We start from the raw sequence: 48,361 nt of genomic DNA, 5'->3' as shown, positions 1-48,361 counted from the left end.
CTTGTCCCTGTGAGAGTAGGACGTCGCCAAGCAACTAAAAACACAAGTCTTTTGACTTGTGTTTTTTTGTGTTTTCAAACAGTACGTAAAAAGAAGTAATCATAATACAAACACGTTGCCCAAGGATTAATCATATTATATAAGAGATTGATGTATATTTTTCTGTAAATTGTTAAGGAATAGGAGTATAAAATATGTCCATTTAAATAGGGAGGGAAGGATATGAAATCGAAAAATGAAGTTTGTATTGTATGTGAGACAGAAAGAAAAGAAGGGATATATGTTTATAATAATTTAATATGTTATGAATGTGAAAAAGATATGGTGAATACGGAGACAAATGATCCGAAGTATATATATTATTTAAAACAGCTTCGGAAATTAGAAGTATCATATTTTTAAATAGGCATATGCCTATTATTTTTTTTGTTCTGTATAATAGAGAAAGAATGAAATAATAAGGAAGAGATATAGATGAATCAAAATCGCATACCTTTATATGAGGCATTAATAGAGTTTAAAGAAAGAGGGCCGTTGTCCTTTCATGTTCCAGGTCATAAAAATGGTTTAAACTTCCCTCAGGAGGCTGTAGAGGAGTTTAAAGATATACTATCTATCGATGTAACTGAGTTGTCAGGATTAGATGATTTACATAGTCCGTTTGAATGTATAGATGAGGCACAACAATTATTAGCTGACGTATATGAAGTGGAAAAAAGTTATTTTTTAATTAATGGTTCAACAGTAGGGAACTTAGCAATGATTTTGTCTTGTTGCGGGGAACATGACATTGTTCTTGTACAAAGAAATTGTCATAAATCGATTATTAATGGCTTAAAATTAGCGGGAGCAAATCCAATTTTTTTAGATCCATGGATTGACGAAGCTTATAACGTACCAGTGGGAATTCATGATGAAATTATTAAGCAAGCAATTGAAAAATATCCAAATGCTAAAGCACTTATTTTAACGCATCCTAATTATTATGGTATGGGGATGGATCTAGAGGCAAGCATCGCTTATGCACATGCACATCAAATCCCTGTTTTAGTAGATGAAGCACATGGAGCCCATTTTTGTTTAGGGGGAGCATTTCCAAAGTCAGCATTAGCATATGGTGCAGATATTGTAGTTCATTCTGCACATAAAACATTACCCGCCATGACGATGGGATCCTATTTACATATAAATAGTCGCCTAGTGAAAGAAGAAAAAGTTTCTACTTATTTAAGTATGCTACAATCTAGTAGTCCATCGTATCCAATTATGACTTCTCTTGATATTGCACGCTTTACAATAGCGCGTATAAAGGAAAAGGGCTATGATGAAATTGTCGAGTTTTTACGGGGATTTAAAGAAGAATTGTGTTCTATTCCACAAATAGCTATTTTACAATATCCATTACAAGACGAGTTAAAGGTAACCGTACAGACACGTTGCCAGTTATCAGGATACGAATTACAGTCTGTATTTGAAAAGGTCGGTATATATACAGAAATGGCGGATCCATATAATGTCCTATTTATTTTGCCCTTGCAAGTAAATAAGGAGTATATGAAGGCTATAGAGATGATCCGAGAGGCATTGCAATATTATGAGGTGAAAGACAAGAAGGAATCTATTCGTTATACTTATAAAGGAGAAATTTCTCCTTTACCGTATACATATAAACAACTGGAAGGATATGAAACAAAAGTAGTATCTGTAGAAGAAGCAGTTGGGATGATAGCGGCAGAAATGGTGATTCCGTATCCACCTGGAATTCCATTGATTATGTATGGAGAAAGAATTACTTCAGAACATAAAGAGCAAATTATGTATTTAGAGAAAGCAGGCGCTCGTTTTCAAGGCAGTGCGAAATATATGAAAGTGTATGATATAGAAAGTGGGTTTTAGGATGAAGGGATTATTTGTAACAATTGAGGGTCCAGAAGGTTCTGGTAAGACAACGTTAATTCAAAGTTTATTGCCATACTTTGAACAAAAGGAACAGAAGGTAATGGCGACGAGAGAACCAGGTGGTATTGCAATTTCTGAGGATATTAGAACGATTTTACATAAACAAGAATATACGATGATGGAAGCACGTACAGAGGCGCTTCTGTATGCTGCTGCACGTAGACAACATTTGGTGGAAAAAGTTATGCCAGCGCTTAACGAGGACTACCTTGTATTATGTGACCGTTTTATAGATAGCTCTTTAGCGTATCAAGGATATGCAAGAGGATTAGGTATGGACAAAGTATTTGAAATCAATCGTTTCGCAACTGAGGACTGTATGCCTAGTCTAACGATTTACTTAGACATTGAACCAGAGATCGGTTTAGCCCGAATTGAAAAAGATGCAGGACGTGAAGTGAATCGATTAGATATGGAAGATATCTCTTTCCATAAACGTGTGCGTGAAGGATATTTACAAGTTGTAGAACGTTTCTCAGATCGTATTGTATTAGTAAATGCTGATCAACCAATGGAAAAACTTATAGAAGAAGTTGTTCAGATTATAGAAGATAAATTGTTATAATAGAAGGAAAGAATGAAATAAGTGAGGTATGCATTATGACGAAGACGTGGGAGCAGCTTTCTGCTATACAACCCATCGGTGTAAAAATGTTGATGAATAGCATTGCAAAAGAGCGTATATCCCACGCTTACTTGTTAGAGGGAGGGAAAGGGACAGGAAAGTTTGCGACGTCAATTCAAATGGCAAAGAGTTTCCTCTGTTCTCAGCGGAATGGGGTAGAGCCTTGTCATGTATGTACAAATTGTAAGCGAATTGATTCAGGTAACCACCCGAACTTACATATTGTAAAACCAGACGGATTATCTATTAAGAAGCAACAAATTCATGATTTACAAGAAGAGTTTTCAAAAACAGGATTAGAGGCAAATAAAAAAGTATATATTATTGAGCACGCAGACCGCATGACAGCAAATGCAGCGAATACACTCTTGAAATTTTTAGAAGAACCGAGCAGTGATACAACAGCTATTTTACTTACTGAACAAAGTCATCAAATTTTAAATACGATTTTATCTCGCTGTCAAGTTGTTACATTTAGACCATTACCTACGGAATCTTTAATTAGAAGATTACAGGATGAAGGTATTACGGCATCTTTATCAACACTTGCTGCACAACTCACGAATAGTTTTGATGAAGCTTTAGCTTTATGTAGTGATGAATGGTTTGCACAAGCACGAGCTTTAGTGATAAAATTATGTGAAGCGCTCGAAAAGGATAAAGCCTCTATTTTTTTTGTACAAGAAAAATGGGGAAAACACTTTGGAGAGAAAGAACAATTACAGCAAGGTTTAGATATGTTACTCCTTATTTATAAGGATTTATTATATGTTCAACTTGGAGAAGAAGATCGTCTTGTTTTTCATGAGCAGAAAGAGATGTTTGAATCTTTCTCCTATGCTCAGAAGCGCATTGTATCAGCTCTCTTTAATATATTAGAGGCAAAAAATAGAATCAACGCTAATGTAAATGCGCAGCTTGTGTTCGAACAGTTAGTGTTGCGGTTGCAGGAGGGATGACCGTTTTGTATGATGTAGTAGGTGTTCGCTTTAAGAAGGCCGGAAAGGTGTACTATTTTGATCCGAACCAGTTCGATATCTCTGAAAATGAGTTTGTAATTGTAGAAACGGTAAGAGGTATTGAATACGGAAAAGTAGTTATTACCAAAAAGCAAGTTGATGAAAACGACGTTGTATTACCGCTAAAAAAGGTTATTCGTATTGCAAATGAAAATGATCGTACCATTGTTGAAGAGAACAAACATGCTGCGAAAGAAGCATATCAAGTTTGTCAGCAAAAGGTAGTAGAGCATAATCTTGATATGAAACTTGTAGATGTAGAGTATACGTTCGATCGTAATAAGATTATTTTCTACTTTACTGCGGATGGTCGGATTGATTTCCGAGAACTGGTGAAGGACTTAGCAGCAATTTTTAGGACAAGAATTGAACTAAGACAAATTGGTGTTCGTGATGAAGCGAAGATGCTTGGTGGTATTGGTCCGTGTGGTCGTATGCTTTGTTGTTCTACTTTTTTAGGTGATTTTGAACCTGTATCTATTAAGATGGCAAAGGATCAAAATTTATCATTAAATCCTGCAAAAATCTCTGGTTTATGTGGTCGTTTAATGTGTTGCTTAAAATATGAGAATGATGAATATGAGGCAGCAAAGGAACAACTTCCTGATTTAGATCAACGTATACAAACCCCGCATGGTACTGGCCGTGTTATCGGATTAAATATTTTAGAAAGATTAATTCAAGTGGAACTAGTAGACAAGGAACGGATAGTAGAATATACGTTAGATGAGTTAGTGAATAAAGGGGTCGTTTCGAGTCAAACCACAGATTAATGAGGTGGGTGCTTGTGGAGAAAAAAGATATTTTTGCATCGGTTTCTAGTATGGAAGAGCAAATTGGACATTTATACAAACAGTTGGGAGAATTAAAACAACATCTTGCAGAGTTGTTGGAAGAAAACCAACATATAAAAATGGAAAATGAAAATTTGCGACACCGTTTTGAAGAAGTGCAGATTAAAGAAAAACAAAAAACTCAAAAACGTAAAGAAGTGAAGCCGAAGACAGCTGATATTGGTGAAGGCTACGATAATTTAGCAAGACTATATCAAGAAGGTTTTCATATTTGTAATCTGCATTATGGAAGTGTACGTAAAGAGGGAGATTGTTTATTCTGCCTGTCATTTTTAAATAAAAAGTGAAATTACCTTTCCAATGATAATTGGAAAGGTAATTTTTTATACATGAGAGTAGAATGAAATATGTTTTTTATTAGTAGAAGATGAAATAGGGTAGGTTAAGTGTAAGAAAAGGAGTAACATATGAATTTATATGAAGATGAACGTTTAGATTACTTATTAGCGCAAGATATGAAGATCGTACAAAGCCCATCAGTATTTAATTTTTCGTTAGATGCTGTTTTACTTGCAGATTTTGCTTGGGTACCAATTCAAAAAGGTAATTTACTTGATTTGTGTACAGGTAATGCAGTTGTGCCTCTTCTATTAAGTACAAGAACGAAAGGGAATATTACAGGTGTGGAAATTCAAGAACGTTTATATGATATGGGAATCAGAAGCGTTCAATACAATAAGTTAGAAGAAAGAATTCACTTAATACACGGGGATTTGAAAGATATGCCGGAGAAACTTGGACGTCATCAGTATGATGTTGTCACATGTAATCCGCCTTATTTTCAAACACCTGCAACGTCTGAGAAAAATATGAATGAACATTTAGCGATAGCTCGTCATGAAATTATGTGTACATTAGAGGATGTTGTATCTGCAAGTAGTCAGCTAGTAAAGCAAGGCGGGAAAGTAGCATTTGTACATCGTCCAGGCCGTTTACTTGATATTGTTACATTAATGCGTAAATACAAAATTGAACCAAAACGTGTACGGTTTGTTTATCCAAAGGCAGGGAAAGAAGCAAATACGTTGTTAATTGAAGGCATTAAGGACGGAAACGCAGATTTAAAAATATTGCCACCTCTTTTTGTATATGAAGAAAATAATGAATATACAAAGGAGATTCGTTCAATTTTATATGGAGAAGAATAAGCATTGTTTTTATGTAGTAGTGTGCTCTGATGGAAGTTATTATGCTGGATATACAAATCATATAGAGAAGCGGATTCAGACACATAATAGTGGAAAGGGAGCTAGGTATACGCGTGCTAGACTTCCAGTTGTTTTAAAATATGTAGAATTTCATGAAGATAAGCGTACAGCTATGCAAGCAGAGTACTATTTTAAGCAATTAAATAGAAAACAAAAAGAAGAATATATGCAAAAAGGAGAACGCTATGTGGCAACAAAAAAGCTTTCAACAAAATGAAAAGGGAGTTTTATATTTAGTACCAACTCCTATTGGAAATTTAGAAGATATGACATTTCGTGCAATCCGAATTTTAAAAGAAGCTGATTTAATTGCTGCTGAAGATACGAGACAAACGAAAAAACTTTGTAATTACTTCGAAATTGAAACACCTGTTATGAGTTACCATGAGCATAATAAGGAAGTAAGTGGGAAGAAAATATTAGATAAGTTAGACGAAGGAAAGACAGTAGCGCTTGTTAGTGATGCTGGTATGCCTTGTATTTCCGATCCAGGTTACGATATTGTTGTAGAGGCTGTAGCGGAACAGTATCATGTTATCCCGCTTCCTGGGGCAAACGCAGCCCTTACAGCGTTAATTGCGTCAGGTCTTGAAACAAAACAATTTTATTTCTATGGATTTTTACAAAGAAATAAAAAAGAAAGAAAAATGGAGTTAGAAAAGCTTCGTTATGTACAAACTACAATGATGTTTTATGAAGCGCCTCATCGTTTAGATGATACTTTAATCTCGATGCAAGAAGTGCTGGGAAATAGAGAAATTGTATTATGTCGAGAGCTAACGAAAAAATTCGAGGAATTTATTCGTGGAACAGTCGAGGAAGCAATTGAGTGGACGAAACAAAATGAAGTTCGTGGCGAGTTTTGTATTTTAGTAGCTGGCTCAACGGAAGAACCTGCTCCAGAAGAACAATGGTGGGAATCTATTTCGGTATATGATCATATTGAACATTATATAAACGAAAAAGGTATGAATTCAAAAGAGGCGATAAAAACAGTCGCTAAAGATCGAGATTTGTCGAAACGCGATGTATATCAAATCTATCATGTCGATAAAAAATAAGCTTCTCATAATTGAGAAGCTTATTTTGCTGTTTCGATATAATCTTGAAGTTCGTTTAAGATTTGCTCAGCGCCTTCTTTGCTTAAGATAATTTTACCTTCAGCTAAAGATAGGTTACCATCAGATACTTCACCAGTTACTTGGCAAGTCATGTTTGGCTTATATTTTTTTAAGATGATTTTCTCGTCATCAACGTAGATTTCAAGAGCATCCTTTTCTGCAATACCTAAAGTACGGCGTAATTCGATTGGAATTACTACACGACCTAATTCATCAACTTTACGAACGATACCAGTAGATTTCATAATTCTTTTCCTCCTAAAGAAATAGTTTATAAGTTTCGAGTCTATTTTCTAGATTCGTCATTTTTCGACAAAATACCCTATGGACATATGATACCAATCATTTACATTTCCGTCAATTCTTTAATTCTATATTTTTTAAAAAGATTTATAGATTTCTTACTTCTTATATATAATAGAATGTGAGTAATTTCTACTATTATTTCAATTTATTTTCAGAAAATTTATAAATTGTAAGTAAAGACTGTATATTTTCTCGAAATATGAGTAATAGATGATAAAGGTACTAGGTATTAACTCATTTTTTATCCCGCGTTAACGAGCAGTAAGATTCCTATTTCAAAACTCGATTGGGGGAAAGAGGTCAAGTGGGGATCTGGCTGCTTGTAAAAGCCCAATTGGTGCGGGCTAATAATCCGCGGGAGTGAATAAAAGCCTACAGATTAAAGTTTCACTTTATATATAAGTTTTTGATATACTGTTTATAAATACATATGAGGTTATTCGGGAGGTCCAAAACAATGACAGAGGAAAACAAGTCCTTTTATATTACTACCCCAATTTATTATCCAAGTGGAAAATTACACATTGGACATGCTTATACGACAGTAGCAGGAGATGCGATGGCACGATATAAGCGTATGCAAGGATATAATGTTCATTATTTAACAGGAACTGATGAACATGGACAGAAGATCCAAAAGAAAGCAGAAGAATTAAACGTTACACCACAAGCATATGTGGATAACATCGTTGCAGGAATTAAAGAACTTTGGGAGAAGATGGATATCTCTTATGATGATTTTATTCGTACAACTGAAGATCGTCATAAAGATGTTGTTGAAAAAATCTTCAAGCAACTAGTAGATCAAGGTGATATTTATCTTGATGAATATGAAGGTTGGTATTCTGTACAAGATGAGACATTCTATACAGCACATCAATTAGTAGATCCAATTATGGAAGGTGAAAAAGTAGTTGGAGGAAAAAGCCCAGATAGTGGTCATGATGTAGAACTTGTTCGTGAAGAATCGTATTTCTTTAGAATGGGTAAATATGTCGACAGACTATTAAAATTCTATGAAGATAATCCACATTTCATTCAGCCAGAGTCTCGCAAGAATGAAATGATTAATAACTTCATTAAACCAGGCTTAGAAGATTTAGCTGTTTCTCGTACTTCATTTGACTGGGGAGTTCGTGTTCCAGGTAACCCAAAACACGTTATTTACGTATGGGTTGACGCATTATCTAACTACATTACAGCATTAGGTTATGGAACAGAGAATGAAGAGATGTATAAGAAGTTCTGGCCGGCTGATGTGCACTTAGTTGGAAAAGAAATCGTTCGTTTCCATACAATTTATTGGCCAATCATTTTAATGGCATTAGATTTACCTCTTCCGAAAAAAGTCTTTGCTCATGGTTGGATTTTAATGAAGGATGGAAAGATGAGTAAGTCAAAAGGAAACGTAGTAGATCCAGTTACATTAATCGATCGTTACGGATTAGATGCATTACGTTATTACTTACTTCGTGAAGTTCCATTCGGATCTGATGGCGTATTCACACCAGAAGGATTCGTGGAGCGTATTAATTTCGATTTAGCAAATGACTTAGGTAACTTATTGAATCGTACAGTAGCTATGATTGATAAGTACTTTAACGGAGAAATCCCTGCATTTAAAGCAAATGTAACGGAATTCGATGAAACGTTAGTAACGTTTGCACAGGATACATTGAAAAAAGTAGAAGAAGCAATGGAGAATATGGAATTCTCCGTAGCGTTAAGCTCAATTTGGCAATTGGTTAGCCGTACGAATAAATATATTGATGAAACACAACCTTGGGTATTAGCAAAAGATGAGAATGATCGTGAAAAGTTAGCTTCTGTAATGGCCCATTTAGCAGAAGTACTTCGTCAAACAGGTATTATGCTTATGCCATTCTTAACAGTAGCACCAAGCAAGATGTTTGCTCAGCTTGGCCTTACTGATGAAGCGCATAAGTCTTGGGAAAGTCTATCTACAGTTGGCTGTATTCCAGCTGGAACAAAAGTAGAAAAGGGACAACCAATTTTCCCACGTTTAGAAATGGAAGTAGAGGTAGAGTACATTAAAGAACAAATGAAAGCCTCTGCTCCTAAAGTAGAAGAGAAAAAAGAAGAAGAACCGAAGGCAGAAGAAATTACAATTGATGATTTCTTTAAAGTAGAATTACGCGTAGCTGAAGTATTATCTGCTGAGCCTGTGAAAAAAGCAGATAAGTTGTTAAAAATCCAGCTAGATTTAGGTACAGAAAAGCGTCAAGTTGTTTCTGGAATTGCAAAATTCTATTCACCAGAAGACCTAAAAGGTAAAAAGGTTATTTGTGTAACAAACTTAAAACCTGTAAAATTACGCGGTGAATTATCACAAGGTATGATTTTAGCGGGTGAAGAGAATGGCGTATTGTCATTAGCAACAATTGACCAAAATCTACCAAATGGTACAAAAATTAAGTAATTAAGACAAGAAAAGAGATGTTTCACGTGTAACATGTGTGAAGCGTCTTTTTTCTTTTTACACTCTCAATTTTTGCATTAAGATTGTAGTATTGTTATCGTTAAGTTAGTAAAGGGCTTATTTGTGTAGAATAAACTTGATTTCAATATAAAAGGAGTTATGTATGATGTTGTTTGATACACATTCACATTTGAATGCAGAGCAATTTGAAGAAGATTTGCAAGAAGTTATTGCACGAATGAAAGAAGCGGGAGTTACTTATACAGTTGTTGTTGGTTTTGATGAAGTAACGATCAAAAAGGCGATTGAATTAGCTGAAACTTATGATTTTATTTACGCTGCAGTTGGATGGCATCCAGTTGATGCAATCGACATGACGGAAGAACATTTAGCTTGGTTAGAAGAACTTGCTTCCCATCCTAAAGTTGTTGCACTTGGAGAAATGGGCTTAGATTATCACTGGGATAAGTCTCCAAAAGAAATACAGAAGGAAGTATTCCGTAAACAAATTGCATTAGCCAAAAAGGTGAAATTGCCGATTATTATACATAACCGCGATGCAACTCAAGATATTGTTGATATTCTAGAAGAAGAGAATGCGGCTGAAGTGGGAGGCATTATGCATTGCTTTAGTGGCAGCGTAGAAGTAGCAGAGCGATGTGTTGATATGAACTTTTTAATTTCGTTAGGCGGACCAGTTACATTTAAAAATGCTAAGAAACCGAAAGAGGTTGCTGCGGAGATTCCGTTAGAGAAATTGTTAATAGAGACGGACTGTCCATATTTAACACCACATCCATTTCGAGGGAAACGAAATGAACCGAGTTATGTAAAACTTGTAGCAGAAGAAATTGCGAACTTAAAAGGAATTTCTTATGAAGAAGTAGCAGAAGTAACAACAAAAAATGCAAAAGCTTTATTTGGTGTTGAATAAAAAGGAGTGGGAGAACCCATTCTTTTTTTATTTTTGTGAAAAATGAAGGGCGAATGAGGAAGTGTTACAATAAGGAGAGAGAAGAAAGTTTTGGACATTCTATTTTTTAAAATGTAAGAATGGGGAAAATAATAATGGAAAAGTCGTCATTTTTTTGTTTTACTAAGTAGAGACGAAACGAGTGTGGAGGCAAGCATGAAAATTAAAGAGATTATCGTTGTAGAAGGTAAAGATGATACAGTGGCGATTAAGCGTGCTGTTGATGCGGATACAATTGAAACGAACGGTTCAGCAATCGGTGATCATGTTATTGAGCAAGTTAAATTAGCGCTGCAAAAACGAGGCGTTATTATTTTTACAGATCCGGATTATCCTGGAGAACGTATTCGAAAAATTATTTCTGATAAGGTTCCTGGATGTAAACATGCTTTTTTACCGAAGGAAGAAGCACTTGCTAAAAGGAAAAAAGGTGTCGGAATTGAGCATGCTTCTAATGAATCAATTCGCCGTGCTTTAGAGAATATACATGAAGAAATGGAAGCTTACACAAGTGAAATTAGTTGGAGCGATCTAGTCGATGCAGGCTTAGTGGGCGGAGAAATGGCAAAGAGTCGCAGAGAAAGAATGGGTAAGCTATTAAAGATTGGTTATACAAACGCAAAACAGTTACATAAACGTTTACAAATGTTTCAAGTTTCAAAAGAAGCATTTGCAGAAGCTTATAAGCAAGTCATACAGGAGGAAAGAAAATGAAGGATATCGCAACGCCAAATCGTACGAAAGACATTGTTGAAAAGTACGGATTCTCATTCAAAAAAAGTTTAGGACAAAATTTTTTAATTGATACGAATGTATTAAATCGTATCGTTGATCATGCTGAAATTGGTTCAGAGAGTGGTGCAATTGAAATTGGACCAGGTATCGGTGCATTAACAGAACAATTAGCGAAGCGTGCTAAAAAAGTAGTAGCTTTTGAAATTGATCAGAGATTATTACCGATTTTAGATGAGACGTTAGCTCCATATAGCAACGTTACAGTTATCAATAAAGATGTATTAAAGGCAGATGTCCATGAGGTGTTTAGTGAGCAATTTGAGGAAGGGCAAGATGTAATGGTAGTAGCTAATTTACCGTACTATATTACAACGCCAATTTTATTTAAATTGCTGGAAGAGAAATTACCGGTTCGTGGATTTGTTGTTATGATGCAAAAAGAAGTGGGAGATCGTTTAGCTGCTAAGCCTGGAACGAAAGAGTATGGTTCTTTATCCATTGCTATTCAGTATTATACAGAGGTAGAAACGGTTATGACTGTACCGCGTACAGTGTTTGTGCCACAACCAAATGTTGATTCTGCGATTATTCGTCTTCTGAAGCGTCCGAAACCAGTTGTAGAAGTAACAGATGAGACATTCTTCTTTGAAGTAGTACGAGCAAGTTTTGCACAGCGTCGTAAAACTTTAATGAATAATTTATCAAATAATCTAAATGGTTTCCCGAAAGATAAAGAGCTGTTGGATCGAATTTTAACAGAAGTAGGAATTGATCCGAAACGAAGAGGCGAAACGCTATCTATCGAGGAGTTTGCAACATTAAGTAATGCATTAGTTCTTCATAAATTGTCATAAGAATACAAAAGGGACAGTTCAACTTGAACTGTCCCTTTTGTCACCTTTCCTCTCCTACATTCATACTTTAAAAACAGGTAAGATGGCCTAACGAGTTTGGAGGTAGGAGAATGGCTTTACATGTTGGAGAATTAGTGGAACGATATTCTCATAAGAGGGATATTCTTTTTCGTATTATAGAAATAAAAGGCGAGATAGCTATATTATTTGGAGAGGAAATTAGACTGGTGGCAGATGCGCCACTTGAAGATTTAGTTAGTATAGATCAACGAGAACATAAAAAAAGAGCAAAGCGTGAGAAGGAAACGATGGAGCGTACGTATCGTTTGTTTCAACAAGATTATGTATTAATGAAACAAAGGCATGAACACACTTCAACGGGTGGATACACAAGTGAGGTGAATTATTTTCAAATGCCAGGACGTGTATTGCATATCGATGGAGACCCGTTATATTTGCGCAAGTGCTTAGATTTATATAATAAAATTGGTGTTCCTGTACAAGGTATTCATTGTAAAGAAACAGAGATGCATGAAAAGGTAGTAGATTTAATAGATCATTTCCGCCCGGACATTTTAGTTATTACAGGGCACGATGCATATACAAAATCAAAAGGGGTAAAGGGAGATTTAGCAGCATATAGACATTCAAGGCATTTTGTACAGGCTGTTCGAGAAGTGAGAAAAAAATATCCATCATTGGATCAACTCGTTATTTTTGCCGGGGCATGCCAATCACACTTTGAAGCATTAATTCGAGCTGGCGCTAATTTTGCTAGTTCACCATCTAGAATTAATATTCACGCACTAGATCCTGTATATGTGGTGGGTAAAATTAGTTTTACGTCATTTATGGAGAGAGTCAATGTATGGGATGTTGTACGTAATACGATTACCGGCGAGAAGGGACTTGGCGGAATTGAAACGAGGGGAATTTTACGAACCGGATTACCCTTTCAACATTATGAAGAATAAGCAAGGTACATATGTATCTTGCTTTTTTGTATGGGAAGGATTTAAATCAGCTTGGATAAAAAGAGAGAAGAACGCACAGACTACATAATGATACTTTTTCAATATAGTATTTCTTCTATCTATTCGAACGCATAATGCTTTTATAATGATATTGTCTGTGAGTTGCGGTTAATAATTGGGATAGATATATCGTGTTTTAAGTGTTCAATCTAAATTACAGCGAGGTGTAACGAAGTATATGTCAAAACGTTTAGATGAAATTAAAAGCGAATTAGATCACCATCTTGGAGAGAGACTGATGTTAAAGGCAAATAGTGGGAGAAGAAAAACAGTAGAACAATCAGGTGTACTTGCAGAAACGTACCGTTCTGTTTTTGTTGTACAATTGGATCAGCAAGAAGATGCGTTACAACGTGTATCATATAGCTATGCGGATGTTTTAACAGAGACAGTAGAGTTAACATTTTATGGTGAATCTCATAATGAAGTGATTTTATAATTGATGTATCGTTACATATATTCCCACAAATGAAAAGCTATATTATTTTGCATACTAATTATACCGTAGCAAAATAAGGAGGGACTCTGCATTGAGTAGACGAAGAGGTGTCATGTCAAATCAATTTAAAGAAGAGCTTGCAAAAGAGCTAGGCTTTTATGATGTTGTTCAGAAAGAAGGATGGGGCGGAATTCGTGCGAAAGATGCTGGTAACATGGTGAAACGTGCTATAGAAATTGCAGAACAGCAATTAATGAAACAAAACCAGTAGTTATAAGATACTTTCTATGCTACGGTAGCCGAGGAGTGATTCCTCGGCTTTTTGTACTCTAAAAGGTGCCATCATTTTACATAAGTAGTTTCATTCTGAATGCTTTTCGTTATAATTAGGGAAGTGTCATCGTCTTACTATAAATTTATGGTAAAATAAACGATAAAAGATTGAGTACATAGAGTGGGTGAATAGATTGAAGCTACTAGTGAAAGCACCAGCAAAGATTAATCTGTCGTTAGATGTACTGGGAAAAAGACAAGACGGATATCATGAAGTGAAAATGATTATGACAACAATTGATTTAGCGGATCGTTTAGAACTAATGGAATTAGCAGAAGACCGTATTGAAATTTTATCCCATAATCGGTATGTCCCAGACGACCAAAGAAATTTAGCTTATCAAGCAGCGAGATTATTAAAAGAGAAGTTTAATGTAAAAAAAGGCGTATCTATTACTATTGAAAAAACGATTCCAGTAGCAGCTGGATTAGCAGGTGGAAGTAGTGATGCAGCAGCGACATTACGTGGCCTTAATAAATTATGGAATTTAGGGCTTACAATTGACCAGTTAGCAGAGCTTGGCGCAGAAATCGGATCAGATGTATCGTTTTGCGTATATGGTGGGACAGCAATTGCCACTGGAAGAGGAGAGCAAATTGAGCACATAAAAACTCCACCTTCTTGTTGGGTTATTTTAGCAAAACCCCATATTGGTGTATCTACTGCTGATGTGTATGGAAATTTAAAGTTAAATCGAGTTACACATCCAAATGTAGATAAAATGGTTGATGTCATAAATGCCGGGGATTACAAAGGGATTTGTGATACTGTTGGTAACGTTTTAGAAGATGTAACGTTTGCGATGCATCCTGAAGTTGCACGTATTAAGGCACAGATGAAGCGATTTGGGGCGGATGCCGTATTAATGAGTGGAAGTGGCCCAACCGTATTTGGCCTTGTGCACCATGATTCGCGAATGCATCGTATATATAACGGATTAAAAGGATTTTGTGAACAAGTATATGCAGTACGTTTATTGGGAGAGCGAGAAACGCTTGAATAAAGACGTATAATACGGTATGATTTGTTTAGAATATTCGTGATTTGAGGTGGGAGTATGAAAATTAGACGAAGTACAAGATTAGTCGATATGACGTATTACTTGTTACAAAATCCTCGTCAGCTAGTTTCTCTCACTTTTTTTGCTGAAAGGTATCAATCAGCTAAGTCTTCCATTAGTGAAGATTTAGTTATTATTAAGCAAACGTTTGAACAACAAGGGGTCGGCACATTGCAAACGATACCAGGAGCAGCAGGAGGAGTGAAATATATACCATATATAAGTGCGGAAGAGGCAGATCTCATTATTGGAGAGCTTTGTAGCCTATTTGAAAATCCAGGTCGTATTTTACCCGGTGGTTACTTATATATGACAGATCTTTTAAGTAATCCTCGTCATATTAATGGCGCAGGTCGTTTGTTTGCTTCTGTTTTTGCTAGGCAACCAATTGATGCGGTTATGACGGTGGCAACGAAGGGGATTCCACTTGCTTATGCGGTGGCAAATTACTTAGATGTACCGGTAGTAATTGCAAGAAAAGATAATAAGGTAACAGAAGGCCCAACTGTTAGTATTAACTATGTATCAGGTTCTTCTAAGCGAATTCAAACAATGACGTTAGCAAAGCGTAGTCTTCCAGAAGGATCAAATGTTTTAATTATTGATGACTTCATGAAAGCTGGCGGGACAATTCAAGGTATGATGAGTATGTTAGAAGAGTTTAAGACTAATGTTGTTGGTATTGGTGTATTAGTAGAATCCACGGATATCGAAGAAAGACTAATTAATAATTTTGTATCATTAATTCGCCTATCAGAAGTTGATGTGAAAGAAAAAGCGATTCAAGTGGAAAAGGGAAATTATTCACTGGCACCATTTGATGAAGGGCTTGTAGAGGCTGAGTAAAAAGGTAAAGCAGATCGCTTTATCTTTTTTTTATTCTATTTATAAATTATAAAATAGATGGACAAACTGCTTTTCGTGCACTATTTTTAAAGAGTAAAAATAAATAATAAAAGGGTGGAAAAATATGAAAGTTGTTCAAACAAGCAATGCACCACAAGCAATTGGACCATATTCACAAGGGATTATTGTAAATAATATGTTTTACAGTTCAGGACAAATTCCATTAACTGCAAGCGGAGAGCTTGTAGCAGGAGACGTGACAGTACAAACAGAGCAAGTATTTCAAAATTTACAAGCGGTATTAGAAGAAGCAGGTGCTTCATTTGATTCAGTAGTAAAAACAACAGTATTCTTAAAAGATATGGATGATTTTAATGCTGTTAATGACGTATACGGCTCTTATTTCTCTACTCATAAGCCAGCTCGTTCTTGTGTACAAGTAGCAAAATTACCGAAAGATGTTTCAGTTGAAATCGAAGTAATTGCCCTAGTTAAGTAGTTCTTTGTAAGCGATAACCTCCACTAATCTCTATATTCAATTACATTAAAAATTTTTATCTTAAAAATTTTTAAAAAATTAAAGGGAAAATAGAAAATTTGTGGAATTTATACAAATATATCGCTTATTTAGAAAAGGGTGGTGAACACAAGATGGAAGTGACTGACGTAAGATTACGCCGCGTAAACACAGAAGGCCGCATGAGAGCAATTGCCTCTATTACTCTAGACCATGAATTTGTTGTTCATGATATTCGTGTAATTGATGGTAATAATGGATTATTTGTAGCAATGCCAAGTAAACGTACTCCAGATGGAGAATTCCGTGACATTGCACATCCAATTAATTCTGGTACACGCTCTAAAATTCAAGATGCGGTTTTAACAGAGTATCATCGTTTAGGCGAGTTAGAAGAGGTTGAGTTTGAAGAAGCGGGTGCTTCGTAAAATTCGAATGAAAAGGGCTTTTTAAAGAAAGCCCTATAATTTTGCAACAAACTCCTGTAAGCATTTACAGGAGTTTGTTTTTTTTTTGTGGTTTTATACATTTTATGTGCGGAAAATTCGGAATTCATTAAAATGAAGAAGAAAACTTCTAATTTTTTCAAAATCAATTTAAATAGTATAGCTTATTTCTTAAAAAAGATACTAAAGAGTAAAACATCGTATGAGAATTATGGTAAAATTTAATAGTTAAAATGTGTTTCTTGAAATATATGATGATTTAGGATAATATCGTTAATGGATAAATAGGTTGCGATGGAGGGTCTATATGTCAAACAGATTTGCAGTGATTCTAGCTGCAGGTAAAGGCACACGTATGAAGTCTAAGCTATACAAAGTGCTTCATCCTGTATGTGGAAAACCTATGGTACAACATGTTGTCGATCAAGTATCTCAATTAGGATTGCAGAAACTTGTAACAGTCGTAGGACATGGTGCTGAAATGGTACAAGAACAGCTAGGAAACGTAAGTGAGTTTGCATTACAAGCAGAACAACTTGGTACAGCGCATGCTGTAGATCAAGCTGCAAGTGTACTTGCAAATGAAGAAGGAACAACTTTAGTTATTTGTGGTGATACGCCGCTAATAACTGCTGAAACGATGGAATCATTGCTTCAGCAACATAAAGAAGCAGGGGCAATGGCAACGGTGCTAACAGCTTACATAGAAGAGCCTGCTGGATATGGTCGTATCGTTCGTAACGAGAATGGTCATGTTGAAAAGATTGTTGAGCATAAGGATGCAAATGAGAAAGAATTAGCTATTAAAGAAATCAATACAGGTACGTATTGTTTTGATAATAAAGCTTTATTCGCTTCGCTTTCTAAAGTTTCAAATGATAACGTACAAGGTGAATATTACCTGCCAGATGTTATTGAGATTTTAAAAAATGAAGGTCACATTGTATCGGCTTATCAAACAGAGCACTTCGATGAAACGTTAGGTGTTAACGACAGAGTCGCTCTATCGCAAGCGGAAATTATTATGAAAAACCGTATCAACCGAAAGAACATGGTAAATGGTGTTACGATTATTGATCCGAGTAACACGTATATTTCTGCTGATGCAATTATCGGTAGTGATACAGTTCTTCATCCAGGAACAATTATTGAGGGGAACACTGTAATCGGTTCTGATTGTGAAATTGGACCGCATACAGTAATTCGCGATAGTGAAATTGGAGATCGTACGACAATTCGTCAATCTACTGTACATGATAGTAAACTTGGTACAGAAGTATCGGTTGGTCCATTTGCACATATTCGCCCAGATTCAGTTATTGGAGATGAAGTACGCGTTGGAAACTTCGTGGAAATCAAAAAAACTGTTTTTGGTAATAGAAGTAAAGCTTCACACTTAAGTTATATCGGGGATGCACAAGTTGGAGAAGACGTGAATCTTGGTTGTGGTTCAATTACGGTGAACTATGACGGTAAGAATAAATTCAAAACTGTGATTGGTAACGGGGTATTTATTGGATGTAATTCAAACCTTGTTGCTCCTGTAACAGTTGAAGATGGTGCTTATGTGGCAGCAGGCTCTACAATTACAGAGAATGTTCCATCAAAAGCATTATCTGTAGCACGTGCACGTCAAGTTAACAAAGAAGACTATGTTGATCAATTGCTGAATAAGAAAAAATCATAATGTGGAGGGTTAATCTAGATGTCGACTCAATATCTAAATTCTAATTTGAAAGTATTCTCTTTAAACTCTAATAAGGAACTTGCTGAGCAAATTGCAAAGCACATTGGAGTAGGACTAGGAAAATGTTCTGTTGATCGTTTTAGTGATGGAGAAGTTCAAATTAACATTGAAGAAAGTATCCGTGGTTGCGATGTATTCATTATTCAATCTACAAGCTTCCCAGTAAACGAACATATCATGGAATTACTTATTATGATCGATGCATTAAAGCGTGCATCTGCAAAAACAATTAATATTGTTATTCCTTACTATGGTTATGCGCGTCAAGACCGTAAAGCGCGTTCTCGTGAACCAATTACATCGAAACTTGTAGCAAACTTGCTTGAAACAGCAGGTGCAACTCGTGTAATCACTCTAGATTTACATGCTCCACAAATTCAAGGGTTCTTTGATATCCCAATCGACCACTTAATGGGTGTACCGATTCTTTCAGATTACTTTGAAACAAAAGGTCTTAAAGATATCGTAATCGTGTCACCTGATCATGGTGGGGTAACTCGTGCTAGAAAAATGGCGGATCGCCTAAAAGCACCAATCGCTATTATTGATAAGCGTCGTCCTCGTCCGAACGTATCAGAGGTAATGAACATTATCGGTAATATTGAAGGTAAGACAGCAATTTTAATTGATGACATCATTGATACAGCTGGTACAATTACATTAGCAGCAAACGCTCTTGTTGAGAACGGTGCTTCTGAAGTATATGCTTGCTGTACACACCCAGTATTATCTGGTCCAGCAATTGAGCGTATCCAAAACTCAAATATTAAAGAGTTAGTTGTAACGAACTCTATCGTATTACCGGAAGATAAGAAAATCGACAAAGTACATGAACTTTCAGTTGCTCCATTAATCGGAGAAGCAATCATTCGTGTATACGAAGAAGAATCTGTAAGTGTATTATTCAATTAATTGGATAGAATGAGACGTAACCAAGATTGGTTACGTCTTTTCGTATCGAAAAAAGAAAGTAGTGGTACAAGAATGAAATTGATAGTAGGACTTGGGAACCCGGGTAGAGAATATGAATTAACAAGGCATAATATTGGATTTATGGCAATTGATGAACTTGCAAAGCGTTGGAATATTTCTTTGAATGAACAAAAATTTAAAGGAGTATTTGGTGCAGGATTTGTTAATGGGGAAAAAGTAATCTTATTAAAGCCACTTACATATATGAATTTATCTGGGGAAAGTATTCGTCCGCTCATGGATTACTATAAAATTGATGTTGAGGACTTCGTTGTTCTGTACGATGATTTAGACATTCCTGTAGGTAAATTACGCCTTCGTATGAAAGGTAGTGCTGGTGGACATAATGGTGTGAAATCAACAATTTCACATTTAGGAACACAAGAGTTTCAACGCATCCGCATGGGAATTGATCGTCCGAAAAATGGCATGAAGGTAGTAGATTACGTATTAGGACGTTTCACATCGGAAGAAATTCCTGATGTGGGTCATTCTATTGAAAAAGCAGCGGATGCATGTGAAGAATGGTTAAATAAACCTTTCCTTCAAATCATGAATACCTTCAATAGTTAAGGGTATGATTGGGAATATTTTGTTTTATTTTTACCCATACTAGTAGTAATTGGATTTTTAGGAGGCTAGTATGGAAGGTTATTATCATTGCAGACATTGCGGGAGTAATGTAGGCTCCGTTACTGCAGAAAAAGTATATAGCGACGTTTTATTTCAACTAACAGAGCAAGAAGTAGTAGAGATGATTCATTTTCATGAGAATGGAAATATATATATACAAACGATTTGTGAATCGTGTCAAGAAACGCTCGCATCTTATCCTGAGTATTATGAATATGAAAAATTTCTGCAATAAAATGTTGTCGCTTTGGCATGTCCAAAGCATTTTTCTGTTTTCTTTTTCCGAAATATTTGCATAAAATGTAGTGGCTTGCTCTTTATGTTGAGAGGGGTTTTGAAAATGATAGGTTTATTAGAGCAATTTTATAAAAATGAAGAGATCCAATCGGTTATTAATGGATTAGAAGATGGTTTAAAAGAACAGCTTGTATCAGGTATGGCAACCTCTTCTCGTTCGTTATTAATGGCGGCCTTATATAAAAAAACAAAAAAATCACAACTTATTGTGACGCATAATTTATATCAAGCGCAAAAAGTACATGAAGATTTAGTGGCGTTACTTGGTGAAAAAGATGTGTGGCTATACCCAGTAAATGAATTGATAGCATCAGAAATTGGTGTTGCAAGCCCAGAATTGAAGGCGCAACGTATTGAAGTGTTAAATCGTTTAGCTGCAGGAGAGAATGGGATTATTGTAGCACCGGTTGCAGGACTACGCAGATTTTTACCAATGAAAGAATTGTGGAAGCAAAGGCAAATCGAAATTAATCTAGGGCAAGAGATTGATTTAGATACATTCTTGCATACTTTACATCATATTGGTTATGAGCGTAAGTCGATGGTAGAAGCTCCTGGGGAATTCAGTTTGCGCGGAGGAATATTAGATATTTATCCATTAACTGAAGAGTTACCATTTCGTATTGAATTTTTCGACACAGAAGTTGATTCTATTCGATTATTTGATGTGGATGAACAACGCTCTCAAGATAAAAAAGAAAGTGTTAGATTTGGCCCAGCAACAGAGTTTTTATTTTCACAGGAAGAATTGAAGTCGGGAATTAAGCGTCTTGAGGAAGGCTTAACTAAGACGATGCAAAAACTTTCCGATGATAAATTGAAGACTACAGTGCTTGAGACGGTAAGTCATGAAATTGAGATGTTAAAAAACGGGCAAAGTATAGAACAGATGTTTAAATATTTATCTATTTTCTATAACGAACCTGCTAGTCTGATAGATTATTTACCAGAAGATGGTATTGTGGTTTTAGATGAGATTTCCCGTATTCAAGAAACAGCATCACATCTTGAAACGGAAGAGGCGGAATGGTATATCTCACTTCTTGGTGAGGGAACAATTATTCAAGATTTATCTTTCTCACACTCGTTTGAGGAATTTCTTCATCATAAAAAAAGAAGTTTTGTATATTTAACGTTATTCTTACGTCATATAGCACATACACATCCGCAAAATATTGTGAATGTGACATGTAAAACAATGCAAGATTTCCATGGGCAGATGCAGTTGTTGAAAACTGAAATTGACAGATGGAACGAAGGGCATTTTACGACTGTTGTGCTCGGAACTGATGATGAACGTGTGAAAAAATTACAACATATTTTAAGTGATTATGATATTGAGGCAGATATCGTAGAGGGCACAGATATATTATTGCCTGGAAGGTTACAAATTGCTGTAGGTGATTTACATGCAGGATTTGAAATGCCGATGCAAAAGCTTGTTGTTATTACTGAAAAAGAGCTTTTTCATAAGAAAGTTAAAAAATCACAACGTAAGCAAAAGTTATCTAATGCCGAACGTATTAAAAGTTATTCGGAATTAAAAGTTGGAGATTATGTAGTTCATGTTAATCATGGTATAGGTAAATTCTTAGGTATCGAGACGTTAGAGATTAATGGCGTTCATAAAGATTACTTGAATATTAAATATCAAGGTAATGATAAGTTATACGTTCCAATTGAACAAATTGACCAAGTGCAAAAATATGTAGGATCTGAAGGTAAGGATCCTAAAGTTTATAAATTGGGCGGAAATGACTGGAAGAAGGTCAAAACGAAAGTTGAAAAATCTGTACAAGACATTGCGGATGATCTCATTAAATTATATGCTGAACGCGAAGCCTCAAAGGGTTATGCATATACACCAGATACGGCAGAACAACAAGAATTTGAATCTTCTTTCCCGTATCAAGAGACAGAGGATCAATTACGTTCTATTGAAGAGATTAAGAAAGATATGGAACGTGGACGTCCGATGGATAGGCTTCTTTGTGGTGATGTAGGATATGGAAAAACGGAAGTAGCTATCCGTGCGGCATTTAAGGCAATTATGGATGAAAAACAAGTTGCCATTTTAGTGCCGACAACGATCCTTGCACAACAACACTATGAAACAATTCGAGAGCGTTTTCAAGATTATCCAATCAATATAGGATTATTAAGTAGATTCCGTACGAGAAAACAGCAAAATGAAACAATTAAAGGCTTAAGAGATGGTACGGTAGATATCGTAATTGGAACGCATCGTATTTTATCTAAAGATGTTACTTATAAAGATTTAGGTCTCCTTATTATTGATGAAGAACAAAGATTTGGTGTAACGCATAAAGAAAAAATTAAACAATTAAAAGCAAATGTTGACGTATTAACATTAACCGCAACTCCGATTCCGCGTACACTCCATATGTCTATGCTTGGTGTGCGTGACTTATCTGTTATTGAGACACCACCAGAAAATCGTTTCCCAGTTCAAACGTATGTAGTAGAGTATAATCCAGCGTTAATGCGAGAAGCGATAGAACGAGAGCTTGCAAGAGGTGGGCAAATTTACTTCCTATATAATCGTGTGGAGGATATCGAAAGAAAAGCAGATGAAATTTCGATGTTAGTTCCAGACGCACGTGTAACTTATGCACATGGGAAAATGAACGAAAGTGAATTAGAGTCTGTTATGCTATCGTTTTTAGAGGGACAGCATGATGTTCTTGTAAGTACAACAATTATTGAGACGGGTGTAGATATTCCGAATGTAAATACGTTAATTGTATTTGATGCAGATCGTATGGGATTATCGCAGTTGTATCAGCTTCGTGGGCGTGTCGGACGTTCTAATCGTGTTGCATATGCATACTTTGCATACAAACGAGATAAAGTGTTATCAGAAGTTGCAGAGAGGCGTCTACAAGCCATTAAAGAGTTCACAGAGCTTGGATCAGGTTTCAAAATTGCGATGAGAGACTTATCTATTCGTGGTGCAGGTAACTTGTTAGGTGCCGAACAGCATGGGTTTATTGATTCTGTCGGATTTGATCTATATTCTCAAATGTTAAAAGATGCAATTGAACAGCGTAGAGGAACAGATGGGGTTGAAAATACAGTTAATGTTGAAATTGATTTAGAAGTAGATGCATATTTACCAGATGCTTATATTTCAGATAGTAAACAAAAAATTATGATGTATAAACAGTTTAGAGGCGTTTCTGCAATGGAGGATATTGAAGAGTTGCAGGAAGAGATGATAGATAGATTTGGTGATTACCCGCAAGAAGTTGGTTACTTATTACAAATTGCAAATATTAAAGTATTGGCAATGAAAGAACAAATTGAGTTAATTAAGCAAAATAAATTTGAAGTAACAATTCTGTTCTCAGAACAAGCAAGTCAAAATATTGATGGCGGAAAATTATTCATGCTTGGAAATAGTTTTGGACGTATGATCGGTTTAGGGATGGAAGGATCACAATTGAAAATCGTTATGAAAACAAATGGCTTAGAGACATCGAAGTGGTTAACAATTGCTGAAAATTTATTAAAAGGTCTACCAGATGTAAAAAAAGAAGTCATAAATGCCTAATATTAGATAAAAAAATACAATTCGGCGTGCATAGAAGAACTAATGTGTAAAATACTATGTCTAACAGTTGGTGATTTTTACATGAACAGGTAAATTCACCACTTTCATCATCAGTAGAAAGTGAGGCAGCATTAGAATGAAAGCAACTGGAATCGTACGTCGAATTGATGATTTAGGTAGGGTAGTAATCCCGAAGGAAATTCGTAGAACTTTACGTATCCGAGAAGGAGACCCATTAGAAATATTTGTTGATCGCGATGGAGAAGTGATTTTGAAGAAATATTCTCCGATTAGTGAACTAGGTGATTTTGCAAAAGAATATACGGAAGCTTTATACGATAGCTTAGGACATAATGTGCTTGTATGCGATCGTGATTCTATTATTGCGGTAGCAGGCATATCTAAAAAAGAATACTTAAATAAAAGCGTTGGCGATTTAATTGAGAAGACAATGGAAGATCGTAAGTCTGTAATTATGACGGATGAAAGCGAAATTTCAATTATTGATGGAGTAACAGAAAAAGTTAGTTCTTATACAATCGGCCCGATTGTTGCGAATGGGGATCCAATTGGAGCTGTTATTATCTTCTCTAAAGAGGCCATTATAAGTGAAGTAGAGCATAAGTCAGTAAATACAGCTGCGAGCTTTTTAGCGAAACAAATGGAGCAGTAAGGCCATATCGAATTTTAGAAGTAGCAATCTTTCCTAATTATGATATTTCTTCTTGAGAAATCAATTATTTGGAGATATATGTATATTGAAAAAAGGTAGCGCTTTGCTACCTTTTTTCGTTGAACATTTCTAGCGTTGCACGAACGTATTATTACTCGTGTAGGTAAGGAAGCTTGTCCTTTTCTTTATGATATAATACGAGGGGTGAGAATAGAAAAAGGAGTTTTCTTGTATGGAATCGAAGAAGTATCAAGCCTTTTGGCGTGGGGCTATTATATTAACAATCGCAAGTTTTGTTACAAAGGTATTAAGCGCTTTTTACCGTATTCCATATCAAAATATAGCGGGTGATATTGGTTTTTATATTTACCAACAAATTTATCCGTTTTATGGATTTTGTTTAATTTTAGCTACTTATGGATTCCCCATTATAATTTCAAAAATGGTTGCGGAACGATTAGAGCGAGGGAAACAAAAAGAAGCAGAAGAAATTATTTGTGTATCTTTTTGGTTTTTATTAGGAATTGGTTTCATAGGCTTTTTTACATTGTTTTTTGGTGCCGAAGCAATTGCAACAGCTATGGGCGATATACACTTAGATAAGTTATTACGTGTTATTTCATTTTCATTCATATTGATGCCGTTTCTATCTGTAGCAAGAGGATATTTTCAGGGGTTCAATAATATGATGCCAACAGCTGTTTCGCAAGTGATAGAACAAACGATTCGTGTTTCTATTATTGTATTTTTATCTCTATTCCTAATTGCTCACGGATTTGATTTATATACAGTCGGTGCAGGTGCTATGTTAGGTTCAATCGCAGGTGGACTGATTGGGATTATCGTACTTGTACTTTATATGCGTCATGACTTTCGTTCTATATTCTTCAAAAGTGTAAAGAGAATTAAGGGCAAAAAGAGGATCATTAAAATTCTGTTTTGGCAGGGATTGGCGATTTGTGTTAGTAACTTAGTACTTATTTTTATACAAATGGCTGATTCGGTTTCCTTCTATTCCTTACTTATTGGAGCAGGAGAGCCAGCTGAAAGTGCAAAGGTATTAAAAGGTGTGTATGACAGAAGTATCCCGCTTATGCAATTAGGGACTGTCGTGACAACTTCTTTCTCGTTGTCGCTTATTCCAATCATTACAGCGGCGAAGGAAAGAGGAGATCTTTCCTTTATTCGAGAAAAGGTAAAGTTAGCAATGAAAATAACATTTGTTATTGGATTTGCAGCGGCCATTGGATTAACTTGTATTATTCAGCCTACGAATATTATGCTGTTTGAAAATAGTGATGGGTCAGATGTTTTATCCATTTTATCTTTATCTATTTTATTTAGTTCATTGTCGATTACAACTGCTTCTATTTTGCAAGGGTTAGGACAAACATTAAAACCAGCAATATTCGTTATATTTGGGAGTTGTTTAAAGTTAGCTTTAAATTATATATTAATGCCGTATTTTGGTGTGAAGGGAGCTGCAATCGCAACACTAGTTGCGTTACTTGTAATTTCTGTGTTAAATAGTGCATTACTTATGCAAGCCGTATCTGAATCGCTCATCGATAAACGTAATATGTTAGGTGTAGTTATTAGTGGTATCGGTATGGGATTTGTATTAATAATGTTTATGCGTGTGATGCAAATGTCTGGATTAGTAATTGATACGGAACATAGAGGAATCGCGACAATTGAGGCGTTGTTAGGTGTAGCTATCGGCGGATTGGCATATATGTTTTTAATTTTAAAATTACGTGTATTTACAAAAGCGGAAATAGGAACCGTTATGAAAAAAGAGAAAAAAGAAGGTTCTTTGAAGAAGAGTGGATAGAGGTGGCAGGTTGTGAGTGGAATCATTACTATTTTAGGATTAGGTGCTGGTGAGTTAGATCAGTTAACGATGGGTGTATATCGAAAAATAAAAGAAGCAGATCACATGTTTGTTAGAACGAAGGAACATCCCGTTATAGAAGAGTTGGAGAAAGAAGGTATACAATATACAGCCTTTGACAGTGTGTATGAAGCACATGATACGTTTGAAATTGTATATGAAACAATTGCGAATACATTGTTAGAACAAGCTGAAGGCGCAGAAATCATCTATGCCGTGCCAGGGCATCCGCTTGTAGCGGAAAGAACGGTTCAGCTATTATTGGAAAAAGGCGAAGTAGCGAATGTTGAAGTGCGCATTGAAGGTGGACAAAGTTTCCTTGATCCTATGTTTGCAAGTCTAAAGATTGATCCGATTGAAGGATTCCAATTAATTGATGCTACATCATTTGAAAGAGGGCAATTAGAATTACGTCAACATTTAATCTTTTGCCAAGTATATGACGCATTCGTTGCATCTGATGTGAAATTAACATTAATGGAGATGCTGCCAGATGATTATGAAGTGTATATCGTAACAGCTGCAGGGACTTCATTTGAACAAGTTAAAAAGGTGCCGTTGTACATGTTAGATCATGAAACGGAATTAAATAATTTAACGAGTGTATATGTACCACCAGTTCAGGAACGTGCGTCCTTGTATCAACAGTTTGACGTGCTTAGAGAAATTATTGCAGACCTTCGTGGACCGAATGGTTGTCCGTGGGATAAAAAGCAAACACATCAATCTTTAAAGAAGTATTTAATTGAGGAAGCTTATGAAGTGTTGGAAGCAATTGATGAAGAGGATGATGATCACTTAGTAGAAGAACTGGGTGATGTATTATTACAAGTTATGCTGCATGCCCAAATCGGAGAGGATGAAGGTTGGTTCTCTATAGATGATATTATTCGAACTTTATCTGAGAAAATGGTTCGTCGCCATCCGCATGTATTTGGGAATACAGATGTAAATAGTGCCGATGAAGTACTTGCTAATTGGGAAGAAATTAAAAAACAAGAAAAAGGATTCGTAAAAGAATCTGTTTTAAATGGAGTTCCAAAAAGTTTGCCACAGTTACTACGCGCTTATGAAATCCAGAAAAAAGCTGGCAAGGTTGGCTTTGATTGGGTTGATGTACAACCGATGATAGAAAAAGCTTTAGAAGAATGGCAAGAGTTCCAGCAAGAAGTTACAAACATGGATGAGGCGAAGATGTTAGGTGAATTCGGCGATTTACTATTTGCATTTGTGAATATTGCTCGTCATTATAAAATAGATCCCGAAGAAGCGTTACATTCAACGAATGAGAAATTCGTCGGTCGTTTCTTATACATGGAAGCAAAAGTAGCTGAAATGAATAAAGAGATGCAAGATTTATCATTAGAGCAGTTAGATGTTTTATGGGAAGAGGCAAAACAAACAGAGCGTTAATAGGGGGATTTGATATGCGTCTAGATAAGTTTTTAAAAGTATCACGTTTAATTAAAAGAAGAACATTAGCGAAAGAAGTAGCTGATCAAGGAAGAATAGCAATTAATGGTCAAGTGGCAAAAGCGAGTTCGGATGTGAAAGTAGCTGATGAATTAACAATTCGTTTTGGTCAAAAAATAGTAACTGTAAAAATAAACGAATTGAAAGAAACGACTAAAAAAGAAGATGCAGCAAATATGTATAGCTTAGTTCGCGAAGAAAAAGTAAAGGCTGAAGAAGGCTTGTTCTAAAATCAATTATCCCTTCATACATTACTATTAGCTAGTATAAATGTATGGGGGGATTTACGTGAATAATGGTTACTCACCTATGTCTTCTAATCAACAAAATGTTTCTGTAGAGCATGATATTATTATGCGTGGCAGGCGTGTAATTGATATTACCGGTGTAAAGCAGGTAGAGAGTTTTGATAGCGAAGAGTTTTTGCTTGAGACTGTAATGGGCTTTTTAACAATTCGTGGTCAAAATTTGCAAATGAAAAATTTAGATGTGGAAAAAGGTGTTGTATCGATTAAAGGGAAAGTTCATGAGATGCTGTATATTGATGAGAATCAAGGGGAGAAAACTAAAGGATTCTTTAGTAAGTTGTTTAAATGAGCCTAACAATTCAGTTGTATACGATGCTCTCAATGATCGGAATGGGTGCTTGGGTTGGGGCATCTTTAGATACATACCAACGATTTTTAAATCGTCAGGAACGTAAACGTTGGCTTGTATTTATATATGATATACTATTTTGGATTGTCCAAGCATTATTCGTTTTTTACGTATTGCTTCTTGTAAATGAAGCTGAACTACGTATATATGTATTTTTGGCATTATTATGTGGTTTTGCGGCGTATCAAAGCTTATTGAAAGCAATATACATGAGATTGTTAAATTTTCTCATCTATATTTTTATGCAAACAACACACTTTTTTGTTCAAATTATAAAGCTACTCATGATAAAACCTGTTATTATTATAGCGCAGCTATTTATTGCATTTATATTATTCTTATTTCGTATACTGCTTTCAATTGGACATGTGTTATGGAAAATGGTGATTTGGATATTACTTTTCATATGGAAAGTTTTTTTCTGGCCTGTTCGATTTATTGCTTCGCTCATATGGAAACTTCTCCCTAATCGTGTTAAACTTTTTATAATGAAACATGTAGGGTTCCTGCAATATATAGCAAAATTAAAGGGACATATCTTCCAATTATGGGAGCGTATAAAAAAGAAGTTAGGGGGACCTCGGAAATGAGGGAACTGAGACAAAGAACAATCGAAAAACAGAGTCCAAATCCTGTTAAAGAGCATATAATACAAACGGATGAGAACAGGAAGCGACTTTATCGCCGTTTAGCGGTTTTTCTTGTCTTTGCTTTTACAATTATTGCGAGTATTAGTGTAACGTTTTATCAACAAAACAGTTCCATTAGAGCAAAAGAAGCAAAAGTTAAGGACATGAAAAAAGAACTGGATTCATTAACGAATAAAGAAAAGAGTCTAAAAGACGAAGTTCAAAAGTTAAATGATGAAGAGTACGTATTAAAGATTGCTAGAAGGGATTATTTCTTCTCTGGAAAAGGGGAGATAATTTTTCCTGTTTCTAAGTAGAGTATGTCTTATTGACACTATATTTTAGGATTATATATAATAAAGTAAAATTTGACTTTTTAACCACTAAGGAGGAGCATTTTTTTTATGTCAATCGAGGTAGGCAGCAAGTTACAGGGTAAAGTAACAGGTATTACAAATTTTGGGGCTTTTGTGGAGCTGCCAGAAGGCTTAACGGGTCTTGTTCATATTAGTGAAGTTGCTGATAATTATGTGAAAGATATTAACGATCACTTAAAAGTGGGCGACCAAGTAGAAGTAAAAGTTATTAACGTTGAAAAAGATGGCAAGATCGGTCTATCTATTAAAAAAGCGAAAGAGCGTGAAAAAACAGAAGGAGATCGTCCACGTGGTGAATACCAACGCGGTGGTGGCGATCAACAACGTTCTGGACGTCCACAACGTAATAATCGTTCTTTCAACAGAGATAACCGTGGCGGCGGTAACGAACGAGCTCCAAAAGAAACATTCGAGCAAAAGATGGCACGTTTCTTAAAGGATAGTGAAGATCGTTTAACTTCTTTAAAGCGTAACACAGAATCTAAACGTGGTGGCCGTGGCGCACGTCGCGGATAATAAGAACGTTTAATTCTTAGCATATAGAGAGGTACCCAGGGCGATTGCTCAGGGTGCTTTTTTATATGTGAAAATATATTTTTAAAAAAGTTTTCAAGATGTGTTGACTTTAAATTATATCTGAGGTAAGATACTAATTGTCCGTTAAATAAGACGACATGGCGGTGTAGCTCAGCTGGCTAGAGCGTACGGTTCATACCCGTGAGGTCGGGGGTTCGATCCCCTCCGCCGCTATATTTAATTTAACGGCCCGTTGGTCAAGTGGTTAAGACACCGCCCTTTCACGGCGGTAACACGGGTTCGAATCCCGTACGGGTCATCCTAAAAAGATCATGCAAATTTGCATGATCTTTTTTTGTTAAATAAATTAAGACATACAACACTTCTACAAAATCACCCTATATTTTCTGAATGTTCGATTAAAATATTAAGGATACATTACATACCGTGTATATATGTAGAGTTATTTCGAATAAAAAGTCGAACGATTATAAAAGTGAAAACTGTTGTTTTGACAAAAATCCCAATAATCATCTTTTATAATGACAGTAATTAAACTATGCAGGTGGTGTTAAAAATATGCCTAAAGCAGGAAGGAATACTATGAATACAAGTGCATTGGCAATGAATGAGAGTCAGCTTGGAGCAGGAAAGTGGACAAGTAAGTTGCGAATGAAGTTTGAACAAGTTTTCTTTAGATGGGGATTTATTATTGTTGTTATTGGTTTTCTTTTGGGACGAGCATATATATTAACAAACATTTTACCGTTTGCACTGCCATTTTTTGCTGCTGTTTATGTTATGAAGCGGGATAAAATGCCGCTCGCGTTCTTGGCTCTAATGGGGGGCGCACTTTCAGTTTCGATAGATAATTTATTCTTTACCTTTGCATCTATTTTTACTTTCTTCATTTATAATATCTTCTTTAGTCGGTTTACACGTAAAACTGTCGGACTTGTTCCATTCCAAGTATTTATCTCCGCATTAACCGCACATTTAGTTGTCGTATATTTTGCGCAACAAACTGTTACCATGTACGATTTACTCGTTAGTACGATTGAGGCAGGGCTTAGCTTCGTATTAACTATGATATTTTTGCAAAGTGTTCCGCTTTTAGTCGAACGAAAAGGTAAACAACAAGCGCTAGAGACAGAAGAAATTGTTTGTTTAATTATATTACTAGCTTCTGTTTTAACAGGTACAACAGATTGGTTTGTATATGACGCTTCTATTCAACATATTTTTACTAGGTATTTAGTGCTCGTGTTTGCATTTATCGCGGGGGCGGCTACAGGATCTACAGTGGGGGTCGTCACTGGATTAATATTAAGTTTAGCGAATGTCTCTAGTTTGTCTCAACTTAGTCTGCTTGCTTTTTCTGGGTTGCTTGGTGGTTTGTTAAAAGAAGGAAAGCGTTTAGGTGTTAGTTTAGGTTTATTAATTGGGACGAGCTTGATTACGCTATATGTAGACAAACAAACAAACATTGTGACAACTTTAATTGAATCTGGTGTGGCGATTGCGTTCTTCTTATTAACACCGAAACTTGTTATGGATCGTATTGCTAAATTCATGCCAGGCACACAGGAACATTCGCAAGATCAACAACAGTATTTAAGAAGAATGCGTGATGTTACAGCGAATAAAATTAATCAATTTGCCAATGTATTTGCTGCTTTATCTAATAGCTTTTCTGTATATGGATATGTGGAGGAGGAAGATAAAGAGACGGAGGCAGATTTGTTCTTAAGCACAATTACTGCAAAAACATGTCAAACATGCTTTAAAAAGGACCAATGCTGGGTAGTTAATTTCGATAAAACGTACGACTATATGAAACAAATAATGAGTGAAACGGAAGAGGGGACGTTGCAGCATAATCGAAAGTTAGTCCGTGAATGGGACAAGCATTGTGTGAGAGGAAAGAAAGTGACGGATTTAGTAGCTGGTGAATTAGATCATTTCTATGAGGGACAGAAATTACGAAAGCAAATGAAAGAAAATCGTAGAATAGTAGCGGAGCAACTATTAGGTGTATCAAAAGTTATGGAGGATTTTGCTAAGGAGATACAAAGAGAACGAGAAAATCATCAAGTACAAGAAGAACAGATCTTGCAAGCGTTTCGTGATTTTGGTGTAGAAATAGAGCACGTTGATATTTATTGTTTAGATAGAGGAAGTATTGATATTGAAATGCTAATTCCCGTTGCATCTAATGAACATGGAGAGTGTGAAAAATTAGTTGCACCGATGCTTTCTGATATTCTAAAGGAAAATATAGTTGTTAAACATGAAGAAAAGTCTTCTTATCCGAACGGTCACAGCTTAATATCATTTGGTTCGGCAAAAACGTATTCTCTTGATACTGGGTTGGCTACAGCTGCAAAAGGCGGTGGGTTCGTTTCGGGTGATTCTTATGCGATGATGGATCTAAGTGTCGGTAAATATGCGCTTGCAATTAGTGATGGTATGGGAAATGGGCAAAGAGCTCATATGGAGAGTAAAGAAACGGTGAAATTATTACAAAAAATACTTCAATCAGGCATTGATGAGGAAATAGCGATTAAGTCTATCAATTCTATTCTTTCTTTAAGAACAACAGAAGAGATGTTTACGACGTTAGATTTAGCCATGGTAGATTTGCGAGATGCGAGTGCGAAGTTTTTAAAGATTGGATCGACACCGAGTTTTGTTAAACGCGCAAATAATATTTTGAAAATTGAGGCAAGTAATTTACCGATGGGGATTATTGAGGATGTTGAAGTTGATGTAGTAGGTGAACAATTAAAAACGGGTGATATTCTTATTATGATGAGCGATGGGATTTTTGAGGGAGCACAACATGTGGAGAATCATGAACTATGGATGAAACGAAAAATTAAAGAATTACAAACCGAAGATCCGCAAGAAATTGCTGATATCATTATGGAAGAAGTGATTCGCTCTTGTGATGGTTATATAAATGACGATATGACTATTGTTGTGGCGAAAGTGAAGAAAAATATGCCGAAGTGGGCTACGATTCCAATTGTAGGAATGCAGGCACAATAAAGCGAAACTTTAAGTGTGATATTTCTTTCTAAAAACCTAGGTGGATGCCTAGGTTTTTTTGCTTTAAAAGATAATGGTATTATTTTTGTGAATATGTACGGATGATGTAAGATAAAAATGTAATTTTTGTATATCTTTTTTTTGCACAATGTTTGTAAAAGTTGTACCATTATAAACAAGGTAACTAACGTTGCTGTTCTTGTTTAATGAAAGGTGATTACGAAGTTGAAAGATACATTTGTTGAAAAGGTAGATGACTTTGTAAAGCAGCATGATGTATTAAAGGAACATTCAACAATTGTTGTAGGGGTTTCTGGTGGTCCTGACTCTTTGGCTCTTCTATATTATTTGTTAGAAAAAAGAGCAGCAAAACAGTTTAAAATTGTAGTGGCGCATGTGGATCATATGTTTAGAGGTGATGAATCTCATGAGGACCTACAGTTTGTGCAGGACCTTTGTAAGGGACTGGGAGTTATTTGCGAAACGATAAGGATTAATGTGTCGCAATATCAACAGCAATACGGGTTGAATGCACAAGTTGCTGCTAGAGAATGCAGATATGCATTTTTGGAAAGAATAATGAAGAAATATGATGCGAGATATGTAGCTCTTGGACATCATGGTGATGACCAAGTAGAGACGATCTTAATGCGCCTTGTGCGAGGGAGTACTCCGAAAGGATATGCAGGCATTGCAGTGAAGCGTCCTTTTCATAATGGATATTTAATTAGGCCGTTACTTGGAGTAACGAAGGAAGAAATTGTTGATTACTGTAATAAGCTAAAAATAATTCCTCGTATAGATCCAAGTAATAAAAAGGAAGTATATACAAGGAATCGATTACGTAAATATGTCCTTCCGCATTTGAAAGAAGAAAATTCACAAGTGCATGAGAAATTCCAAAAATTTAGCATGCAGATGCAAGAGGATGAGGCGTATTTGCAGGAATTAGCTTTTGAGAAAATGAATAAAGTAATTACAAAAAAAAGTGATAAACAAATTAGCTTATCAATTCCTGCCTTTGAATCCATGTCTATGCCTTTACAAAGAAGAGGGATTCAACTAATATTAAACTATCTTTATGAATATAAGATTCCATCTTCTCTTTCCTCTATACATATTGACAAAGTGATTGAGTTTTTTAAGCGGACACAACCTTCGGGTTCACTTGATTTCCCAGGTGATTTAAAAATTGTTCGCGCATACGAGGAGTGCAACTTTGGATTTAAACAAGAAATTGTTTCTCCTTTTTTACAAGATTTATCAATGCCCGGGACAATTACGCTATCGAACGGGGATAAGCTTGTAGCAGAGGTGAGCGAAGATATACCAAGTAACATGAATGAAACAGTATTTGTTGCTAAGTATAATGATATATCATATCCACTTCGTATTCGTTCTAGAGAAAATGGAGATCGTATGTCAATACAAGGTATGAATGGCACAAAAAAGATAAAAACTATTTTTATCGAAGCAAAAGTACCAAGAGAAAAAAGAGAAGAATGGCCGGTCGTTTGTGATGCAAGTGGGAATATTATTTGGATACCCTTGTTGAAGCGATCTGCATTTGCTATCTCGAAAGAGACGGCAAAGAAGGATAAATATATGATTATTCACTACAAAAGCAAGGAGTCTTCCGGGAGGATAATGAAATGATGAATCAAGATATCGAAAAAGTATTAATTTCTGAAGAACAAATACAAGAAAAGGTGCTCGAATTAGGCGCAATTATTGCAGAGGATTATAAAAACACAGTACCTCTTGCAATCGGCGTATTAAAGGGTGCAATGCCATTCATGGCAGATTTATTAAAGAGAACAGATACATATCTTGAAATGGACTTTATGGCTGTATCTAGTTACGGTCACTCTACTGTTTCAACAGGCGAAGTGAAAATTTTAAAAGACCTTGATACTTCTGTAGAAGGTCGCGATATTTTAATCGTTGAAGATATTATTGATAGCGGTCTTACGTTAAGCTACTTAGTAGACCTATTTAAATATCGTAAAGCGAAATCTGTAAAAATTGTTACGTTATTAGATAAGCCAACAGGCCGCAAAGTAGATTTGAAAGCGGATTATGTTGGATTTACTGTACCGCATGAATTTGTTGTAGGGTATGGATTAGATTATAAAGAGCAGTACCGTAATCTTCCTTATGTAGGAGTATTAAAACCAAGCGTTTACTCAAATTAATTAAATACAGGCGTCACAATTGTATAGGAAATTTTTTCTATGTTACGATTTACTATAGTGTTTATGCCGTGAGAGGAGGTTAGGAATGAATCGTATCTTCCGTAATACCATCTTTTATTTACTGATATTCCTAGTAGTAATTGGAATCGTGAGCTATTTTAATGGTTCGACACAAAAAACGACATCAGTTAGCTACGATAAATTCATTACTAAACTAGAAAAAGGTGAAGTGCGTAATGTGCAACTTCAACCGAAAAATGGTGTATTTGAGGTAAAAGGACAATTTAACAACTCTAGCCAAGGAGAACAATTTGTTACTTATGCACCAAATACTGAGGAATTACAAAAGAAAATTAATGACAAAGCGCAAGGTGCTGAAGTTAAGTATCAACCAGCAGAAGAAACAAGTGCTTGGGTAACATTCTTTACTTCTATCATTCCGTTTGTTATTATCTTCATTTTATTCTTCTTCTTATTAAACCAAGCTCAGGGCGGCGGTAGCCGTGTTATGAACTTCGGGAAAAGTAAGGCGAAGTTATATAATGACGAAAAGAAAAAAGTTCGTTTCAGAGATGTTGCTGGAGCGGATGAAGAGAAACAAGAGCTTGTTGAGGTAGTTGAATTCTTGAAAGACCCTCGTAAGTTCGCTGAAGTTGGTGCCCGTATTCCGAAGGGTGTTCTATTAGTAGGACCTCCAGGTACAGGTAAAACTTTACTAGCACGTGCCGTTGCAGGTGAGGCAGGCGTTCCATTCTTCTCTATCAGTGGTTCTGATTTCGTAGAGATGTTCGTCGGTGTCGGTGCATCACGTGTACGTGATTTATTCGAAAACGCAAAGAAAAATGCTCCTTGTATCATTTTCATTGATGAAATTGATGCGGTAGGACGTCAACGTGGCGCAGGTCTTGGTGGTGGCCATGATGAGCGTGAGCAAACGTTGAACCAATTGCTTGTTGAAATGGATGGATTCGGTGCAAACGAAGGTATTATTATCATCGCTGCGACAAACCGTCCTGATATTCTTGACCCAGCATTATTACGTCCAGGTCGTTTTGACCGTCAAATTACAGTCGATCGTCCAGATGTAAATGGCCGTGAAGCTGTACTGAAAGTACATGCTCGTAATAAACCGCTTGATGAGAATATCAACTTAAGAGCAATTGCAACTCGTACGCCAGGATTCTCTGGTGCCGATCTTGAAAACTTATTAAACGAAGCTGCTTTAGTAGCTGCGCGTCAAGATAAGAAGAAAATTGATATGAGTGACATTGATGAAGCGACGGATCGTGTTATTGCAGGTCCGGCTAAGAAGAGTCGTGTTATCTCTGAAAAAGAACGTAATATCGTTGCTTTCCATGAAGCGGGCCACACTGTAATTGGTGTTGTTCTTGATGAAGCAGATGTCGTTCATAAAGTAACAATTGTCCCTCGTGGTCAAGCTGGTGGATATGCAGTAATGCTTCCGAAAGAAGATCGTTACTTCATGACAAAGCCAGAGTTACTTGATAAAATCACTGGTTTACTTGGTGGTCGAGTAGCTGAGGAGATTGTGTTTGGTGAAGTGAGTACAGGTGCTCACAACGACTTCCAACGTGCGACTGGCATTGCAAGACGTATGGTTACGGAATTCGGTATGAGTGATAAGCTTGGACCAATGCAATTTGGTAGCTCACAAGGTGGTCAAGTGTTCTTAGGAAGAGACTTCCATTCAGAACAAAACTACAGTGATGCAATTGCACATGAAATCGATGTGGAAATGCAAACGATTATGAAAGACTGTTATGCTCGCGCGAAAGAAATTCTTACTGAAAATCGTGATAAACTAGATCTTATTGCGAAAACGTTACTTGAAGTAGAAACGTTAGATGCAGAGCAAATCAATCATTTATGTGATTACGGCAGATTGCCAGAACGTCCAACATCTTCAGCTGATGTGAAAGTAAACATCAACATGAAGAAGGACGATGAAGAATCAGAAGATAAGTAAGAGATGAAGGAGTGACGATAGTCACTCCTTTTTTATTTGTGGAACGAAATGAAGTAGAAAAAGAATTTAAATAAATTTGGTATTAAAAATTGAAATAGAACGTAATCTTTTTGTACAATGATGAGGATAGAAAAGCTGATTATATAAGTATGTGTGATATGATGTTTTTATAAGTTTTATACATACTGAACAAATATAGATTAAATAAGATAAGTGGTGAGAATATGATTTTTGTATTGGATGTAGGGAACACAAATGCTGTACTAGGCGTGTTTGAAGAGGGGGAACTTCGTCAACATTGGCGCATGGAAACAGATCGTCATAAGACAGAAGATGAATATGGAATGCTTGTAAAGCAGTTGCTTGAGCATGAAGGTCTTTCGTTTGAAGATGTGAAAGGTATTATCGTGTCTTCAGTCGTACCACCAATTATGTTTGCTTTAGAGCGCATGTGTGAAAAATATTTTAAAATTAAACCGCTTGTAGTAGGTCCTGGAATAAAAACGGGGCTAAATATTAAATATGAAAATCCACGTGAAGTAGGCGCGGACCGAATTGTAAATGCGGTAGCAGGAATCCACTTATATGGAAGTCCGCTTATTATTGTCGATTTCGGTACGGCTACTACATATTGTTATATTAACGAAGAAAAGCATTATATGGGTGGAGTTATTACGCCGGGAATTATGATTTCAGCAGAGGCTTTATATAGTAGAGCGGCAAAACTTCCTCGTATTGAAATTACAAAACCAAGCAGTGTTGTTGGAAAGAATACGGTAAGTGCGATGCAATCGGGTATTCTTTATGGTTATGTTGGACAAGTGGAAGGTATTGTTAAGCGTATGAAAGAGGAAGCTAAACAAGAACCGAAAGTTATTGCGACAGGTGGATTGGCGAAATTAATTTCAGAAGAATCGAATGTAATTGATGTTGTAGATCCATTTTTAACATTAAAAGGTTTGTATATGTTATACGAGCGTAATGCAAATTTACAGCATGAGAAAGGTGAATAAATGAGTATGAAAGATTATTTAGTAAAAGCGTTAGCGTTTGATGGAGAAGTGCGTGCATATAGTGTACGTACTACAAACACAGTAAGTGAGGCGCAAAGACGTCATGACACATGGAGAACAGCTTCAGCGGCACTTGGTCGTTCTTTAACTGCAGGTACAATGATGGGCGCAATGTTAAAAGGTGACCAAAAGTTAACGATTAAGGTAGAAGGTAATGGTCCGATTGGCCTCATCTTAGTAGATGCTCATGCGAATGGGGATGTACGTGGTTATGTAACGAATCCACATGTTGATTTTGAAGGAACGGAACAAGGGAAATTACGTGTATATCAAGCGGTAGGTACTGAAGGATTTGTAACAGTAATTAAAGATATTGGTATGCGTGAGCCGTTTATTGGTCAATCTCCAATTGTTTCAGGAGAATTAGGAGAAGACTTCACGTATTATTTTGCAGTTTCTGAGCAAACACCTTCTTCTGTAGGAGTTGGCGTTCTTGTAAACGGAGATGACAGCGTATTAGCGGCAGGTGGATTTATCCTTCAAATTATGCCAGGTGCACAGGAAGAAACAATTTCATTCATTGAAGATCGTTTGCAGAACATTCCTCCTGTATCAACGTTAATTGAACAAGGGCTTTCTCCAGAAGAGTTACTGTATGCAGTTCTTGGAGAAGATAAAGTAAAAGTATTAGAAACGATGGATGTTCAATTTAATTGCACATGTTCACGCGAACGTATTGAGAGTGTGTTAATTAGTTTAGGTAAAACAGAGTTAGAGCAAGTTCGTGCAGAAGAAGAAGAGACAGAAGTTCATTGTCATTTCTGTAATGAGCGATACAAGTTCTCTAAAGAAGATATTACAAATTTAATCGAGAGTTTGTAATAAGGAAATTAAGGGGATTCACCCCCTAAATAGATTGACAAACAGGGAATTTTCTGACAAAATCTAAATATAGATAAAACCAATAAAAATACTCGGTGTTAGGAGTGACAGGAATGCGAGTGGCACAATCAGTTTCAGAATTAATCGGGAAAACGCCGATCGTTAAGTTGAACCGCATCGTAGAATCAGACAGCGCAGATATATACTTAAAATTAGAATTTATGAATCCAGGGAGCAGCGTTAAAGATCGTATTGCATTAGCTATGATTGAAGATGCTGAGAAAAAAGGATTATTAAAAGAAGGCGATACAATCATTGAACCAACAAGTGGTAACACAGGAATTGGTTTAGCGATGGTAGCGGCCGCTAAAGGATATAAGGCAATTTTAGTAATGCCAGAAACAATGAGTATTGAGCGTCGTAATTTATTACGTGCTTACGGTGCGGAATTAGTATTGACTCCAGGGCCTGAAGGAATGGGTGGAGCAATTCGTCAAGCGACTGAATTAGCAAAAGAGCATGGTTACTTTATACCGCAACAGTTCAAAAATCAATCGAATCCAGAAATTCATCGTTTAACAACAGGGCCAGAAATTGTTGAACAAATGGGCGATCAATTAGATGCGTTTATTGCAGGTATTGGCACAGGTGGAACGATTACTGGTGCTGGTGAAGTACTGAAGGAAGCGTATAAAGATATTAAAATTTATGCAGTAGAACCTGCGGATTCACCAGTATTATCTGGTGGGAAACCAGGTCCACATAAAATCCAAGGAATTGGGGCGGGATTCATCCCAGAGACATTGGATGTAGAAGTATATGATGAAATTGTTCAAGTGAAAACGGAGCAAGCATTTGAATATGCAAGAAGAGTGGCTAAAGAGGAAGGTATTTTAGTTGGTATCTCTTCTGGAGCGGTTATTTATGCGGCAACAGAAATTGCGAAAAAGTTAGGTAAGGGGAAAAAGGTACTTGTTATTATCCCAAGTAACGGTGAACGTTATTTAAGTACACCACTTTATCAATTTGAGTCTTAATTATATGTGATTGAAAAAGCATCCTTGAAAAAGGATGCTTTTTCTTTTTTGATTGGAAATAGGAAAAGAGTGAATGACTAGAAAACTTCATGTAAAATAAGAGGTAGTATAATTAATTTATTTTCACTAGCCTTCGAGTATAACCGTTCTATATACATAATGAATGTAGTTTGAGGTGGTTACTTTAAGAAGGTGGGATAAAAGAAGACGGGGTGTTGATATGCAACGAAGAAAATCTTTAGCGCTTTCTATTCCATATCAGTTAGATTTCTTTAAGCAATATAAATTTCTTTCTAAGGATAAACCGCAACATATTTTGTTAGAAAGTGGACGTGGCGGTCGTTATAACATTGTGGGGTTGAACCCAGTAGCGATAATCCGAGGGAAGGATGAAACGTTACATATAAACGAAAGTGGTAAGGAAACAATAAAGCAAGGAAACCCATTAGATTTAATGCAGGAATATATGGAGCGATGGAAAACGGACTATAATCCAGAGTACCCGCCTTTTCAAGGTGGTGCGATTGGTTACTTTAGTTATGATTGCATCCGTTATATTGAAAAACTTCCTTCTCTTGCGGAGGATGACATTAATATACCTGATATATTCTTTTTATTATTTGATGATGTGTTTGTGTATGATCAAGAAGAGAAAGTATTATGGATTATTACACATTATGTAGATAAGCATGAAGAGGCAAAAGAGCGATTAAATGAGTGGAAGGTTCTTTGGGCGACAGAAGCGCCGGAAGTGACTATACCATTTGCATGCCCTGAAAAGAAAAGTGAAGCAGTTGCTTTTACGGAAGAAAGCTTTATGAAGGCGGTTGAATGTATTCAAGAATATATTGGTGCTGGTGATGTGTTCCAAGTGAACTTGTCGACGAGACAAGAAAGAACGTTACAAACACACCCGCTAGAAATTTATACAAGTCTTCGTGAAATTAATCCATCTCCATATATGGGTTACTTGGAGCTGGGAGATTTTAAAATTGTTAGTGGATCGCCGGAGTTGTTAATTAAGAAACAAGGAACCGAAGTAAGTACAAGACCAATTGCTGGAACGAGATCTAGAGGTGCGAATGAGCAAGAGGATGAAGCATTAGCCAGAGAATTAATTGAGAACGAAAAAGAAAGAGCAGAGCACGTCATGCTTGTAGATTTAGAACGAAATGATTTAGGGCGTGTTTGTAAATATGGCACTGTAGAAGTAGATGAATTTATGGTAATCGAGAAATACTCACATGTAATGCATATTGTTTCTAATGTGCGTGGTGAGGTGGATGAAGATAAAGATGCTTTTGATTTAGTGAAGGCTGTATTCCCTGGGGGAACAATTACTGGTGCCCCGAAAATACGTACGATGGAAATTATTGAAGAATTAGAACCTGTTCGCAGAGGGATTTATACAGGTTCAATCGGTTGGATCGGTTATTCTGGAGATACAGAATTGAATATTGTAATTAGAACACTTCTTGCTAAAGATGGAAAGGCTCATGTACAAGCAGGAGCGGGAATTGTAATTGATTCAAATCCGGAAAATGAATATAAAGAGTCGTTAAAAAAGGCGATTGCTTTATGGCGTGCAAAAGAACGTAGTGAAGAAACGGTTAGGTGAGAGAAATGATATTAATGATTGATAATTATGATTCTTTTACATTTAATTTAGTGCAGTTTCTTGGGGAACTCGGACAAGAGCTTGTTGTTAAACGTAACGATGAAGTGACTATTTCAGATATTGAGAATATGAAACCAGACTTTTTAATGATTTCACCAGGTCCGTGTAGTCCGAATGAAGCAGGTATTAGTATGGAGGTTATTCAATACTTTGCTGGGAAGATTCCGATTTTCGGGGTTTGTCTTGGGCATCAATCCATTGCACAAGTGTTCGGTGGAGAGGTTGTTCGTGCTGAGCGCTTAATGCATGGAAAAACATCGCTTATGCATCATGACGGAAAAACGATTTTTTTGGATATTCCTAATCCGTTTACTGCAACGCGCTATCATTCCCTTATCGTTAAGAAAGAGACGTTACCTGATTGCTTAGAGGTAACATCTTGGACGGAAGAAGGGGAAATTATGGCGCTCCGTCATAAAACGTTACCGATTGAAGGTGTACAGTTTCATCCGGAATCGATTATGACTTCCCATGGGAAAGAGTTGTTGCAGAATTTCATTCGTAAATACAGTCCAAGTGTGACATCATGTTAATTTACGTAAATGGTGAGTATGTAGAAGCAAATGAAGCAAGAATTTCTCCTTATGACCATGGTTATTTATATGGCCTTGGAGTTTTTGAGACATTTCGTATTTATAATGGTCATCCTTTCTTATTGGATGATCATTATGATCGTTTAATAGATGCGCTGAATACATTGCAAATTAAATGGACGATGACGAAAGATGAAGTGTTGCTTATTTTGAAGAACCTACTCGTTAAGAATGAATTAGAGCATGCGTATGTCCGTTTTAATGTATCGGCGGGTATAGATGAAATTGGATTGCAAACGGAAATGTATGAAGAGCCGTCTGTTATTGTTTTTATAAAACCTTTAGCAGCCCCGGGAGATGTAGTGGAAAAAGAAGGGGTTGTTTTAAAGCAAGTGCGAAATACACCAGAAGGTGCGTCCCGCTTGAAGTCTCATCATTACTTAAATAATATTTTAGGGAAACGTGAAATTGGAAATGTTGTGAATAAGGAAGGTATTTTCCTTACTGAAACAGGTTATGTTGCAGAGGGTATTGTTTCAAATCTCTTTTTCGTAAAAGGTAGTATTTTATATACACCTTCGTTAAAAACGGGGATTTTAAATGGTATCACTCGTGCGTTTATTATAAAGGTTGCTGAAGAGTTAGGGATAGAAGTAAAGGAAGGTTTCTTTACAAAAGATGAATTACTTTCAGCTGATGAAGTTTTCGTAACAAACTCGATTCAAGAAATTGTTCCACTTTACCATGTAGAGGGACGAGATTTCCCGGGTAAAGTAGGCATGGTTACAAAAAGGTTTATGAGTCTTTATGAAATGCAGAGAGAGAAATTGTGGAGCAGAAATGAATTGTGAAGAGGAGATGTGTAGTTTGAAGTGGGATTATGATTTGCGCTGCGGCGAATATACATTGAACTTAAATGAAAAAACCTTAATTATGGGGATTTTAAATGTAACGCCAGATTCGTTTTCCGATGGTGGGAGTTACAACGAGGTAGAGACTGCGGTGCGCCATGCGAAAGAAATGCGAGATCAAGGTGCTCATATTATTGATATCGGCGGTGAATCTACTCGTCCGGGTTTTGCTAAAGTATCGGTGGAAGAAGAAATCAAGCGAGTCGTTCCGATGATTCAGGCTGTTTCAAAAGAAGTGAAATTACCTATTTCTATCGACACGTATAAAGCTGAAGTTGCAAAGCAGGCAATAGAGGCGGGTGCTCATATTATTAATGATATTTGGGGAGCGAAGGCGGAACCAAAAATCGCTGAAGTTGCAGCTCATTACGATGTACCTATTATTTTAATGCATAATCGCGATAACATGAATTACCGCAATTTAATGGCTGATATGGTTGCTGATTTATATGACAGTATTAAAATTGCTAAAGATGCTGGTGTGCGAGATGAGAATATCATTTTAGACCCAGGCATCGGTTTTGCTAAAACACCTGAACAAAATTTAGAAGCGATGCGTAATTTAGAACAGTTAAACGTACTGGGTTACCCAGTGCTGTTAGGTACTTCAAGAAAGTCCTTTATTGGGCATGTGCTAGATTTACCAGTAGAGGAACGTCTTGAGGGAACGGGAGCTACCGTTTGTCTCGGTATTGAAAAGGGCTGTGAGTTTGTTCGTGTTCATGATGTGAAGGAAATGTCACGTATGGCTAAGATGATGGACGCGATGATTGGTAAGGGGGTAAAGTAATTGGATAAAATCTATGTTCATGATATGGAGTTTTACGGTTATCATGGTGTATTCCCAGAGGAAAATAAATTGGGCCAGAGATTTAAAGTGGACTTAACGGTGGAATTGGATCTGAAGCAGGCGGGAGAAAGTGATGACTTAGAGCATTCTGTCAATTATGGGGAACTTTTCGAATTATGTAGAAAAGTTGTTGAAGATAGAACGTATAAGCTTGTGGAGAGTATCGCTGAAAATATTGCTGCAGATATATTGAAACAATATGAGAGTATTTGCCGTTGTACAATTAAAGTAATTAAACCAGATCCGCCGATACCTGGACATTATCGTGCTGTAGCAGTGGAAATTACGAGAGAACGTCCATGAATAATATAGCTTACATTGCATTAGGTTCAAATATCGGAGAACGTCACACGTATTTAACTGAAGCGATTCAGTTTTTAAATAAAAACCCATATATCCAAGTTAACGATGTTTCATCTGTATATGAAACAGAACCAGTTGGCTATACTGACCAAAGTTGCTTTTTAAATTTAGTTGTAAAAATTTCTACCAATTTATCACCGCAAGAGTTATTGAAAGTTACGCAAAGAGTAGAGAATGATTTAGGAAGAAAAAGGGAAATTAGGTGGGGTCCGAGGACCATCGACCTTGACATTTTGCTATATAATCAAGAAAATATTGAAGCAGAGAATCTTATTGTTCCGCATCCGCGGATGTTCGAAAGAGCTTTTGTTATCGTTCCGTTGTTAGAGATTAATCAAGATATTAAACAAAACATTTCACGTTCACAAGTAGAAGAAATGAAAAGGCGAGAGGGAGTAACGGTATGGAAGCAGAAAAATGGGGAAGACGCATTCGTGCTTTTCGAAAGCTAAAAGGCTACACGCAAGAAGGTTTTGCGAAAGAGTTAGGGGTATCTGTATCTGTTTTAGGTGAAGTTGAGAGAGGGAATCGATCGCCTTCCCAAGATTTTGTAGTGGAAGTTGCTAAGGCATTGAAGGTTTCGGTGGAGGAATTAATGCCAAAGTGACTATGAAGGAAGGAGTAAGTCGAGTGTTAAAGATCGCAAATATTGAGATGAAAAACCCGGTTGTATTAGCACCGATGGCGGGAGTGTGTAATTCTGCATTCCGTTTGACCGTAAAAGAATTTGGTGCAGGCCTAGTTTGTGCTGAAATGGTAAGTGATAAAGCGATATTGCTTAATAACAAAAGAACATTAGATATGTTATATATTGATGAAAGAGAAAAGCCGTTAAGTTTACAAATTTTCGGCGGAGAGAAAGAAACTCTTGTAGATGCTGCGAAATATGTAGATAAATATACGACAGCAGACATTATTGATATTAATATGGGGTGCCCAGTACCAAAAATCATTAAGTGTGATGCGGGAGCAAAGTGGCTTTTAGATCCGAATAAAATATATGAAATGGTAGCGGCAGTTGTAGATGCTGTTGAAAAGCCGGTTACAGTTAAGATGCGTATTGGTTGGGATGCAGATCATATTTTTGCAATTGAGAATGCGAAAGCTGTTGAGCGTGCTGGCGGACAAGCGGTAGCGGTTCATGGGCGTACACGAGTACAAATGTATGAAGGGAAAGCAGATTGGGATATTATTAAACAAGTAAAGCAAGCTGTAAATATCCCGGTTATCGGAAATGGTGATGTCGAAACGCCACAAGATGCAAAGCGTATGCTTGATGAAATTGGTGTAGATGGTGTTATGATTGGTCGCGCTGCCCTTGGGGACCCTTGGATGATTTATCGCACGGTAAAGTATTTGGAAACAGGTGAATTAATGCCGGAACCGACAGTGCGTGAGAAAATTGACGTATGTATGTTGCATCTAGATCGTCTTATCGATTTAAAGAACGAAAATGTCGCTGTAAGAGAAATGAGGAAGCATGCAGCTTGGTATTTAAAGGGTGTTCGTGGTAATGCAACTGTACGTAATGGAATCAATGCTTGTAATACGCGTGAAGACCTTGCGAATGTATTAGGTGCATTTGTAGAAGAAGTAGAAGCGAAACAACAAACAATTCACGTTGGTTAATAATAGATAGGGAAGATTGACATTCTTCTATACACTTCCTATAATTACGTGAAAGAAAGAAGAACTGCCAGCTAGTTGCTGGCAGTTTTTCTAGTTGAGTAGAAAATGCTATACTGTATATATTGTAAAAATTAATAGAGCTGGAGTGATATCAATACCATGGATAACATGAACCACGAAGAATTAAACGACCAATTGCTTGTTCGTCGTGAAAAGTTACATAACTTACGTGAGCAAGGAATCGATCCGTTCGGTAAACGATTTGAACGTACAAATGCAACAAATGACTTATTAAGCTTATATGGAGAGTTCTCTAAAGAAGAATTAGAAGAGAAAGAAATCTCTGTTTCTATCGCTGGTCGTATTATGACAAAACGCGGTAAAGGAAAAGCTGGATTTGCACATATTCAAGATTTACATGGACAAGTTCAAATTTATGTTCGTAAAGATGCTGTTGGAGATGAAGAATACGAATTATTTAAAACAGCAGATTTAGGTGACTTAGTAGGTATTGAAGGTAAAGTATTCAAAACAAACGTTGGAGAACTTTCAGTGAAAGCAACGGGCTTTACACTATTAACGAAATCCCTTCGTCCATTACCGGATAAATATCATGGGTTAAAAGATGTTGAACAACGCTACCGTCAACGTTACTTAGATTTAATTACAAGTATGGAAAGCCGTGAAACATTCGTTACTCGTAGTAAGATCATTCGTGAAATGAGAAGATACTTAGATGACAATGGTTACCTTGAAGTGGAAACACCTATGATGCATGCAATTGCAGGTGGAGCTTCTGCGCGTCCTTTCATTACACACCATAATGCGTTAGATATGGAATTATACATGCGTATCGCAATTGAACTTCATTTAAAACGCCTTATTGTGGGTGGATTAGAAAAAGTTTATGAAATCGGTCGTGTATTCCGTAATGAGGGTGTATCAACTCGCCATAACCCAGAGTTTACAATGATTGAATTATATGAGGCGTATGCTGATTATAAAGATATTATGAAACTAACAGAAAATATGGTTGCTCATATTGCGAAGCAAGTACTAGGTACAACAACAATCCAATATGGTGATTATGAAATTAATCTAGAGCCAGAATGGACACGTCTTCATATGGTAGATGCGATTAAAGAACACTCTGGAGCAGATTTCTGGAATCCAATGAGTGTAGAAGAAGCGCGTGAACTTGCAAAAGAACATAATGTAGGTATTAAGGATACGATGGAAGTTGGTCATATTATAAACGAATTCTTCGAACAAAAAGTAGAAGATAAATTAATCCAACCAACGTTTATTTACGGTCATCCGGTAGAAATTTCGCCACTTGCGAAAAAGAATGACGAAGATCCACGATTCACAGATCGTTTCGAATTATTTATCGTTGCACGTGAACATGCAAATGCATTCACTGAGCTAAATGATCCGATTGATCAAAAAGAACGTTTTGAAGCGCAACTAAAAGAGCGTGAACAAGGTAATGATGAAGCCCACATGATGGATGATGATTATATTGAAGCTCTTGAGTACGGTATGCCTCCTACAGGTGGACTAGGAATTGGTATTGATCGTCTTGTTATGCTATTAACGAATGCGCCATCTATTCGTGATGTATTATTATTCCCTGCTATGCGTCATAAACAAGACTAAGCTTTGGAGATTTCTCCAAAGCTTTTTTTATTTGAGTAAGAGTTACATGGGGATAGTAGTTCTTGATGGCGCAAGAAATTATATTTATATAGAAGAAATGTGCTGTTTTTATACTTTTTTACTAAGTTAAAAATTTTATTAGAAAAACTATTGCATTTTAATAATCAAACTGGTATATTTATATTCGTTGCCACGAAAGGTAACAAGCAAAACAAACGAAAAACAACTTATTGAAAAAAGTTGTTGACGAAAATATAACGAAATGTTATATTAATAAAGTCGCTTCTGAGCGACAGACAAGTTCTTTGAAAACTGAACGAAACAAACAACGTGAAACGTCAATTTTTATTTTTAGATGCTA

At 36.3% G+C, this 48,361-nt stretch carries 50 protein-coding genes and 2 tRNA genes; 51 read left to right on the top strand and 1 reads right to left on the bottom strand.

Going from position 1 to position 48,361, the window contains the following annotated elements; all coding sequences use genetic code 11:
• The first annotated feature begins 222 nt into the window (after positions 1-222).
• The 9 genes from BAQ44_RS25050 to rsmI all read left to right on the top strand — a co-directional run bounded on the left by BAQ44_RS25050 (position 223) and on the right by rsmI (position 6,726).
• The gene (locus BAQ44_RS25050; protein WP_061678926.1) at positions 223-402 is read left to right on the top strand and encodes a sigma factor G inhibitor Gin; all 180 of its coding nucleotides are present in this window, start codon (positions 223-225) and stop codon (positions 400-402) included.
• Positions 403-474: 72 nt separating this feature from the next.
• Positions 475-1,896: an aminotransferase class I/II-fold pyridoxal phosphate-dependent enzyme gene (locus BAQ44_RS25045; RefSeq protein ID WP_071724419.1), complete on the top strand. Its 1,422-nt coding sequence runs from the start codon at positions 475-477 to the stop codon at positions 1,894-1,896.
• Between the two features lies 1 nt (position 1,897).
• On the top strand, positions 1,898-2,524 hold the full coding sequence (gene tmk / locus BAQ44_RS25040; RefSeq protein WP_061678924.1) for a dTMP kinase: 627 nt from the start codon (positions 1,898-1,900) through the stop codon (positions 2,522-2,524).
• 35 nt (positions 2,525-2,559) lie between these two features.
• Positions 2,560-3,543 carry a DNA polymerase III subunit delta' gene (gene holB / locus BAQ44_RS25035; protein WP_063262626.1) on the top strand — a complete coding sequence of 328 codons (984 nt, stop codon included), beginning with the start codon at positions 2,560-2,562 and terminating at the stop codon, positions 3,541-3,543.
• A 5-nt stretch (positions 3,544-3,548) separates the two neighbouring features.
• Complete coding sequence (locus tag BAQ44_RS25030) at positions 3,549-4,376, top strand: PSP1 domain-containing protein (protein ID WP_000272429.1); 828 nt, start codon at positions 3,549-3,551, stop codon at positions 4,374-4,376.
• Positions 4,377-4,390: 14 nt separating this feature from the next.
• On the top strand, positions 4,391-4,744 hold the full coding sequence (yabA, locus tag BAQ44_RS25025; protein WP_000412055.1) for a DNA replication initiation control protein YabA: 354 nt from the start codon (positions 4,391-4,393) through the stop codon (positions 4,742-4,744).
• A 120-nt stretch (positions 4,745-4,864) separates the two neighbouring features.
• Positions 4,865-5,605, top strand: coding sequence for a tRNA1(Val) (adenine(37)-N6)-methyltransferase (locus BAQ44_RS25020; RefSeq protein WP_061678923.1), 741 nt, complete (start codon positions 4,865-4,867; stop codon positions 5,603-5,605).
• The gene (locus BAQ44_RS25015) at positions 5,592-5,882 is read left to right on the top strand and encodes a GIY-YIG nuclease family protein (protein WP_061678922.1); all 291 of its coding nucleotides are present in this window, start codon (positions 5,592-5,594) and stop codon (positions 5,880-5,882) included. The genes BAQ44_RS25020 and BAQ44_RS25015 overlap by 14 nt, the downstream gene beginning before the upstream one ends.
• Entirely contained in the window at positions 5,851-6,726 is an 876-nt protein-coding gene (gene rsmI, locus BAQ44_RS25010) for a 16S rRNA (cytidine(1402)-2'-O)-methyltransferase (protein WP_061678921.1), read from the top strand. The genes BAQ44_RS25015 and rsmI overlap by 32 nt, the downstream gene beginning before the upstream one ends.
• A 20-nt stretch (positions 6,727-6,746) precedes the next feature.
• Here rsmI and abrB read toward each other — a convergent pair whose 3' ends face one another.
• Positions 6,747-7,031, bottom strand: coding sequence for a transition state genes transcriptional regulator AbrB (abrB, locus tag BAQ44_RS25005; RefSeq protein WP_000843036.1), 285 nt, complete (start codon positions 7,029-7,031; stop codon positions 6,747-6,749).
• 518 nt (positions 7,032-7,549) lie between these two features.
• On the opposite strand from abrB, the gene metG reads away from it, so the two are divergent.
• From metG to lysS, 42 genes are all read left to right on the top strand, one after another.
• A complete protein-coding gene (gene metG, locus BAQ44_RS25000) occupies positions 7,550-9,532 on the top strand; it encodes a methionine--tRNA ligase (RefSeq protein ID WP_249024760.1) in 1,983 nt (660 codons plus the stop codon).
• Positions 9,533-9,698: 166 nt separating this feature from the next.
• Positions 9,699-10,466, top strand: coding sequence for a TatD family hydrolase (locus BAQ44_RS24995; protein WP_061678920.1), 768 nt, complete (start codon positions 9,699-9,701; stop codon positions 10,464-10,466).
• 195 nt (positions 10,467-10,661) lie between these two features.
• On the top strand, positions 10,662-11,219 hold the full coding sequence (gene rnmV, locus BAQ44_RS24990) for a ribonuclease M5 (RefSeq protein WP_048562636.1): 558 nt from the start codon (positions 10,662-10,664) through the stop codon (positions 11,217-11,219).
• Positions 11,216-12,094, top strand: coding sequence for a 16S rRNA (adenine(1518)-N(6)/adenine(1519)-N(6))-dimethyltransferase RsmA (gene rsmA / locus BAQ44_RS24985; RefSeq protein ID WP_000651555.1), 879 nt, complete (start codon positions 11,216-11,218; stop codon positions 12,092-12,094). The genes rnmV and rsmA overlap by 4 nt, the downstream gene beginning before the upstream one ends.
• Positions 12,095-12,204: 110 nt before the next feature.
• On the top strand, positions 12,205-13,068 hold the full coding sequence (gene yabG, locus BAQ44_RS24980) for a sporulation peptidase YabG (RefSeq protein ID WP_061678918.1): 864 nt from the start codon (positions 12,205-12,207) through the stop codon (positions 13,066-13,068).
• Between the two features lie 238 nt (positions 13,069-13,306).
• Positions 13,307-13,567 (top strand): biofilm formation stimulator Veg, encoded by a 261-nt coding sequence (gene veg / locus BAQ44_RS24975; protein WP_071724416.1) that lies wholly within the window; start codon positions 13,307-13,309, stop codon positions 13,565-13,567.
• Positions 13,568-13,658: 91 nt separating this feature from the next.
• Positions 13,659-13,838, top strand: coding sequence for an acid-soluble spore protein SspF (gene sspF / locus BAQ44_RS24970; protein ID WP_001985066.1), 180 nt, complete (start codon positions 13,659-13,661; stop codon positions 13,836-13,838).
• Positions 13,839-14,034: 196 nt separating this feature from the next.
• Positions 14,035-14,904 carry a 4-(cytidine 5'-diphospho)-2-C-methyl-D-erythritol kinase gene (ispE, locus tag BAQ44_RS24965; protein WP_000772099.1) on the top strand — a complete coding sequence of 290 codons (870 nt, stop codon included), beginning with the start codon at positions 14,035-14,037 and terminating at the stop codon, positions 14,902-14,904.
• Positions 14,905-14,958: 54 nt separating this feature from the next.
• Positions 14,959-15,807, top strand: a complete 849-nt coding sequence (gene purR / locus BAQ44_RS24960) for a pur operon repressor (RefSeq protein WP_071724415.1) — start codon at positions 14,959-14,961, stop codon at positions 15,805-15,807.
• 124 nt (positions 15,808-15,931) lie between these two features.
• Positions 15,932-16,306, top strand: a complete 375-nt coding sequence (locus tag BAQ44_RS24955) for a RidA family protein (protein WP_048542187.1) — start codon at positions 15,932-15,934, stop codon at positions 16,304-16,306.
• A 152-nt stretch (positions 16,307-16,458) separates the two neighbouring features.
• On the top strand, positions 16,459-16,752 hold the full coding sequence (gene spoVG, locus BAQ44_RS24950; protein WP_000454041.1) for a septation regulator SpoVG: 294 nt from the start codon (positions 16,459-16,461) through the stop codon (positions 16,750-16,752).
• Positions 16,753-17,077: 325 nt separating this feature from the next.
• Positions 17,078-18,457: a bifunctional UDP-N-acetylglucosamine diphosphorylase/glucosamine-1-phosphate N-acetyltransferase GlmU gene (glmU, locus tag BAQ44_RS24945; RefSeq protein ID WP_061678915.1), complete on the top strand. Its 1,380-nt coding sequence runs from the start codon at positions 17,078-17,080 to the stop codon at positions 18,455-18,457.
• 18 nt (positions 18,458-18,475) lie between these two features.
• Positions 18,476-19,429 carry a ribose-phosphate diphosphokinase gene (locus BAQ44_RS24940; RefSeq protein WP_002174555.1) on the top strand — a complete coding sequence of 318 codons (954 nt, stop codon included), beginning with the start codon at positions 18,476-18,478 and terminating at the stop codon, positions 19,427-19,429.
• Positions 19,430-19,501: 72 nt separating this feature from the next.
• Positions 19,502-20,062 carry an aminoacyl-tRNA hydrolase gene (gene pth, locus BAQ44_RS24935; protein ID WP_080000234.1) on the top strand — a complete coding sequence of 187 codons (561 nt, stop codon included), beginning with the start codon at positions 19,502-19,504 and terminating at the stop codon, positions 20,060-20,062.
• 70 nt (positions 20,063-20,132) lie between these two features.
• On the top strand, positions 20,133-20,357 hold the full coding sequence (locus BAQ44_RS24930) for an anti-sigma-F factor Fin (RefSeq protein WP_061678914.1): 225 nt from the start codon (positions 20,133-20,135) through the stop codon (positions 20,355-20,357).
• 105 nt (positions 20,358-20,462) lie between these two features.
• The gene (gene mfd / locus BAQ44_RS24925) at positions 20,463-23,993 is read left to right on the top strand and encodes a transcription-repair coupling factor (protein ID WP_061678913.1); all 3,531 of its coding nucleotides are present in this window, start codon (positions 20,463-20,465) and stop codon (positions 23,991-23,993) included.
• 136 nt (positions 23,994-24,129) lie between these two features.
• Entirely contained in the window at positions 24,130-24,666 is a 537-nt protein-coding gene (gene spoVT, locus BAQ44_RS24920; protein ID WP_000648309.1) for a stage V sporulation protein T, read from the top strand.
• Between the two features lie 232 nt (positions 24,667-24,898).
• Positions 24,899-26,500, top strand: coding sequence for a putative polysaccharide biosynthesis protein (locus BAQ44_RS24915; protein ID WP_071724412.1), 1,602 nt, complete (start codon positions 24,899-24,901; stop codon positions 26,498-26,500).
• Positions 26,501-26,512: 12 nt separating this feature from the next.
• Positions 26,513-27,973 carry a bifunctional methyltransferase/pyrophosphohydrolase YabN gene (gene yabN / locus BAQ44_RS24910; RefSeq protein ID WP_063262630.1) on the top strand — a complete coding sequence of 487 codons (1,461 nt, stop codon included), beginning with the start codon at positions 26,513-26,515 and terminating at the stop codon, positions 27,971-27,973.
• 14 nt (positions 27,974-27,987) lie between these two features.
• Positions 27,988-28,263, top strand: a complete 276-nt coding sequence (locus BAQ44_RS24905; RefSeq protein WP_001234875.1) for an RNA-binding S4 domain-containing protein — start codon at positions 27,988-27,990, stop codon at positions 28,261-28,263.
• Between the two features lie 58 nt (positions 28,264-28,321).
• Positions 28,322-28,630 (top strand): sporulation protein YabP, encoded by a 309-nt coding sequence (yabP, locus tag BAQ44_RS24900; RefSeq protein ID WP_001059101.1) that lies wholly within the window; start codon positions 28,322-28,324, stop codon positions 28,628-28,630.
• On the top strand, positions 28,627-29,280 hold the full coding sequence (yabQ, locus tag BAQ44_RS24895) for a spore cortex biosynthesis protein YabQ (protein ID WP_061678910.1): 654 nt from the start codon (positions 28,627-28,629) through the stop codon (positions 29,278-29,280). Before yabP ends, yabQ begins: the two co-directional genes overlap by 4 nt.
• On the top strand, positions 29,277-29,636 hold the full coding sequence (gene divIC / locus BAQ44_RS24890; RefSeq protein ID WP_001208737.1) for a cell division protein DivIC: 360 nt from the start codon (positions 29,277-29,279) through the stop codon (positions 29,634-29,636). The genes yabQ and divIC overlap by 4 nt, the downstream gene beginning before the upstream one ends.
• Positions 29,637-29,723: 87 nt before the next feature.
• Positions 29,724-30,212 carry a S1 domain-containing RNA-binding protein gene (locus BAQ44_RS24885; RefSeq protein WP_061678909.1) on the top strand — a complete coding sequence of 163 codons (489 nt, stop codon included), beginning with the start codon at positions 29,724-29,726 and terminating at the stop codon, positions 30,210-30,212.
• A 160-nt stretch (positions 30,213-30,372) separates the two neighbouring features.
• A tRNA-Met gene (locus tag BAQ44_RS24880) sits at positions 30,373-30,446 on the top strand.
• Between the two features lie 13 nt (positions 30,447-30,459).
• Positions 30,460-30,531 (top strand) — tRNA-Glu (locus BAQ44_RS24875).
• A 260-nt stretch (positions 30,532-30,791) separates the two neighbouring features.
• Positions 30,792-33,263, top strand: a complete 2,472-nt coding sequence (gene spoIIE, locus BAQ44_RS24870; protein ID WP_061678908.1) for a stage II sporulation protein E — start codon at positions 30,792-30,794, stop codon at positions 33,261-33,263.
• Between the two features lie 225 nt (positions 33,264-33,488).
• Positions 33,489-34,919: a tRNA lysidine(34) synthetase TilS gene (tilS, locus tag BAQ44_RS24865; RefSeq protein WP_071724410.1), complete on the top strand. Its 1,431-nt coding sequence runs from the start codon at positions 33,489-33,491 to the stop codon at positions 34,917-34,919.
• Positions 34,916-35,458, top strand: a complete 543-nt coding sequence (hpt, locus tag BAQ44_RS24860) for a hypoxanthine phosphoribosyltransferase (protein ID WP_000981838.1) — start codon at positions 34,916-34,918, stop codon at positions 35,456-35,458. The genes tilS and hpt overlap by 4 nt, the downstream gene beginning before the upstream one ends.
• A gap of 85 nt (positions 35,459-35,543) precedes the next feature.
• Positions 35,544-37,445 (top strand): ATP-dependent zinc metalloprotease FtsH, encoded by a 1,902-nt coding sequence (gene ftsH, locus BAQ44_RS24855; RefSeq protein WP_001079662.1) that lies wholly within the window; start codon positions 35,544-35,546, stop codon positions 37,443-37,445.
• A 224-nt stretch (positions 37,446-37,669) separates the two neighbouring features.
• A complete protein-coding gene (locus BAQ44_RS24850; protein ID WP_000578367.1) occupies positions 37,670-38,458 on the top strand; it encodes a type III pantothenate kinase in 789 nt (262 codons plus the stop codon).
• Positions 38,459-38,464: 6 nt separating this feature from the next.
• The gene (gene hslO / locus BAQ44_RS24845) at positions 38,465-39,340 is read left to right on the top strand and encodes a redox-regulated molecular chaperone HslO (RefSeq protein WP_071724421.1); all 876 of its coding nucleotides are present in this window, start codon (positions 38,465-38,467) and stop codon (positions 39,338-39,340) included.
• A 113-nt stretch (positions 39,341-39,453) separates the two neighbouring features.
• Positions 39,454-40,377 (top strand): cysteine synthase A, encoded by a 924-nt coding sequence (gene cysK / locus BAQ44_RS24840; RefSeq protein ID WP_001261702.1) that lies wholly within the window; start codon positions 39,454-39,456, stop codon positions 40,375-40,377.
• A 220-nt stretch (positions 40,378-40,597) separates the two neighbouring features.
• Positions 40,598-41,995, top strand: coding sequence for an aminodeoxychorismate synthase component I (pabB, locus tag BAQ44_RS24835; RefSeq protein ID WP_071724406.1), 1,398 nt, complete (start codon positions 40,598-40,600; stop codon positions 41,993-41,995).
• Between the two features lie 5 nt (positions 41,996-42,000).
• The gene (pabA, locus tag BAQ44_RS24830) at positions 42,001-42,588 is read left to right on the top strand and encodes an aminodeoxychorismate/anthranilate synthase component II (protein WP_061678905.1); all 588 of its coding nucleotides are present in this window, start codon (positions 42,001-42,003) and stop codon (positions 42,586-42,588) included.
• Positions 42,582-43,439, top strand: a complete 858-nt coding sequence (gene pabC, locus BAQ44_RS24825) for an aminodeoxychorismate lyase (RefSeq protein WP_063262634.1) — start codon at positions 42,582-42,584, stop codon at positions 43,437-43,439. The genes pabA and pabC overlap by 7 nt, the downstream gene beginning before the upstream one ends.
• Complete coding sequence (gene folP / locus BAQ44_RS24820; RefSeq protein ID WP_063262635.1) at positions 43,429-44,289, top strand: dihydropteroate synthase; 861 nt, start codon at positions 43,429-43,431, stop codon at positions 44,287-44,289. The genes pabC and folP overlap by 11 nt, the downstream gene beginning before the upstream one ends.
• Complete coding sequence (folB, locus tag BAQ44_RS24815; protein ID WP_071724403.1) at positions 44,290-44,652, top strand: dihydroneopterin aldolase; 363 nt, start codon at positions 44,290-44,292, stop codon at positions 44,650-44,652.
• Positions 44,649-45,164 carry a 2-amino-4-hydroxy-6-hydroxymethyldihydropteridine diphosphokinase gene (gene folK, locus BAQ44_RS24810; protein ID WP_063262637.1) on the top strand — a complete coding sequence of 172 codons (516 nt, stop codon included), beginning with the start codon at positions 44,649-44,651 and terminating at the stop codon, positions 45,162-45,164. The genes folB and folK overlap by 4 nt, the downstream gene beginning before the upstream one ends.
• Positions 45,116-45,319, top strand: a complete 204-nt coding sequence (locus tag BAQ44_RS24805) for a helix-turn-helix domain-containing protein (RefSeq protein WP_000387029.1) — start codon at positions 45,116-45,118, stop codon at positions 45,317-45,319. The genes folK and BAQ44_RS24805 overlap by 49 nt, the downstream gene beginning before the upstream one ends.
• A gap of 23 nt (positions 45,320-45,342) precedes the next feature.
• The gene (dusB, locus tag BAQ44_RS24800) at positions 45,343-46,341 is read left to right on the top strand and encodes a tRNA dihydrouridine synthase DusB (RefSeq protein WP_000912237.1); all 999 of its coding nucleotides are present in this window, start codon (positions 45,343-45,345) and stop codon (positions 46,339-46,341) included.
• Between the two features lie 159 nt (positions 46,342-46,500).
• The gene (gene lysS, locus BAQ44_RS24795; protein ID WP_000369672.1) at positions 46,501-48,000 is read left to right on the top strand and encodes a lysine--tRNA ligase; all 1,500 of its coding nucleotides are present in this window, start codon (positions 46,501-46,503) and stop codon (positions 47,998-48,000) included.
• Positions 48,001-48,361: the final 361 nt, after the last annotated feature.

It is taken from the genome of Bacillus mobilis (assembly GCF_001884045.1).
GTDB classification, from domain to species: Bacteria; Bacillota; Bacilli; order Bacillales; family Bacillaceae_G; genus Bacillus_A; species Bacillus_A mobilis.
The sequence above is the reverse complement of the archived record's forward strand: the minus strand, read 5'-3'. Positions and strand labels throughout refer to the sequence as shown.

Excerpts from the sequence above, each read along its gene's own strand:
- BAQ44_RS25050 (WP_061678926.1), top strand. The coding sequence starts at position 223 with ATGAAATCGAAAAATGAAGTTTGTATTGTATGTGAGACAGAAAGAAAA.
- BAQ44_RS25045 (WP_071724419.1), top strand. The coding sequence starts at position 475 with ATGAATCAAAATCGCATACCTTTATATGAGGCATTAATAGAGTTTAAA.
- tmk (WP_061678924.1), top strand. The coding sequence starts at position 1,898 with ATGAAGGGATTATTTGTAACAATTGAGGGTCCAGAAGGTTCTGGTAAG.
- holB (WP_063262626.1), top strand. The coding sequence starts at position 2,560 with ATGACGAAGACGTGGGAGCAGCTTTCTGCTATACAACCCATCGGTGTA.
- BAQ44_RS25020 (WP_061678923.1), top strand. The coding sequence starts at position 4,865 with ATGAATTTATATGAAGATGAACGTTTAGATTACTTATTAGCGCAAGAT.
- BAQ44_RS25015 (WP_061678922.1), top strand. The coding sequence starts at position 5,592 with ATGGAGAAGAATAAGCATTGTTTTTATGTAGTAGTGTGCTCTGATGGA.
- rsmI (WP_061678921.1), top strand. The coding sequence starts at position 5,851 with ATGTGGCAACAAAAAAGCTTTCAACAAAATGAAAAGGGAGTTTTATAT.
- abrB (WP_000843036.1), bottom strand. The coding sequence starts at position 7,031 with ATGAAATCTACTGGTATCGTTCGTAAAGTTGATGAATTAGGTCGTGTA.
- metG (WP_249024760.1), top strand. The coding sequence starts at position 7,550 with ATGACAGAGGAAAACAAGTCCTTTTATATTACTACCCCAATTTATTAT.
- BAQ44_RS24995 (WP_061678920.1), top strand. The coding sequence starts at position 9,699 with ATGTTGTTTGATACACATTCACATTTGAATGCAGAGCAATTTGAAGAA.
- rnmV (WP_048562636.1), top strand. The coding sequence starts at position 10,662 with ATGAAAATTAAAGAGATTATCGTTGTAGAAGGTAAAGATGATACAGTG.
- rsmA (WP_000651555.1), top strand. The coding sequence starts at position 11,216 with ATGAAGGATATCGCAACGCCAAATCGTACGAAAGACATTGTTGAAAAG.
- yabG (WP_061678918.1), top strand. The coding sequence starts at position 12,205 with ATGGCTTTACATGTTGGAGAATTAGTGGAACGATATTCTCATAAGAGG.
- veg (WP_071724416.1), top strand. The coding sequence starts at position 13,307 with ATGTCAAAACGTTTAGATGAAATTAAAAGCGAATTAGATCACCATCTT.
- purR (WP_071724415.1), top strand. The coding sequence starts at position 14,959 with ATGAAAATTAGACGAAGTACAAGATTAGTCGATATGACGTATTACTTG.
- BAQ44_RS24955 (WP_048542187.1), top strand. The coding sequence starts at position 15,932 with ATGAAAGTTGTTCAAACAAGCAATGCACCACAAGCAATTGGACCATAT.
- spoVG (WP_000454041.1), top strand. The coding sequence starts at position 16,459 with ATGGAAGTGACTGACGTAAGATTACGCCGCGTAAACACAGAAGGCCGC.
- glmU (WP_061678915.1), top strand. The coding sequence starts at position 17,078 with ATGTCAAACAGATTTGCAGTGATTCTAGCTGCAGGTAAAGGCACACGT.
- BAQ44_RS24940 (WP_002174555.1), top strand. The coding sequence starts at position 18,476 with ATGTCGACTCAATATCTAAATTCTAATTTGAAAGTATTCTCTTTAAAC.
- pth (WP_080000234.1), top strand. The coding sequence starts at position 19,502 with ATGAAATTGATAGTAGGACTTGGGAACCCGGGTAGAGAATATGAATTA.
- BAQ44_RS24930 (WP_061678914.1), top strand. The coding sequence starts at position 20,133 with ATGGAAGGTTATTATCATTGCAGACATTGCGGGAGTAATGTAGGCTCC.
- mfd (WP_061678913.1), top strand. The coding sequence starts at position 20,463 with ATGATAGGTTTATTAGAGCAATTTTATAAAAATGAAGAGATCCAATCG.
- spoVT (WP_000648309.1), top strand. The coding sequence starts at position 24,130 with ATGAAAGCAACTGGAATCGTACGTCGAATTGATGATTTAGGTAGGGTA.
- BAQ44_RS24915 (WP_071724412.1), top strand. The coding sequence starts at position 24,899 with ATGGAATCGAAGAAGTATCAAGCCTTTTGGCGTGGGGCTATTATATTA.
- BAQ44_RS24905 (WP_001234875.1), top strand. The coding sequence starts at position 27,988 with ATGCGTCTAGATAAGTTTTTAAAAGTATCACGTTTAATTAAAAGAAGA.
- yabQ (WP_061678910.1), top strand. The coding sequence starts at position 28,627 with ATGAGCCTAACAATTCAGTTGTATACGATGCTCTCAATGATCGGAATG.
- divIC (WP_001208737.1), top strand. The coding sequence starts at position 29,277 with ATGAGGGAACTGAGACAAAGAACAATCGAAAAACAGAGTCCAAATCCT.
- BAQ44_RS24885 (WP_061678909.1), top strand. The coding sequence starts at position 29,724 with ATGTCAATCGAGGTAGGCAGCAAGTTACAGGGTAAAGTAACAGGTATT.
- spoIIE (WP_061678908.1), top strand. The coding sequence starts at position 30,792 with ATGCCTAAAGCAGGAAGGAATACTATGAATACAAGTGCATTGGCAATG.
- hpt (WP_000981838.1), top strand. The coding sequence starts at position 34,916 with ATGATGAATCAAGATATCGAAAAAGTATTAATTTCTGAAGAACAAATA.
- ftsH (WP_001079662.1), top strand. The coding sequence starts at position 35,544 with ATGAATCGTATCTTCCGTAATACCATCTTTTATTTACTGATATTCCTA.
- BAQ44_RS24850 (WP_000578367.1), top strand. The coding sequence starts at position 37,670 with ATGATTTTTGTATTGGATGTAGGGAACACAAATGCTGTACTAGGCGTG.
- hslO (WP_071724421.1), top strand. The coding sequence starts at position 38,465 with ATGAAAGATTATTTAGTAAAAGCGTTAGCGTTTGATGGAGAAGTGCGT.
- cysK (WP_001261702.1), top strand. The coding sequence starts at position 39,454 with ATGCGAGTGGCACAATCAGTTTCAGAATTAATCGGGAAAACGCCGATC.
- pabB (WP_071724406.1), top strand. The coding sequence starts at position 40,598 with ATGCAACGAAGAAAATCTTTAGCGCTTTCTATTCCATATCAGTTAGAT.
- pabA (WP_061678905.1), top strand. The coding sequence starts at position 42,001 with ATGATATTAATGATTGATAATTATGATTCTTTTACATTTAATTTAGTG.
- pabC (WP_063262634.1), top strand. The coding sequence starts at position 42,582 with ATGTTAATTTACGTAAATGGTGAGTATGTAGAAGCAAATGAAGCAAGA.
- folP (WP_063262635.1), top strand. The coding sequence starts at position 43,429 with ATGAATTGTGAAGAGGAGATGTGTAGTTTGAAGTGGGATTATGATTTG.
- folK (WP_063262637.1), top strand. The coding sequence starts at position 44,649 with ATGAATAATATAGCTTACATTGCATTAGGTTCAAATATCGGAGAACGT.
- BAQ44_RS24805 (WP_000387029.1), top strand. The coding sequence starts at position 45,116 with ATGGAAGCAGAAAAATGGGGAAGACGCATTCGTGCTTTTCGAAAGCTA.
- lysS (WP_000369672.1), top strand. The coding sequence starts at position 46,501 with ATGGATAACATGAACCACGAAGAATTAAACGACCAATTGCTTGTTCGT.